48 protein-coding genes and 2 pseudogenes are annotated in these 42,889 nt (G+C 60.4%); 18 read left to right on the forward strand and 32 right to left on the reverse strand.

Annotated features, from left to right (window positions below; genetic code table 11):
* The 3 genes from AC2FLX_RS15590 to AC2FLX_RS15600 all read right to left on the reverse strand — a co-directional run.
* Positions 1-303, reverse strand: a 303-nt coding sequence (locus tag AC2FLX_RS15590) for a large ribosomal subunit protein uL3 (RefSeq protein WP_496875465.1), incomplete at its 3' end; no start/stop codon positions are given.
* A gap of 18 nt (positions 304-321) precedes the next feature.
* Positions 322-636, reverse strand: a complete 315-nt coding sequence (gene rpsJ / locus AC2FLX_RS15595) for a 30S ribosomal protein S10 (protein WP_008756422.1) — start codon at positions 634-636, stop codon at positions 322-324.
* A gap of 182 nt (positions 637-818) precedes the next feature.
* Positions 819-1,247 carry a MarR family winged helix-turn-helix transcriptional regulator gene (locus AC2FLX_RS15600; protein ID WP_480750432.1) on the reverse strand — a complete coding sequence of 143 codons (429 nt, stop codon included), beginning with the start codon at positions 1,245-1,247 and terminating at the stop codon, positions 819-821.
* 79 nt (positions 1,248-1,326) lie between these two features.
* Between AC2FLX_RS15600 and AC2FLX_RS15605 the strand changes: the two genes are divergently transcribed.
* Together AC2FLX_RS15605 and AC2FLX_RS15610 are read left to right on the forward strand one after the other, a co-directional pair.
* A complete protein-coding gene (locus tag AC2FLX_RS15605) occupies positions 1,327-1,695 on the forward strand; it encodes an antibiotic biosynthesis monooxygenase family protein (protein WP_496811377.1) in 369 nt (122 codons plus the stop codon).
* Between the two features lie 21 nt (positions 1,696-1,716).
* Positions 1,717-2,160 (forward strand): hypothetical protein, encoded by a 444-nt coding sequence (locus AC2FLX_RS15610; RefSeq protein ID WP_496875466.1) that lies wholly within the window; start codon positions 1,717-1,719, stop codon positions 2,158-2,160.
* Positions 2,161-2,236: 76 nt separating this feature from the next.
* Here AC2FLX_RS15610 and tuf read toward each other — a convergent pair whose 3' ends face one another.
* The 3 genes from tuf to parC form a co-directional block, all read right to left on the reverse strand.
* A complete protein-coding gene (tuf, locus tag AC2FLX_RS15615; RefSeq protein ID WP_480752221.1) occupies positions 2,237-3,412 on the reverse strand; it encodes an elongation factor Tu in 1,176 nt (391 codons plus the stop codon).
* A gap of 124 nt (positions 3,413-3,536) precedes the next feature.
* Positions 3,537-4,115, reverse strand: a complete 579-nt coding sequence (locus AC2FLX_RS15620) for a hypothetical protein (protein WP_480752011.1) — start codon at positions 4,113-4,115, stop codon at positions 3,537-3,539.
* Positions 4,116-4,214: 99 nt separating this feature from the next.
* On the reverse strand, positions 4,215-6,563 hold the full coding sequence (gene parC, locus AC2FLX_RS15625; protein ID WP_496811070.1) for a DNA topoisomerase IV subunit A: 2,349 nt from the start codon (positions 6,561-6,563) through the stop codon (positions 4,215-4,217).
* Between the two features lie 200 nt (positions 6,564-6,763).
* Here parC and AC2FLX_RS15630 point away from each other — a divergent pair, with 200 nt between their 5' ends.
* From AC2FLX_RS15630 to AC2FLX_RS15655, 6 genes are all read left to right on the forward strand, one after another.
* Positions 6,764-7,396, forward strand: coding sequence for an SH3 domain-containing protein (locus tag AC2FLX_RS15630; protein ID WP_480752014.1), 633 nt, complete (start codon positions 6,764-6,766; stop codon positions 7,394-7,396).
* Positions 7,397-7,464: 68 nt separating this feature from the next.
* Positions 7,465-8,292 (forward strand): SDR family NAD(P)-dependent oxidoreductase, encoded by an 828-nt coding sequence (locus AC2FLX_RS15635; protein ID WP_496811083.1) that lies wholly within the window; start codon positions 7,465-7,467, stop codon positions 8,290-8,292.
* A gap of 79 nt (positions 8,293-8,371) precedes the next feature.
* The gene (locus tag AC2FLX_RS15640) at positions 8,372-8,572 is read left to right on the forward strand and encodes a twin transmembrane helix small protein (RefSeq protein ID WP_480752015.1); all 201 of its coding nucleotides are present in this window, start codon (positions 8,372-8,374) and stop codon (positions 8,570-8,572) included.
* A 3-nt stretch (positions 8,573-8,575) separates the two neighbouring features.
* Entirely contained in the window at positions 8,576-9,148 is a 573-nt protein-coding gene (locus tag AC2FLX_RS15645) for a cob(I)yrinic acid a,c-diamide adenosyltransferase (protein ID WP_496811071.1), read from the forward strand.
* 188 nt (positions 9,149-9,336) lie between these two features.
* A complete protein-coding gene (locus AC2FLX_RS15650; RefSeq protein WP_496811072.1) occupies positions 9,337-10,095 on the forward strand; it encodes an electron transfer flavoprotein subunit beta/FixA family protein in 759 nt (252 codons plus the stop codon).
* A complete protein-coding gene (locus tag AC2FLX_RS15655; protein WP_480752020.1) occupies positions 10,095-11,024 on the forward strand; it encodes an electron transfer flavoprotein subunit alpha/FixB family protein in 930 nt (309 codons plus the stop codon). The genes AC2FLX_RS15650 and AC2FLX_RS15655 overlap by 1 nt, the downstream gene beginning before the upstream one ends.
* A 48-nt stretch (positions 11,025-11,072) precedes the next feature.
* On the opposite strand, the gene AC2FLX_RS15660 is transcribed toward AC2FLX_RS15655, so the two are convergent.
* Positions 11,073-11,888, reverse strand: coding sequence for a DUF6473 family protein (locus AC2FLX_RS15660; protein ID WP_496811073.1), 816 nt, complete (start codon positions 11,886-11,888; stop codon positions 11,073-11,075).
* 165 nt (positions 11,889-12,053) lie between these two features.
* On the opposite strand from AC2FLX_RS15660, the gene AC2FLX_RS15665 reads away from it, so the two are divergent.
* Positions 12,054-12,929: a 3-hydroxybutyryl-CoA dehydrogenase gene (locus tag AC2FLX_RS15665; protein WP_480752022.1), complete on the forward strand. Its 876-nt coding sequence runs from the start codon at positions 12,054-12,056 to the stop codon at positions 12,927-12,929.
* 10 nt (positions 12,930-12,939) lie between these two features.
* Here the strand turns inward: AC2FLX_RS15665 and AC2FLX_RS15670 are convergent, their stop codons facing one another.
* From AC2FLX_RS15670 to AC2FLX_RS15700, 7 genes are read right to left on the reverse strand one after another with little or no spacing between them, the layout of a single operon-like run.
* Complete coding sequence (locus AC2FLX_RS15670) at positions 12,940-13,833, reverse strand: lysophospholipid acyltransferase family protein (RefSeq protein WP_480752024.1); 894 nt, start codon at positions 13,831-13,833, stop codon at positions 12,940-12,942.
* Positions 13,834-13,875: 42 nt separating this feature from the next.
* Complete coding sequence (locus AC2FLX_RS15675) at positions 13,876-14,145, reverse strand: HPr family phosphocarrier protein (RefSeq protein WP_480752026.1); 270 nt, start codon at positions 14,143-14,145, stop codon at positions 13,876-13,878.
* A 16-nt stretch (positions 14,146-14,161) separates the two neighbouring features.
* Positions 14,162-14,554: a PTS sugar transporter subunit IIA gene (locus AC2FLX_RS15680; RefSeq protein WP_480752027.1), complete on the reverse strand. Its 393-nt coding sequence runs from the start codon at positions 14,552-14,554 to the stop codon at positions 14,162-14,164.
* Entirely contained in the window at positions 14,551-15,432 is an 882-nt protein-coding gene (gene rapZ / locus AC2FLX_RS15685) for an RNase adapter RapZ (RefSeq protein WP_480752028.1), read from the reverse strand. Before rapZ ends, AC2FLX_RS15680 begins: the two co-directional genes overlap by 4 nt.
* Positions 15,429-15,899 carry an HPr kinase/phosphorylase gene (locus AC2FLX_RS15690; protein WP_480752030.1) on the reverse strand — a complete coding sequence of 157 codons (471 nt, stop codon included), beginning with the start codon at positions 15,897-15,899 and terminating at the stop codon, positions 15,429-15,431. Before AC2FLX_RS15690 ends, rapZ begins: the two co-directional genes overlap by 4 nt.
* A gap of 3 nt (positions 15,900-15,902) precedes the next feature.
* Complete coding sequence (locus tag AC2FLX_RS15695; protein WP_496811074.1) at positions 15,903-17,609, reverse strand: ATP-binding protein; 1,707 nt, start codon at positions 17,607-17,609, stop codon at positions 15,903-15,905.
* A 34-nt stretch (positions 17,610-17,643) separates the two neighbouring features.
* Positions 17,644-18,348 (reverse strand): response regulator transcription factor, encoded by a 705-nt coding sequence (locus AC2FLX_RS15700; protein ID WP_480752033.1) that lies wholly within the window; start codon positions 18,346-18,348, stop codon positions 17,644-17,646.
* Between the two features lie 346 nt (positions 18,349-18,694).
* Between AC2FLX_RS15700 and AC2FLX_RS15705 the strand changes: the two genes are divergently transcribed.
* The 3 genes from AC2FLX_RS15705 to AC2FLX_RS15715 all read left to right on the forward strand — a co-directional run bounded on the left by AC2FLX_RS15705 (position 18,695) and on the right by AC2FLX_RS15715 (position 21,523).
* Positions 18,695-20,293, forward strand: coding sequence for a phosphoenolpyruvate carboxykinase (locus AC2FLX_RS15705; RefSeq protein ID WP_480752035.1), 1,599 nt, complete (start codon positions 18,695-18,697; stop codon positions 20,291-20,293).
* 375 nt (positions 20,294-20,668) lie between these two features.
* Positions 20,669-20,962 (forward strand): hypothetical protein, encoded by a 294-nt coding sequence (locus tag AC2FLX_RS15710; RefSeq protein WP_496811075.1) that lies wholly within the window; start codon positions 20,669-20,671, stop codon positions 20,960-20,962.
* Between the two features lie 18 nt (positions 20,963-20,980).
* Positions 20,981-21,523, forward strand: coding sequence for a hypothetical protein (locus AC2FLX_RS15715; protein WP_480752039.1), 543 nt, complete (start codon positions 20,981-20,983; stop codon positions 21,521-21,523).
* Positions 21,524-21,530: 7 nt separating this feature from the next.
* Here AC2FLX_RS15715 and AC2FLX_RS15720 read toward each other — a convergent pair whose 3' ends face one another.
* Positions 21,531-22,292 (reverse strand): sulfite exporter TauE/SafE family protein, encoded by a 762-nt coding sequence (locus AC2FLX_RS15720; protein WP_496811076.1) that lies wholly within the window; start codon positions 22,290-22,292, stop codon positions 21,531-21,533.
* 145 nt (positions 22,293-22,437) lie between these two features.
* On the opposite strand from AC2FLX_RS15720, the gene AC2FLX_RS15725 reads away from it, so the two are divergent.
* From AC2FLX_RS15725 to AC2FLX_RS15735, 3 genes are all read left to right on the forward strand, one after another.
* Positions 22,438-24,129: an acyl-CoA dehydrogenase family protein gene (locus AC2FLX_RS15725; protein WP_496811077.1), complete on the forward strand. Its 1,692-nt coding sequence runs from the start codon at positions 22,438-22,440 to the stop codon at positions 24,127-24,129.
* Between the two features lie 199 nt (positions 24,130-24,328).
* Positions 24,329-26,551, forward strand: a complete 2,223-nt coding sequence (locus tag AC2FLX_RS15730) for a HEAT repeat domain-containing protein (RefSeq protein ID WP_496811078.1) — start codon at positions 24,329-24,331, stop codon at positions 26,549-26,551.
* Positions 26,552-26,636: 85 nt separating this feature from the next.
* A complete protein-coding gene (locus AC2FLX_RS15735) occupies positions 26,637-27,029 on the forward strand; it encodes an META domain-containing protein (protein WP_496811079.1) in 393 nt (130 codons plus the stop codon).
* Here the strand turns inward: AC2FLX_RS15735 and recO (AC2FLX_RS15740) are convergent.
* From recO (AC2FLX_RS15740) to acpS, 10 genes and pseudogenes are all read right to left on the reverse strand, one after another.
* On the reverse strand, positions 27,013-27,738 hold the full coding sequence (gene recO, locus AC2FLX_RS15740) for a DNA repair protein RecO (RefSeq protein WP_480752096.1): 726 nt from the start codon (positions 27,736-27,738) through the stop codon (positions 27,013-27,015). The two genes, AC2FLX_RS15735 and recO (AC2FLX_RS15740), sit on opposite strands and share 17 nt — an antisense overlap.
* Positions 27,739-27,806: 68 nt before the next feature.
* Positions 27,807-28,286, reverse strand: coding sequence for a GNAT family N-acetyltransferase (locus tag AC2FLX_RS15745; RefSeq protein ID WP_496811084.1), 480 nt, complete (start codon positions 28,284-28,286; stop codon positions 27,807-27,809).
* 304 nt (positions 28,287-28,590) lie between these two features.
* A pseudogene (gene recO / locus AC2FLX_RS15750) lies at positions 28,591-28,750 on the reverse strand (DNA repair protein RecO); the annotation flags it as partial.
* A gap of 163 nt (positions 28,751-28,913) precedes the next feature.
* The gene (locus tag AC2FLX_RS15755; RefSeq protein ID WP_496875467.1) at positions 28,914-29,774 is read right to left on the reverse strand and encodes a hypothetical protein; all 861 of its coding nucleotides are present in this window, start codon (positions 29,772-29,774) and stop codon (positions 28,914-28,916) included.
* A gap of 81 nt (positions 29,775-29,855) precedes the next feature.
* Positions 29,856-31,019, reverse strand: coding sequence for an MFS transporter (locus tag AC2FLX_RS15760; RefSeq protein ID WP_496807955.1), 1,164 nt, complete (start codon positions 31,017-31,019; stop codon positions 29,856-29,858).
* 173 nt (positions 31,020-31,192) lie between these two features.
* Positions 31,193-31,522, reverse strand: coding sequence for a DUF1491 family protein (locus AC2FLX_RS15765; RefSeq protein WP_496811081.1), 330 nt, complete (start codon positions 31,520-31,522; stop codon positions 31,193-31,195).
* Positions 31,519-32,427: a GTPase Era gene (era, locus tag AC2FLX_RS15770; protein ID WP_480752047.1), complete on the reverse strand. Its 909-nt coding sequence runs from the start codon at positions 32,425-32,427 to the stop codon at positions 31,519-31,521. Before era ends, AC2FLX_RS15765 begins: the two co-directional genes overlap by 4 nt.
* A 196-nt stretch (positions 32,428-32,623) precedes the next feature.
* Positions 32,624-33,307: a ribonuclease III gene (rnc, locus tag AC2FLX_RS15775; RefSeq protein ID WP_496875468.1), complete on the reverse strand. Its 684-nt coding sequence runs from the start codon at positions 33,305-33,307 to the stop codon at positions 32,624-32,626.
* Positions 33,304-34,140 carry a signal peptidase I gene (gene lepB / locus AC2FLX_RS15780; RefSeq protein WP_480752051.1) on the reverse strand — a complete coding sequence of 279 codons (837 nt, stop codon included), beginning with the start codon at positions 34,138-34,140 and terminating at the stop codon, positions 33,304-33,306. Before lepB ends, rnc begins: the two co-directional genes overlap by 4 nt.
* A gap of 58 nt (positions 34,141-34,198) precedes the next feature.
* Positions 34,199-34,618 carry a holo-ACP synthase gene (acpS, locus tag AC2FLX_RS15785; RefSeq protein WP_480752052.1) on the reverse strand — a complete coding sequence of 140 codons (420 nt, stop codon included), beginning with the start codon at positions 34,616-34,618 and terminating at the stop codon, positions 34,199-34,201.
* 97 nt (positions 34,619-34,715) lie between these two features.
* Here acpS and AC2FLX_RS15790 point away from each other — a divergent pair, with 97 nt between their 5' ends.
* Complete coding sequence (locus AC2FLX_RS15790; RefSeq protein WP_496875469.1) at positions 34,716-35,591, forward strand: CE1 family esterase; 876 nt, start codon at positions 34,716-34,718, stop codon at positions 35,589-35,591.
* A 9-nt stretch (positions 35,592-35,600) separates the two neighbouring features.
* Here AC2FLX_RS15790 and AC2FLX_RS15795 read toward each other — a convergent pair whose 3' ends face one another.
* The 7 genes from AC2FLX_RS15795 to folK form a co-directional block, all read right to left on the reverse strand.
* Entirely contained in the window at positions 35,601-36,428 is an 828-nt protein-coding gene (locus AC2FLX_RS15795) for an MBL fold metallo-hydrolase (protein WP_480752055.1), read from the reverse strand.
* Positions 36,429-36,518: 90 nt separating this feature from the next.
* Positions 36,519-37,139 (reverse strand): LysE family transporter, encoded by a 621-nt coding sequence (locus AC2FLX_RS15800; RefSeq protein ID WP_496811274.1) that lies wholly within the window; start codon positions 37,137-37,139, stop codon positions 36,519-36,521.
* On the reverse strand, positions 37,136-37,882 hold the full coding sequence (locus AC2FLX_RS15805) for a pyridoxine 5'-phosphate synthase (RefSeq protein WP_496811275.1): 747 nt from the start codon (positions 37,880-37,882) through the stop codon (positions 37,136-37,138). The genes AC2FLX_RS15800 and AC2FLX_RS15805 overlap by 4 nt, the downstream gene beginning before the upstream one ends.
* On the reverse strand, positions 37,875-38,573 hold the full coding sequence (locus tag AC2FLX_RS15810; protein ID WP_480752060.1) for a DUF2062 domain-containing protein: 699 nt from the start codon (positions 38,571-38,573) through the stop codon (positions 37,875-37,877). Before AC2FLX_RS15810 ends, AC2FLX_RS15805 begins: the two co-directional genes overlap by 8 nt.
* A 16-nt stretch (positions 38,574-38,589) precedes the next feature.
* Positions 38,590-40,722, reverse strand: a complete 2,133-nt coding sequence (locus AC2FLX_RS15815; protein WP_496748376.1) for a RelA/SpoT family protein — start codon at positions 40,720-40,722, stop codon at positions 38,590-38,592.
* Between the two features lie 26 nt (positions 40,723-40,748).
* On the reverse strand, positions 40,749-41,102 hold the full coding sequence (gene rpoZ / locus AC2FLX_RS15820; protein WP_480752063.1) for a DNA-directed RNA polymerase subunit omega: 354 nt from the start codon (positions 41,100-41,102) through the stop codon (positions 40,749-40,751).
* A gap of 93 nt (positions 41,103-41,195) precedes the next feature.
* Positions 41,196-41,765: a 2-amino-4-hydroxy-6-hydroxymethyldihydropteridine diphosphokinase gene (gene folK, locus AC2FLX_RS15825; RefSeq protein WP_496748377.1), complete on the reverse strand. Its 570-nt coding sequence runs from the start codon at positions 41,763-41,765 to the stop codon at positions 41,196-41,198.
* 139 nt (positions 41,766-41,904) lie between these two features.
* Here folK and AC2FLX_RS15830 point away from each other — a divergent pair, with 139 nt between their 5' ends.
* Both AC2FLX_RS15830 and ispH read left to right on the forward strand, forming a co-directional pair.
* Positions 41,905-42,480, forward strand: a complete 576-nt coding sequence (locus AC2FLX_RS15830) for a LabA-like NYN domain-containing protein (protein WP_480752066.1) — start codon at positions 41,905-41,907, stop codon at positions 42,478-42,480.
* A 208-nt stretch (positions 42,481-42,688) separates the two neighbouring features.
* Positions 42,689-42,889, forward strand: a pseudogene (gene ispH / locus AC2FLX_RS15835) (4-hydroxy-3-methylbut-2-enyl diphosphate reductase); the annotation flags it as partial.

Below are 42,889 nucleotides of genomic sequence, written 5' to 3' on the forward strand. Positions count from 1 at the left end.
GTGCTCGGCCGAGATTTCGGCACCCACTTCGATCAGGCCATCTTCAGAGACGCGGAACTCGGCCAGCTTGCGCTTGGGTTCGACCTTGGCAGCGGCGTAGTGGCCGCGCATGGCCTTCGAGGTGCGTTTTGCCTTGGCGGCACCAGCGCCCAGCTGAACAGCGGTATAGCCGTCCTTGTCAGCGGTGCGCTGTGCAACGACCTGCAGGCCGTCCAGGTGAAGAACGGTCACAGGGATCTGCTTGCCGTCTTCCATGAACAGGCGGGTCATGCCAACTTTTTTTGCGATAATACCGGAACGCATATTAAATACCCTCCGATCTTACGACTGCAGCTTGATCTCGACGTCCACACCAGCAGCGAGGTCGAGCTTCATCAGCGCATCAACGGTCTGGGGGGTCGGATCAACGATGTCGAGAAGACGCTTGTGGGTGCGGATCTCGAACTGGTCGCGGGATTTCTTGTCAACGTGAGGGCCACGGAGAACCGTGAACTTCTCGATCTTGTTCGGCAGCGGGATCGGGCCGCGCACGTTCGCACCGGTCCGCTTGGCAGTGTTGACGATCTCTTGCGTGCTGGCATCCAGAACGCGATAGTCAAATGCCTTCAGCCGAATACGGATATTTTGGCTTTGCATAGTAACAGCCTTTTATCAGGCGTTGGGGTTGAGAGGAGGACAGACGCGCATCGCCAACCCTCTTCGAACCCAAAAGGCGGGAATCACCCCGCCTTGACGTTCTTGCTGAGAACTCGCGCGTGATAGTGGGGTTGGTGGGGTTTGGCAAGGGGGAAATGGAATCTGAGTAAGTCGAACTGTTGTTACTTACGCATGCCAGAAATTACTCGGCGCATTAACTCCAAGAACTGGGTTTGTTCCTCGGGGTTAAGAACAGTTAGAGCTTGCATATTTACGTTCTGGGCTGACTGGTAGGCATCATTGCGAAGAGCTGCGGCTTTTTCAGTCAACCATATCAATTGAACCCTAGCATCAGCGGGGTTTTTGGCCCTCTTTATCAAACCGTCCCGCTCCATTCGACTAAGAGTATTAGCAAGGGTTGCCTGCTCAACATCAATTTTGCTCAGCAGGTCTTTTTGGGATACGCCGTCCTTCAGCCAAAGCTCAAGCAAGATTGGGAACTGCCCTACTACGATACCCAAAGGGGAAATACGCTGCTGCAATTCTCTGGCAAACAGGCGAGCCATGTGATTGACCAAATATCCAGCTGAATCTTCTTTGTCGAACCCCATATGATCAATTTACTCTTGCATAGCTAGCTATGCAATATTATATAGCTTGCTATACTTTAATTGCCAAAAGGAGACCGAGATGGCGCGCATTGAAGAGTTGGACAATATCGCAACCCTAAGTGATCAGATGGAAACTAATGAAGGTCCTGTTGTTCTGATTAACTTGTTTACAGTTGACGCTAACGACGAAGAGGCCTTGTTGACCGCATGGACTCATGACGCCAACTTTATGAAATCTCAACCGGGGTATATCTCAACCCAACTTCACAAAGGCATCGCCAACAGTTCGACCTTTGTGAATTATGCCGTTTGGCAAGACGTCAAGAGCTTTCGCGACGCTTTTACCAATCCTGAATTCCAGCGTCGCATAGCTGATTACCCAGAAAGCGCAGTAACGCGACCCCACCTTCTGCGAAAATTATCCGTTGACAATCATTGCGTTGCATAGTGCCAGAATCAACGGTGACACATGTTTCGGGTAATCCACCCCATCGCCGGAGTTGTTGGATTTTTAACAATCCTTGCATTCTGGACCTCCACGCTAATTAGCGATCTATTCACGTCTCACTCGACCGTTGCCGTCGTTAAATCCATGATCGTAAACGGCTTGTTTCTACTTATTCCTGCTATGGCAATCGTAGGTGCAACCGGGATGTCGATGGGGCGTCGTCGTAAAGACGCTCCGGCATTGGCAAAAAAGAAAAGAATGCCGTTCATCGCTGCAAACGGCTTGCTCATCCTTGTTCCTGCCGCGCTTTATCTGAACGCAAAAGCTGCTGCGGGGTCTTTCGATACTAGCTTTTACTTAATCCAAGTTATCGAATTGATCGCCGGGGCGACAAACCTGACATTAATGGGGATGAGCATACGTGACGGTCGCGCTATGGCTGCGCGAAGACGTGGGCTTTCTTAGAAATAGCTATCACGTTTCAAAAAAGAAAAAGGGCGCCCCGAGGGGCGCCCTTTCTTTGGATATTCGCTGGTGCGGATTATTCAATAATCTTCGACACGACGCCGGCACCGACGGTGCGGCCGCCTTCGCGGATGGCGAAGCGCAGGCCGTCTTCCATCGCGATGGGCGCGATCAGCTCGACGGTGAAGCCGACGTTGTCGCCCGGCATAACCATCTCGGTGCCAGCCGCCAGAGTCACGGTGCCGGTCACGTCAGTGGTCCGGAAGTAGAACTGCGGACGGTAGTTCGCGAAGAACGGGGTGTGACGGCCGCCCTCTTCCTTGGTCAGGATATAGGCTTCGGCTTCGAACTTGGTGTGCGGGGTCACCGAACCCGGCTTGCACAGCACCTGGCCACGCTCGACCGCTTCACGGTCGATGCCGCGCAGCAGCGCGCCGATGTTGTCGCCCGCCTCGCCACGGTCCAGCAGCTTGCGGAACATTTCCACACCGGTGCAGGTGGTGGTCTGGGTGTCCTTGATGCCCACGATCTCGATCGAGTCGCCGACATTGATCACGCCACGCTCGACACGGCCGGTCACCACGGTGCCGCGGCCCGAGATCGAGAACACGTCCTCGATCGGCATCAGGAAGGGCTGGTCGACAGCACGTTCCGGGGTCGGGATGTACTCGTCAACCGCGGCCAGCAGTTCGCGGATCTTGTTCTCGCCAATCTCCGGATCGCGGCCTTCCATCGCGGCCAGCGCCGAACCTGCGACGATCGGAATGTCGTCGCCGGGGAATTCGTACGAGCTCAGCAGCTCGCGGACTTCCATTTCCACCAGCTCCAGCAGCTCCTCGTCATCGACCTGGTCGACCTTGTTCAGGAACACGACCAGCGCAGGAACGCCGACCTGACGCGCCAGCAGGATGTGCTCGCGGGTCTGCGGCATCGGGCCGTCGGCGGCGTTCACAACCAGGATCGCGCCGTCCATCTGCGCCGCACCGGTGATCATGTTCTTGACATAGTCGGCGTGGCCGGGGCAGTCGACGTGGGCATAGTGGCGCGCGTCGGTCTCGTATTCCACGTGGGCGGTCGAGATGGTGATCCCGCGGGCCTTCTCTTCCGGCGCGCCGTCGATCTGGTCATACGCCTTGAAGTCGCCGAAATACTTGGTGATCGCCGCCGTCAGCGTCGTCTTGCCGTGGTCAACGTGGCCGATCGTGCCGATGTTGACGTGCGGTTTGTTACGCTCAAACTTTTCCTTTGCCATTCCTCAGGCGCCCTTTTGTGGTTTGGGGGACCCTTGGTCCCGGTTTCCTCTGCGCGCGCGGAATATTTGGTTCAAAGGGGAAAATCAAGCGCATCCTGCAAGAAAGGCGGGCAAATGCCCCGTTTTATTCCGCCTCGGCGACCGCCTCGCCATCGACCGGTTCGGGACGCTTGTCGAACCAGCCGTTCTTGCGGTGCTCGTCGGCGAACCACTCTTCCACCCGGTCAGCCACTTTCAGAGCCAGCCCGCTCATCTGCTCTTCCTTGGTGCGGGCATTGCCCGATCCCACCAGAGCGCTTTCGCTGGTGGTATCTTCGAGAACCTGCATCTGGTGCGCCTTGGCCAGATATTCCTTCTTGCCGACGTCATAGACATTCACCAGAACGATGGCCGTGCTCTTGGGGTTATAGATCACCGGCACGCCCGGCGGCGCCAGCATGTACCCTTCGAGGCTGATGCCGATATCGTATTCCTGCGACCCTTCGTATCGGCCCAACCGGATATCGACCGCCTTCTGGATCGCATCGGTCCATTCCTTGGGCGTCGCATCGCGCGAGATCGGCCCCTGCACCGCCTTGTCCGCATAGGCATAGTTGACCCGCAACTTGAACTCGCCCAACTCTTCGGGCGCTTCATCCACCAGCGTTTCGGTACAGGCGCCAAGCAGGGTCAGGCCTGCGACAACGGTCAGGATGCGGATCATTGCGTCTTCTCGATAAGCCTCGGTTTCAACCGATGTATCGCACCCATGCCGCCCATGCCAAGCCGTATCGGCCCGTTATTGCAACTTCCGGCCATCGGATCAGGAAAACTTGTAATCACGCGGGAAGCCATAGGGCGGTTTCTTGCCGACACCGGCACGTTTCGACAACCATTGACCAAGGTCCGGCTCGTGCCGCGTCTTGTCCCCGCCCATCGACCATTTCAACCCATCGGCCCAGTTGAACGTGGTCAGGTCGCTCAGCCCACCATCCAGCTCCAGCGTCCCCTGACGACCCCGCGCCATGTTGTATTTCTGCAGCCGCACGCCCTTGCCGCGCGTCATCTCGGGCAGGTCGCCGATCGGGAAGACCAGGAACTTGCCATTCTGCGACACCACCGCCACGTGATCACCTTCGACCGGCTTGCAGATCAACGCCCGTTCGTCGTCCTTGACGTTCAGCACCTGCTTGCCCGCGCGCGTCTGCGCCACCACGTCCTCTTCGGGCACCATGAAACCGTTGCCCGCATCCGAGGCCACCAACAGCTTGCGCCCCGGCTTGTGGATCAGGATATCGACGATCTGCGCCTCGTTCGGCAGGTCCACCATCAGGCGCAGCGGCTCGCCCATGCCGCGCCCACCGGGCAGATTGGCGGCGCTGAGGGTGTAGAACCGCCCGTTCGAGGCGAACACCAGCAGCCGGTCGGTGGTTTCCGCGTGAAAGATGAAACGCGGGCCGTCGCCATCCTTGAACTTCAATTCGCGGGTCAGGTCGATATGGCCGGTCATCGCGCGGATCCAGCCCATCTGGGAACAGACGACCGTGATCGGTTCGCGGTCGATCATCGCCTCCAGCGGCACTTCTTCGACCTCGCCTGCTTCGGCGAACCGCGTGCGGCGCGCACCGCCTTCATACTCCTTGCCAAAGGTCTTTTTCGTCTCTTTCAACTGTTCGGCAATACTGGCCCATTGCAGGCCTTCGTCGGCCAGCAGGTCCTCAAGCCCGGCGCGCTCCTCCATCAACGCATCCCGCTCGCGCACCAGCTCCATCTCTTCCAGGCGGCGCAGGCTGCGCAGACGCATGTTGAGGATCGCCTCGGCCTGCACCTCCGACAACTCGCCCTCGCCCCGCGCCGGAGCGATATAGTCGGCCTCGCTGGTGGCGCGGGCGTGATCAACGCCCCAGTTCTCGCGCATCAGCGCGGCCTTGGGGTCGTCGTCGTAACGGATGATATCGATCACCCGGTCGAGGTTGAGGAAGGCAACGATAAAGCCCTCCAATACTTCCAGCCGGTGGTCGATCTTGGCCATACGGTGGCGCGACCGGCGCAGCAACACCTCTTGCCGGTGATCAAGGAAGGCGCGCAGCACCTCCTTCATCGAGCAGACCTTGGGCGTCACGCCGTCGATCAGCACGTTCATGTTCAGGCTGAACCGCACCTCAAGATCCGAGTTGCGATAGAGCATGCCCATCAGCACCTCGGGGTCCACGTTCTTGGAGCGTGGCTCGAGGATCAGGCGAATATCGTCGGCGGATTCATCGCGCACATCGGCGAGGATCGGGATTTTCTTGGTCTGGATCAGTTCCGCGATCTTTTCGATCAGCTTGGATTTCTGAACCTGATAGGGAATCTCGGTGACGATGATCTGCCACTGACCCCGGCCCAGATCCTCGACTTCATATTTGCAGCGCAACCGGAACGAACCGCGCCCGGTGCGATAGGCCTGCGCGATATTCTCGGCCGGCTCGACAATGACACCACCCGTCGGAAAATCCGGCCCCGGCACATAGTTCAATAATGTGTCGTCGCGCGCGTCCGGTGTCTTGATCAGATGCAGACAGGCATCACACAGCTCCGCGATGTTGTGCGGCGGGATATTCGTCGCCATCCCCACCGCGATACCGCTGGCGCCGTTGGCAAGCAGGTTGGGGAACTGTGCGGGCAGCACAACAGGTTCGGTCAGCGTGCCATCATAGTTGTCGCGGAAATCGACAGCGTCCTCGTTCAACCCTTCCAGCAGCGCTTCGGCCACGATGGTCATCCGCGCCTCGGTATAGCGCGAGGCTGCCGGGTTATCGCCGTCGATATTGCCGAAATTCCCCTGCCCGTCGACCAGCGGATAGCGGACGTTGAAATCCTGCGCCAGACGCGCCATCGCGTCATAGATCGCGGCATCGCCGTGCGGGTGATAGTTGCCCATCACGTCGCCTGAAATCTTGGCAGACTTTCGGAAACCTCCGGTTGCGCTGAGTCGCAACTCTCTCATCGCATAGAGGATTCGTCGGTGAACCGGCTTCAACCCGTCCCGCGCATCGGGCAGAGCCCGGTGCATGATGGTGGACAGCGCATAAGTCAGATAGCGCTCGCCAATCGCGCGGCGCAGCGGTTCTGCCACCTCTGACCCGCCTTCGGGGGTCTCCATATTGGGGTCGTCAACGATATCGTTCATAGATGATGTGATACGACGCAAAGACACGCTGGTAAAGCAAGCAGAGCGCATTTTGCTGGGGACAAGTCGGTCTTTTGCAACAAGGGGGAGGTAACCGGCGGATTTTCCCCGTTTTTCGACTCAGGGGTGAATTTATGCTAGGCTTTCATCCATAGACTCACTGCAAATTTTTGCTTTAACGATTTCCTGGGGGATGCGCCATGACGCGCCTGATTGTTCTGACTTTCGCCTTTCTGGGCTGGGCCTTTTATGAAATGAGCGGCGGCGCTGATTTCGAACCGCGCGGCGTACGCGCCCCGGAACCCGAACGCGTTGCCACGGCGCGGCCTGCAGAACCAAAATCGCTGGTCTTCCCGATCAACGCCGAGGAGCTGGTCACCAAGGCGGCGCTGGGTCAGGTCAAGACCGTTCAGGCCCCACAGGACACGGAAATCACGCTCTCGGCCGAAGAATCCCGCGCACTGCTGTCGCAGGCCTCGTTCGGGGTAAATGCGAATGGCTCCCTGTTCCAGACACAAGACGCCCCCATCACCCTCGCCTCGCTGCAGGAGGGCGCGACCGGAATGCGTCAGGACGTGGCCCCATCCGAGCCTGAGATAGTTCAGCCCGCCGAACCGGCGGAACCTTCCCGAGACATTCGCGAAATCACCGGCGCGCGCGTGAACATGCGCAGCGGTCCGGGCACCATCTATCCCGTGATCTCGCGCCTCACGATCGGACATCAGGTCGAAGTGCTCGACGATTCGGGAACCGGCTGGCTGCGCCTGCGCGTGTTGCCCGAGCAACATATGGGCTGGATTTCCACCTCACTGATCAGCAAAAAGTCAAACTGACGTCAGGCGGCATTGCCCCGCAGGGAACCTCGCAATAGCTATTGGCGAAGTTCATCGTTGGGATTGCCATGCAGAAATCCATTCTCATCACGGGTTGCTCCTCTGGTATCGGTCTGGACGCGGCGCACGGTATGCGCGCAAGGGGCTGGCGGGTCTTCGCGTCGTGCCGGCAACAGCGGGATTGCGACCGCCTGCGGGCGCAGGGCTTCGACAGCCCGCGAATCGACTACACCGACGCCGACAGCATCCGTACCGGGCTGCTTGAGGTGCTCGACGCCACCGGCGGCACGCTGGACGCGCTGTTCAACAACGGCGCACACGGCCTGCCCGGCGCGGTCGAGGACGTCCCGCTGGACGGTCTGCGCCACATTTTCGAGACCAACGTTTTTGGCTGGCACGAGCTGACCCGGCAGGTGATTCCGGTCATGCGGGCGCAGGGGCACGGGCGAATCGTTCAGAACTCCTCGGTGCTGGGCCTCGTCGCCTTCCCGTGGCGCGGCGCCTATGTCGCCACCAAATACGCGGTCGAGGGGCTCAGCGACACGCTGCGGCTGGAATTGCGCGACACCGGCATCAAGGTGATCCTGATCGAACCCGGCCCGATTACGTCGAAACTGCGCGAGAAAGCGATCCCCGTCTTCGAACGCTTCATCGACTGGGAAAACTCCGCCCTGCGCGACAAATACGAAAACTCACTACTCAAAAGGCTTTACGAAGGGAAAGGGCCTGACCGTTTCGAACTCCCCGCCTCGGCCGTCACAGAAAAACTGGCCCACGCAGTCAGCGCGAAATATCCCCGCGCCCGTTACTACGTGACCACGCCAACATATATCGCCGGATATCTGCGCCGGGTGCTGCCGACCGGGGCGGTCGATCGCATTCTCTCCCGCGTCTGAAGCGAAATTACCGGTTCGCTTTTTGGCCCAACCCGGCTAGATCAGGCCGAACGCAACCTCAAACGCGCAAGGGGGCTTCATGGACCTTCTCATGGTGATCTTGCTTTTGGCGATGGCGGCCGTGGTCGTCGTTCTGATCCTTGGTATCGCCAATTTCGGCAAAAGCGGCGCCGACGCCGCCATGCGATCCAACAAGATGATGCGCCTGCGCATCCTGTTCCAGTTCATCGCGGTGGTTCTGATCGTGCTCTTCGTCTATCTGCGCGGACAGGGGGGATAACCGATGGTCGTCCTGAACAAGATCTACACCCGCACCGGCGACGGCGGCAAAACTGCCCTTGGCAACGGCGAACGGGTCGCGAAATACTCGGGCCGCGTTGCCGCCTATGGCACGGTGGACGAGTTGAATGCCTTTGTCGGCGTTGCCCGGCTCGAGGCCGCAGGCGACATCGACGCCGCCCTGTCGCGCATTCAGAACGACCTGTTCGATCTGGGCGCCGACCTGTGCCGCCCGGACATGGACAAGGATGCCGAAGCTGAATACCCGCCTCTGCGCATGATCCAAAGCCAGATTGAACGGCTGGAGGCGGAAATCGACGCGATGAACACCGACCTGCAACCGCTGCGCAGTTTCATCCTGCCCGGCGGCTCGCGGCTGGCAGCCCAGCTGCATGTCTGCCGCACCGTGTCGCGGCGGGCCGAACGACTGGCGGTGGAGCTTTCGAACATGGAACCGGTGAACGAGGCCGCGGTGAAATACCTCAACCGCCTCAGCGACTGGTTTTTCGTCGCAGCGCGCGTCGCCAATAATGGTGGCAAGGACGACGTTCTTTGGGTTCCGGGTGCAAACCGCTGACGCAAAGGCGGCTTCGACACGAAACTTTGTTGCGCCTTATCGCCGCAAATTCGCGAAACGCGACGTCTCAAGACCATGACGTGACGATTTTGCTCTGTTGCGACGTGGCATGACTCGTTATCTAACGCGGCGAGAGCATTGGTGGAGTCGCAACGCGGCTTGCCGTTTTGTAAGGAGAAAACGCAGAGATGAAGGTACTTGTGCCTGTCAAGCGCGTGATTGACTACAACGTGAAGGTTCGCGTGAAAGCGGACGGAAGCGGAGTTGATCTCGCCAATGTCAAAATGTCGATGAACCCGTTCGACGAGATCGCAGTCGAAGAGGCCATCCGCCTGAAGGAAAAAGGTCAGGCTGACGAGGTCGTGGCCGTTTCGATCGGCGTCAAGCAGGCGCAGGAAACCCTGCGCACCGCGCTGGCCATGGGCGCCGACCGCGCCATTCTGGTTGTCGCCGCCGATGACGTGCACACCGATATCGAACCGCTGGCCGTCGCCAAGATCCTCGCCAAGGTTGTCGAGGAAGAGCAGCCCGGCATCGTTCTCTGCGGCAAGCAGGCAATCGACAACGACATGAACGCAACCGGGCAGATGTTGTCGGCCCTGTTGGGCTGGTCGCAGGGCACCTTTGCCTCGGAACTGGACATCGAAGGCGACAGCGCGAAAATCACCCGCGAGGTTGACGGCGGTCTGCAGACCATCAGCGTCAAGATGCCGACAATCGTGACCGTTGACCTGCGCCTGAACGAACCGCGCTATGCGTCGCTGCCCAACATCATGAAGGCCAAGAAAAAGCCGCTGGACGAGAAAACCGCCGCCGATTTCGGCGTCGACGTCACGCCGCGCCTCGAGATCGTCAAGACCGAAGAGCCGCCGGCACGCGCCGCTGGCATCATCGTCGGCTCGGTGGACGAACTGGTTTCGAAACTGAAAGAAGCGGGGGCTGTGTAATGGCTGTTCTTCTCCTTGCCGAAGTCAACAATGGCGAACTGAGCGTCGACGCCACCGCCAAGGCCGTGAGTGCCGCGAAAGCTCTGGGTGACATCACCGTGCTGGCCGCTGGTGCATCAGCCGCCGCCGCGGGCGAAGCAGCCGCCAGGATCGAAGGTGTGTCCAAGGTGCTGGTTGCCGAAGACGCGTCGCTGGGCCACCGCCTGGCCGAATCCACCGCAGCCCTGATCGTGTCGCTGGCCGATGGGTACGAGCATATTGTGGCCCCTGCCACCACCGACGCCAAGAACGTGATGCCGCGCGTTGCGGCCCTGCTGGACGCGATGGTGATCTCGGATGTCTCGGGCGTGGTTGACGGCTCGACCTTCGAACGCCCGATCTATGCGGGTAACGCGATCCAGACCGTCAAGTCGTCGGACGCCAAAAAGGTTGTCACCATCCGCACCTCGACTTTCGACGCCGCTGGCGAAGGCGGCTCGGCCCCGGTCGAAACCATTTCGGTTGGCGAAAACCCCGGCCTGTCGTCCTGGGTCGAGGACAAGGTTGCTGCCAGCGACCGTCCGGAACTGACCTCGGCCGGCATCGTCGTCTCGGGCGGCCGTGGCGTTGGCTCGGAAGAAGACTTCAAACTGATCGAAGGTCTGGCCGACAAGCTGGGCGCAGCCGTTGGCGCCTCGCGCGCGGCGGTCGACTCGGGCTATGCACCGAACGACTGGCAGGTGGGTCAGACCGGCAAGGTCGTCGCCCCCAACCTCTATGTCGCAGTGGGCATCTCGGGCGCGATCCAGCACCTGGCCGGCATGAAGGACTCCAAGATCATCGTCGCGATCAACAAGGACGAAGAAGCACCGATTTTCCAGGTTGCCGATTTCGGCCTCGTCGCCGACCTGTTCCAGGCCGTCCCGGAACTGACCGAAAAGCTGGGCTGAAACGGCTCTGGCAGAAATTCAAAGGCCCGCCCAACCGGCGGGCCTTTTTCATTGCAGGTCCATCACCGCACGATACAGCCTGTCAGCGATGATCTGATGCGTTGCCGGACCGATCAAATGCTCCGCCATCGGTTGCTGCAATGTTCCGAACAGGGCATCCGCCAGTTCCTCGGAATCGCCGCAGGTACGCACCGGCACCTCGACCACCGTCGCGCAAAACCCATTCAGTTGCGCCACCATCGCCTCATCGACCAGATATGGCTCCGGCTCGTCACTGGCATCGTCCGAGCTTTCATAGCGCAGCCAGAGCGAGAGTGCGGGAACTTCGATTCCGGTCAGGAAACGTCTCATCCGCTCGACCCAGCCCTCCTGAAGATCCTGCTTTACGACTTCGAACCGCGCATCATCCTGCGCTCGCAATGTATCCAGAAGATGCCGTGTGAAATGGATCTCGGCAAAGTCGACCTCGGGGTACAAATCTCTCAAGTCTTCCGATGGCTCCAGGAACCTGTCGTTTCGGCGCGGGTGCACGCGATAAAGCCGGTTCGACAGCACCTGAACGCCCGGCAACTGGACCACGCAAAACGACGCCTCATTGATCCGCGCCCGAACGAAGGGAGTGGCGGCCAGCGCTTCGAACCCACAGCTGACAGACCCCAGATTGACACAAGGTTGACCCAGCCGTTTTTCCAGCAAGGCGGGGAATGGCTCCTGTACAAATCGTCCAAAGGTCTCTGTTCCACCGGTACAAATCGCACAGTTCGCGCCAAATTCCCGTTTGGGCCCCCGAAAATGGAGCCCCCCCGCCTCGTATTGGCAACTCGGATCCTCCGGCGCATTCACACCCAATCTGTCAAAGCCCATGTTCATCACCCTTGTTTTCTTCACCCGACCGACACCATGACGCCGCAGGCCTTGCAAAAGTTTTAATGCGCGCATTTGAAGCAAAAGCAGTGCTTCACCCCCTCTTGCCGCCGCCCCCACCCTGCCGGTAATGTCCACGTAACCCGCGAGAAAGGCACCACAGAGATGGACATCAAAACGGTCGGAGTGATTGGCGCAGGCCAGATGGGAAACGGCATCGCGCACGTCATGGCGCTGGCCGATTACGAGGTGCTGCTGACCGATGTCAGCCAGCAGGCACTGGATCAGGCCATCGAGACGATCGAGGCAAATATGGCCCGTCAAGCCTCGCGCGGAAAAATATCCGACGACGACATGCAAGCAGCGCTAAAACGCATCAAAACCACGCTAAACCTACCCGATTTGGGCCAAACCGATCTGGTGATCGAGGCCGCGACCGAGCGCGAAGCAATCAAGCAAGCGATCTTTGAAGATCTGCAACCGCACTTGTTACCCCATACGATCCTGACGTCGAACACCTCGTCGATTTCGATCACACGTCTGGCCAGCCGCACCGACCGGCCCGAGCGGTTCATGGGTTTCCATTTCATGAACCCGGTTCCCGTGATGCAACTGGTCGAACTGATCCGCGGCATCGCCACCGACGAACAAACCTTCAGTGCATGCAAAGCGGTGGTGGACAAGCTGGGCAAAACGGCCGCCAGCGCCGAAGATTTTCCCGCCTTCATCGTCAACCGCATCCTGATGCCGATGATCAACGAAGCGGTCTATACGCTTTACGAAGGCGTCGGCAGCGTGCAGTCCATCGACCAATCGATGAAGCTGGGCGCCAATCATCCAATGGGTCCGCTGGAACTGGCCGACTTTATCGGCCTCGATACATGCCTTGCGATCATGAACGTGCTGCACGAAGGACTGGCGGATACCAAGTATCGTCCCTGTCCCTTGCTCACCAAATATGTCGAGGCCGGTTGGCTTGGCCGCAAGACCGAACGCGGGTTCTATGACTATCGCGGGGAAGTTCCGGTTCCGACCAGATAACCGGAACCGGTCAGCCGCCCTTCACAAGGCCCATGGTGTGATCCCTCAACCAGGCCATAAACCCGCGCGGGTCTTTTTCCAGCAGCTCCATGTCCTCATCCGGGATTGGATGGCCGATAACCGGGGCCTGCGGTTTCTTGCAGGATCGCACGATCTCGTGCAGCAAAAGACCCTGACGCAGGATCGGCGAGACCTGGCAGGCGATCTGATAGGCGCGCGAATTGCGCCCCGGGAAATAGATGGGGACCACGCGCGCCTTTGATCGGCGGATCATTTGTGCGGTAAAGACGTTCCATTCCCGTTCAATTGCAGGGCCGAACCAGTTGTCGGATGACATCACGACGCCCGACGGGAACAGCGCCACGACGCCGCCTTCCTTCAAGTGCGTCATCGCCTTGGCCCGCATCTCGATCATCTTGGACTGCGCTTCGGGATCGTGCGGGAAAGGCACCGGGATCATGAACGAGGTCGCCGCCTCATCCAGCCCGGTCAGTACCGATCGGGTCAGAATTCGATAATCTTGCCGAACCCGCCCAATCAACTCGGCCAGAATCATGCCGTCAACCATGCCGTGTGGATGGTTAGCGACAACGACAACCGGCCCTTTTTTCGGGATGCGCGCTATCTGCTCGTCCGGGGTCAACAGATCGATCCCCATCACTTCAAGCGCACCGCCCCAAAACCTCTGGCCGCGATATTGCTCGTTCTTCTTCTCGAACTTGCTGACCATCCGCAAAATCGTCAGCTTGCCCGTGAACCATTCGATGGCTCGAATGGCCGTTGCCGTCCACAGATCATCAAACGAGTTGGCATAGGTCAAGGTTCTACGGTCGTAGATTTCGCCCTGTTCAGTGGCCCCATCAACCACAGGGTCGACTTTGCTGTTGTGCGCGGTTTCCGCCAAGTCTTGGTCTTCCCGTTCTTCACGTCGCAAAGCGCGGCGCGCTCAGTACCCTTCGCCGAACTTGTCGTTCACCAGGGACTCCAACGCTTCCGCCAACGCCTCAGCATCAGGTCCGGACGTCTCAACGTCAATAGTTGTTCCGTTCGACGCTGCCAACATCAAAAGGCCCATGATACTGTCGCCCGAGGCGGAAAGTCCGTCTTTTGACACTTCTGCCGTAGCGTCAAACCCTTCAACAACCTCAACCAGCTTGGCCGAGGCGCGCGCGTGCAGGCCTTTTTCATTTACAATCTTTAAACTTCGCGTCGCCATTTCAATCTGTCCAGGTTCAATCGAGGGTCACATTTTTGGTGTTTATGTATTTTCTGCCCGCTTCCATGGCCTGCCGGACGGCATCCCCCACGGGCAGGTGTCGGCTTTTGGCCAGTTTGATCAGCATCGGCAAATTTGCGCCATATAGGATTCGCCGATCCTGAGGCGCACAGGCCCGCAAGCTGAGGTTCGAAGGACTGCCGCCGAACAGGTCGGTGACCACGACAACCCCGTCGCCAGTATCCACCTCATCGGCGGCGGCACAGATCTCGCGTTGTTTTTCGTCGCGATCATGATCCGCCTCGATAGAGATCGCGGCCAATCCAGGCTGCTTGCCCACGACATGCTGCATCGCGGCCAGATACTCCTTGGCCAGCCCCCCATGTGCTACGATTACGATCCCGATCAACCCGGTCTTACCTTCGCTGCGCGACGTTCCATTTCGCGGTGCCTAATTGACACCTGCTGCCCCTTTTCTGCAAGGGCCTTTGCAACAGCTTCCGCTAATGCGACTGAACGGTGTTGTCCACCAGTACAGCCAAAGGCCACCGACAGATGCGCCTTGCCTTCCGCCCGAAAGGCCGGAAGAAGCGTCCAAAGGAGGTCGACCACGCGCTCGAAAAACGGGGCATAGTTCGGGTCGGTCGCGACATAGGTGGCAACATCCGCGTTGCGACCGTCGGCGGCCCTCAACTCAGGCTTCCAATAGGGATTGGCCAGAAACCGACAATCGAACACCATATCGAGTCCCCGCGGCAGGCCGCGTTTATAGGAAAAGGATTCGATGGATACCGCCAAATGCCGCCCTTCCTCTGGTGCGAACCACCTTTCCACCTCTTCTCGCAACTGATGGATATTCAGGTTGCTTGTATCGATCAGAGAATCTGCAATTTCGCGAATTGGTTGCAGCACCTCCAACTCTTGCAGGATACCCGCCTCGGGGCTGGCACCGGGCGCAAGCGGGTGACGTCGGCGGGTCTCGGAGAACCGGCGCAGCAGAACTTCTTCGCTGCAATCCAGATACAGCGTCGTCAGATCGATACTTTCCATCCGGCCCAGCCGTTCGATCAGTTCCAGAAACCCGATGGTCGAGAAATCGCGGTTCCGCGCGTCGATGCCCAGCGCCATAGGACGCGACTGCTCCCCCCCGTCCAGAAGCCGCGTCAGCAATCCCATGGGCAGATTGTCGATGGCTTCGAACCCCAGATCTTCCAACACATGGATAGCGGTCGAACGGCCCGCTCCGGATGGTCCCGTGACCAACACGATACGTTGCTGCGGAGTCATTTGCTGGGCCATTCCGGGTCGACACGCCCTATCTTGAGAAGTTGCATCAGAGATGGAGCGAAGTGTGGGGCCTTGACAGCTCGAAGCAAGGGCACAGATTGCCTCAGCACCCGGACCGTCCTGTGTTCGGGGAAACGATCTTCTTCGATCTGATCCAGATCCACCACGTAAGCCAACGGTACCGACCCGGTCGGCGGACATCGGATCAGGCCGAGGCCGCGCGCCTCGATCAGGCCGGAAATGGCGGCAGGCGATTGCGCCAGAACCCGGTCGTTCTCCATTCGGAGTTCGACCTGATCATCGGCAACCAGTTCCGCGCCATATCCAACAAGAGTTAAGGCCAGTGACGACTTGCCGGATCCGGAGGACCCGACGATCAACAGCCCATTGCCACCGACCGCCACGCAACTTCCGTGGATCGTGGCATTGCGCTTTTCGGCCATGCGGGACAGCGCATCGACGCTCATAACTCAGATCGGTAGCGCCACGACAAAGCGGGCGCCAAGTGGGTCCGAGGTGACGTCGGCATCCGTGGGCCGGATGTTCTCGGCCCAGATGACGCCGCCATGGGCCTCGACGATTTGTTTCGAAATGGCCAGCCCCAGCCCAGAATTATTGCCGAAATGCTCCTCGGGACGCTGCGAATAGAACCGCTTGAAGATCTTTGTCAGCGCCTGATCGGGAATTCCAGGCCCGGTATCCTCGACCACGATCAGCACGCGGCCATCCCGACGCCGCGCCCAGACGCGAATGGCATCGCCTTCGCCACAGAAGGAAATCGCGTTGGTGATGAGGTTGACGAACACCTGCGCCAATCGCGCTTCCAGCCCCCGAATTGTAATGGGTTCGTTGGGCATGTCCGTTATATAATCTATCCCTTTCGAACGTGCGTCTTCGCCCAGGAACTGACCCAGGTTGTCAAGCATCGCAAGCATATCGAACGGTTCTTCGTCTTCTTTCACCAGTTCGGCATCCAGCCGCGATGCGTTTGATATGTCGCTGACCAGGCGATCCAGTCGACGCACATCGTGCTCGATGATCTCCAGCAGCTTTTCGCGCTGTTCTTCCTTCTTGACCACGCGCAACGTGCCAACCGCCGATTGCAGACTGGCGAGCGGATTCTTGATTTCGTGCGAAACATCCGCAGCAAACTGTTCGTTGCCCTCGATCCGGTTATAGAGCGCCGCCACCATGCCGCGCAGTGCACGACTGAGCCGGCCGATCTCATCCGGCCGCGCGCTCAGATCCGGTATGCGGATACGCCCGGGGTTGATGCGCTGGTTGTGATGATCGTTGCCCATCTCGGCGGCCTCGGCCAGATCGGCAAGCGGGTTGGCGATTGTGGAAGCCAACACCAGGCTGAGGCCGACCGAAACCAGCAGCGCGACAACGAACATCTGCAGGACACGTTCCTGTTCCTGCCGGGCCAGTGCGTCGATTTCTCCGGCTGGCCCGGCCATCGCCAGAACCGCAATTGTCTGCCCAACTCGCTGTATCGGAGTTGTGGCCACAATGACCGTTCCTCCTCGGGCGTCGGTAAGCGCCCTAACCCGAGAGCCGGACTCGACCGTTATGGGTACCATCGCGCCCACCTGCTCGGCCAGGTCCGGCGAGGGCCTTGACTGACTGCCATTCAGAATCGACGCCATGCCGTTCCAGACCGCGTTCAGACCATCACTGATGATTGTTGGCCCGGTGTCGAAACGGCTATTTAAAACAGTCGCGGGCAACTGGGTCGAGCCGCGCACCCACCCCGCCAGATCACCCAGAGGGTCGAAAACGAAAACCTCGACGCCATTACGAAGGCTCAAACCCGCCAGCGTCGCCTCGATATCAAGCTCGTCGCTGTCGTTGATCGTGGCTGGATCGCTGGCGATTCTGGCCTCGAATACGTCCCCGGCCAGTTCCGCTTCGCTGATCAGGGCACTTGCCCGCTGCAACACCTGGTCTTCGCGGGTGTCATCCAGCCATAAGAGCCCTGCAACCAGAATGATCAGGGCAATCAGGTTGAACGTGATAATCTTGCGCGCAAGTGTCGAGCTGTGCAGCGCCAGCAGGCGCCGCCGGGGACGGACAAAACGCATATCCGGTGAATTGGGATCAATCGGGATAACCCAATCGTCCCCAAGAACCACATCCCCGTCGCGTGGCCCGTTCGCTGATCCTGTGTCGCGCACGAGAATCCCTTCGCCTTCCCCCACAAAAGGGCGATTATTCTTCGTTGTATCTGTACCCTATTCCATACAGCGTTTCGATTGCCGAAAAATCCGAATCAGCCATACGCATTTTTTTGCGCAGGCGTTTGATGTGGCTGTCGATCGTGCGATCATCGACATAGACCTGATCGTCATAAGCGACATCCATCAGCTGATCGCGGCTCTTGACGAAACCCGGCCGCTGCGCCAGCGCTTGCAAAAGAAGGAATTCGGTCACCGTCAATGAAACATCCGTTCCCTTCCAACTGACCGCATGCCGCAACGGATCCATCCGTAGATGTCCGCGTTCCATCACCTTGGCGTCGCCATTGCCGACCTCGATCGCTTCACCCGAATTGGCCTCCTGCCGACGCAAAAGCGCACGAATCCGTTCGACCAGAAGGCGTTGCGAGAATGGCTTTTTCACATAGTCGTCCGCGCCCATTCTCAGGCCCAGAACCTCGTCTATTTCGTCGTCTTTCGACGTCAGAAAGATCACCGGCATCTGGGTTTTCTGGCGAAGCCGCTGAAGCAAATCCATGCCATCCATTCGTGGCATCTTGATATCCAGAACCGCCATGTCCGGCAGTCTCTTGTTGAAGGCATCCAGCGCCGCCTGCCCATCGTTATATGTTTCGACCTCGAACCCTTCGGCCTCGAGTGTCATGGATACGGACGTCAGAATATTTCTGTCGTCATCCACCAGTGCAATCTTTGACATTGGGAGTGCCCCTACTGCTCTACTGCTCAATCTTCGTAAGTTTTCATGCATTTTTGGCGTTTTTGTGACCACGAATCAATGCATATCTACGAATCACTTAAAAACTGTTGCTCAATTGGAGACAAAGAACCCTTAACCCGATTGAATCGATGCCACCTAATTGAGCGCTAAATACATGGTTGCGCTAAACCTCGCCTTGGTGGCGCTAACTGCGCCAAACCGTCCTGTTCATGCTCTAAACTAGCGTGATAAGACCCCCGCGACCGCCGGTCATTTCTGCCGGTAAACTGCCCCAAGAGCGCAAACGGCCAAGCGCGCCGCCGCGCCGCCATAGGAGAGAAATCGCATGACATCTGGACGGGTTAACCCGCAATTCCGCCTCGAGGATCAGGGCATCGAGGGTCTGGGCAATGTCTTTTACAACTTCATGGAACCGGCGCTGATCGAAGAGGCGTTGAAGCGTGGCGAAGGCACGCTGGGCAATGGCGGGGCTTTCCTGGTTACGACCGGGAAATTCACCGGGCGTTCCCCCAAGGACAAGCACGTCGTAAAGACCGAGAGCGTCGCGGAAAAGATTTGGTGGGAAAACAACGCCGAAATGAGTCCCGAAGGCTTTGACGCGCTCTATCTGGACATGCTCGAGCACATGAAGGGCCGCGATTATTTCGTGCAGGACCTCGTTGGCGGCGCCGACCCGACCTATTCGATCAACGTGCGCATGGTGACCGAGCTTGCCTGGCACAATCTGTTTATCCGTCACCTCCTGCGCCGCCCGGATCGCGAGGATCTGGACGAATTCACCGCTGATTTCACCGTGATCAACTGCCCCAGCTTCAAGGCGGACCCGAAAAAGCACAACTGCCGCAGCGAGACGGTGATTGCGCTGAACTTTGACCGCAAGCTGATCCTGATTGGCGGCACCGAATATGCGGGCGAGAACAAAAAATCGGTGTTTACCCTGCTGAACTACATGTTGCCGGAAAAAGGCGTGATGCCGATGCACTGTTCGGCCAACCACGCGGTTGGAAACCCGGTTGACACCGCCGTGTTCTTTGGCCTCAGCGGCACCGGCAAGACGACCCTGTCGGCAGATCCAGCGCGGGTTCTGATCGGTGACGACGAACATGGATGGTCGGATCGCGGCACCTTCAACTTCGAAGGTGGCTGCTATGCCAAGACCATCAACCTCAATGCCGAAGCCGAGCCGGAAATCTATGCGACCACCAAGAAGTTCGGCACCGTGATCGAAAACATGGTGTTCGACCCCGAAACCAAGAAGCTGGATTTCAACGATGACAGCCTGACTGCGAACATGCGCTGTGCCTATCCGCTGGAATACATCTCGAACGCGTCCAAATCAGCGCTTGGCGGGCACCCCAAGAACATCATCATGCTGACCTGTGACGCATTTGGTGTTCTGCCCCCGATCGCACGGCTGACCCCGGCGCAGGCCATGTACCACTTCCTGTCGGGCTTCACCTCGAAAGTGGCAGGAACCGAGCGTGGTGTGACCGAGCCGCAACCCACATTTTCAACCTGTTTCGGCGCCCCGTTCATGCCGCGCCGTCCCGAAGTTTATGGCAACCTGCTGCGCGACAAGATCGCTCAACACGGCGCCACCTGCTGGCTGGTCAACACCGGTTGGACCGGCGGTGCCTATGGCGTTGGCAGCCGGATGCCGATCAAGGCCACCCGCGCCTTGCTGACGGCCGCGCTGGACGGCTCACTGGCCGAAGCCGAGTTCCGCAAGGACGCCAATTTCGGCTTTGACGTTCCGGTTTCGGTACCGGGGGTGGCTGAGGTTCTTCTTGATCCGCGCCGCACATGGGACGATCAGGCCGCATTCGACAAACAGGCCGAAAAACTGGTTCAGATGTTCGCAGAGAATTTCGAACAATACCTGCCTTTCATCGACGAAGACGTCAAAGCCGTCGCAATCGGTTGAATAGGCCAGGCTGATTCTGCAACACCCCCTGTTCCGCACGGGGGGTGTTTTCGCTTAGCGAGAAACTTTCCAGGAAACTTCTACCCATAAGTGAAATCGCGAAATCGTGATCTTCACTGGCGATCAAAATTTCGCGTGCCGTGAAAAAAAATAGGCCCGGCACAATTGCGCCGGGCCTTGACTGAAAGTACCTTGGGGCTGCGAATGCGCCACTCACTCATTCTCGCGATATCGGCAGCCTAATCAGACCTTAACCAAAGTGAACAACGTGATTTGTGTCAATATGAGACAATCCCTGAGGGCCAAAAAAACGTAGCCGCGCGCATCGATTCCGCTAAAGCGCTAAAAAAGTAAGCAACCAGGATACTAGACCGAATGCTCGAAGTCTCGAAACTCGCAGAACTCCGCAAGCTGATGCAAAGCATGGAACAGACACTGGGGCTAGAAGAGTTGTCTCCGATCGAACGCGACATCTATTACGCCGCCGGAGAGTTGTCGAAGGCCGGGGAAAAAGTCCGCACGAACGGATTAATCGGGCATGCCCTTGTACAATCCATCTCGCGCCCGACTTTTTTTCGGGCCCTGAAATCTCTGGTAGAGAAAGGGTATCTTTCGCAGTGCGAAACCACGAACCGGGGTCGGTACGTCGTGCACGCGCCACGACAATAAACTCTTTCCGATAGTAGGTTGCGTATTTCGGTCCAAGAAACGGTTACTGCCTCGCTCGCCTATGTCGCAGCCGCCATCGTGACGTTCGAATTTCTAATGCCTCTGCAGAACATCTTCTTTCCGGACTATCCGAGCCGGGCAAGCCTGCTGTTCCTGCCGCATGGTGTCAAAGTACTTACAGCCTGGATGCTGAAGTGGCGCGCAATTCCAGCCCTGTTTCCCGGTGTTCTAGTGGTGTTCGTGTATCTGGGCGGAACCGACGTATTCATGCTCAGCCGCATCTGGGCCATACTGGTCGCAGTCTCAGCCGCGCCACTGATGTTCCAATTCTTCAAGGCGCTCGGTTGGGACATTTATCCTGATCCCGCGCGGCCGGCCTGTTGGATCTGCGTCATGGCGGCGGGAGTGACCACTTCGGTTCTTTCGTCTTTGCTGACGAACATGGCATTCGGCAGCACTCCCGTCGAATACGTCGCCTTTTTGATAGGAGATGTCTTTGGGCTGTTCTTTCTAATGCTCGGCTTGCTTTTCGTCTTTCGTCTTCAGAACCGAACACGCTAGGCCAGTTTCATCCCAACAGCCCCCGGCGCAAAAGGTTCAGTCCGGCAACCAGAAGAACAAGCAACGTCACCTTGCGAAAAGTGGCCTGATCGATGCGGTCATGCAGCCTCATCCCGATCCACATTCCCAACACGGCAGGAACGATCAAAGCCATGGACAGACCAATCGTATCCTTGCGCAATATCCCGGAACCGAAATGCGCGCCAAGCAGTGCCAGAGCGCCCAATCCATAGATAACCCCTTGGATCCGGATCTGATCACGTTTTGGCGTGTTCAATGCCGTCAGATATGCCACCGTGGGCGGCCCCCACACGCCAGACATCCCGCCAATTGCCCCCGCGACCGCGCCTGCCACCGCCTGCCCCCGGGGCGTGTCCCGCTTGAGCGTGAGGGTTATGCCCAATAATTGGATCAGCACAAAGAAACAAACTGACACGCCGATCATCACCAGAAAGGTTGACGCCGGAACCCGCGCAACCAGTTGCGCGCTGATTAGCAGACCAACCAATCCAACGATCAGGAACACCCTGAATTTCTTTGTCGTGGCAACTGCGGCGCTTGCCCCTTGCCACAAGGCCTGCATCACATTCGTGACCAGGGTCGGCAGGATCAATCCGGCCAACGCGAGATCCGGTGGCAGTATCATGCTCAATCCGGAAACCAGGATCATCGGCATGGCAAACCCCACCATACCCTTGACCAGCCCCGCCAACACGGCAATCGCACAAGCCAGTGCCAGATTTTCTGGCGTTAGAAGAATCAGGTCCATCATGCCCCTTGATAACACCGCGATTTTCTCTGCACTGCAAAAATCACTGCGTAATTTTCGAACTTTTTCAGGTGCAATCGTGTATTTTTGTTGCGCTGCATGTGCGAAATGATATGACCAAGCAACGAAAAAGAGGACGTGATTCATGGCCCATGACGGACAGGACGTGACGACAATGACCAATACCGCAATTTTGCCCGACCTTTTGCGGCTGACCGGCGCGGCGCTTGCCCCGGTCGAAGCCGTGTTCACCCGTGCGCTGGAATCGGTGCGCGCCATGGTGACATCGGATGGCAAGATCTCGGGTGCATTGATCGAAGCGAACCAGACCGCCGCGCATGGCTTGTCGTGGATGGCGACCTATCACCAGTCGCTTCGACAGATGCAGCGTTGGGCCGAAGCGCTGGAGGCCGATGGCAAGTTCGGCGAGATGGAGCAGTTGATCCACCAGATCGCGTTCGGCGAATACCTCCACCAGATCGCGGGCGGCATCCCGATGAACCAGGGCGAAGTCGTGCGATTGCAGGAGCTTGGCCTGGGCTGGGACGCTTTGTCCGGCTTTCAGTGCGAAGAGGTTCAGACCCTGATGCGCGCAGGCAACAGCCAGGCTGTGCGCACGCGTCTGGTCGAATTAATGGCGGCACAGGCCGGCGCCACCATGTTCGGGGCATCGGGGCTGGAAGAAGAGCTGGAAATGATCCGTGACCAGTTCCGCCGCTATGCGCAGGAAAATGTGGAACCGAACGCGCATGACTGGCATCTCAAAGATGAGCTTATCCCCATTGAAATCATTGAAGAACTGGCCGAAATGGGCGTTTTCGGCCTGACCATTCCCGAGGAATTCGGCGGTTTCGGTTTGAGCAAGGCGTCGATGTGCGTGGTGTCCGAGGAGCTGTCGCGGGGCTATATCGGCGTTGGCTCGCTGGGCACGCGGTCCGAGATCGCCGCCGAGCTGATTATCGCGGGTGGTACGGACGAGCAGAAGGCAAACTGGCTGCCGAAGATCGCAAGTGCCGAAATCCTGCCGACGGCGGTGTTCACCGAACCCAATACCGGGTCCGATCTGGGATCGCTGCGCACCCGCGCGGTTCGGGACGAGAACGGCGATTACAAGATCACCGGCAATAAAACATGGATCACTCATGCGGCGCGGACCCATGTGATGACGCTGTTGGCGCGCACCGATCCGAACACGACGGATCATCGCGGATTGTCGATGTTTCTGGCCGAGAAGACCCCCGGAACCGGCGAAAACCCCTTCCCCACACCGGGTATGACCGGCGGGGAGATCGAGGTGTTGGGCTATCGCGGGATGAAGGAGTACGAGCTGGGTTTCGACGGCTTTCACGTCAAAGGCGAGAACCTGCTTGGCGGCGAAGAAGGCAAGGGTTTCAAGCAGTTGATGCAAACTTTCGAGTCTGCCCGCATCCAGACCGCGGCCCGCGCCATCGGCGTGGCCCAGTCGGCGCTGGATATCGCCATGCAATACGCGCTTGAGCGCAAGCAGTTCGGAAAAGCGCTGATCAACTTCCCGCGTGTGTCGGGAAAACTGGCGATGATGGCGGTCGAGATCATGATCGCGCGGCAGCTAACCTATTTCTCTGCCTGGGAAAAAGATCATGACCGCCGCTGCGACCTTGAGGCCGGGATGGCCAAGCTGCTTGGCGCTCGGGTGGCCTGGGCCGCGGCGGATAACGGGCTGCAAATTCATGGCGGCAACGGGTTTGCGCTGGAATACAAGATCAGCCGCGTGTTGTGCGATGCGCGCATTCTGAACATCTTTGAAGGCGCTGCAGAAATTCAAGCGCAGGTGATTGCACGTCGCCTGCTTGGATGACCCTCGGGAGTTTACCTCATTCCCCAACTCGACCCGGCCTCGTGCCGGGTCTTTTGTTGATGTACCTTCGAACTGTGCGAAATGTACCGGTCCGTGACCCCCTGTTGTTCATTTTGTACAAGACTTTGAGCGCGATACGTGCCCTGATGCACGGGAAACCGGTTCCCACGATATTTCGAAACTGTTAACCTTCGACCTCATGGAGAACAGCTCAAACCGGCGCCTGGCGGCGATCCTGGCCGCTGATGTGGCGGGGTATTCCCGTCTGGTCGGCGTCGATGAGGAGGGCACCATCGCCGCGTTACGCAGGCTACGCAATGAGGTGATCGAGCCGCTGGTTGATCAACATGGCGGGCGGATCGCCAATACCGCCGGCGACAGTTTCCTGATCGAGTTCCGCAGCGCCGTCGATTCCGTTCGCGCGGCGGTGGAAATCCAGACCCGCCTGAAAGACCGCAACGCCGCTCAGGACCCGGATCGCGCCATCGCGCTGCGCATCGGCCTGAACGTGGGCGATGTGGTTTCGAACGGGGATGACATCCTGGGCGACGGGGTGAATGTCGCCGCGCGGCTGGAGGCGCTGGCTGAACCGGGCGGCATCGTCGCCTCGCAGGCGGTGGTTAACTATGCGCGCGCAAATGTAACGGCGGGCTTTGTTCCGATGGGACCGCAAAAGGTCAAGAACATCACCGAGCCGGTCGAGGCGTTCCGGGTCGTGTCCGACGCGCTGGAAATTGCAAGGAAACCGAAAAGCCGGGCGAGAATGATTGCGGCGGCACTGATCATTGTGGCGCTTGTGGCGGCAGGCGTCTATTGGGCCGCCCCGTGGACCTCGAACCAGTTGCGCGCAGCGGAAACGCGCATGGCCTTTCCGTTGCCCGACCTGCCCTCGGTCGCGGTGCTGCCGATTTCCAACTATTCCGAAGACCGTGCGAACGAGATGCTGGTGGACGGGATATCCGAAGACCTGATCACCGATCTGTCCCGGATATCAGGCCTGTTCGTGATCGCGGGAAATACCTCGTTCGCCTATCGGGACCGGGATATCGACATTGCGCGTTTTGCCGAGGAACTGGGTGTCAGGTACGTGGTTGACGGCAGCTTGCGGCGGACCGGAGACGCGTTTCGGGTCAATATCCGCCTGACGGATACGTCGAACGGGCGGCTTTTGTGGGCCGAGCGTTTTGATGCCGAGCCGGGCGAGTTGTTTGCAGTGCAAAACCGGATCGTGCTGGACATCGCCAAGGTTCTGGACGTTCCCCTGGACGCGCAGAACCGGATCGAAATCGAGAAGGTGGAGACGGACACGCTCGAAGCCCGCGAGGCGTTCCAACGAGGGTGGGAGTTGTATTCGCGCTTCAACGAGCGGGACAATCTGGCCGCGATACCGCATTTCGAACAGGCGGTCGCGCTGGACCCGGATTACGGACGCGCCTGGGCGGCCTTGGCGCTGGCGCATCTGCGCCCGCATATCTTTCACCACTGGAGCGGTATTACGGCCGGCGACCAGCGATCGCATATCGGGATTTTCTTCAATTACTTCCGCGAACTGTCGCGGTTTGAAAACTCCATGGTGCATGTTGTTCGTGCGATGATCCTTCTCAACCTGCCCGACTGGTCAACGGCGCAGGGTCAAAGCCGGGGCACTGACGAGGCCCGCGAGGAAGCGGCAAAGGCCATCGCGTTGCAGCCCAGCGACCCCGAAGCGCACCTGACGATGGGATGGGCGCTGATTGCCGCCGGTGAGCCGGAGGAAGGGCTGGCCTTTGTTCAGGCGGCGATGCGCCTCGATCCCGAACATCCCAGCCACTATGTCCTGTTCGAGGCCGCGGCGCTGTTTGCCATGGGGAAACTGGACGACGCCATCGGCGCCCTGAACGCCGAGCTGGACCGCAATCCGCAGGCCAAGGAACTTATGCCGGTTGCGGCCTCGTTCCTTGCGTTGAATGGCGACCGCCATGCCGCGCGGAAGATGGTCGACCGCTGGCACGATGAAACCCTGCCCGCAAGCGCACTTGCAACGGCTGTTTCGCGATATTTCTTCATCGTGCGGTGGGTCGGTGACAATCAGCATCTGAACCAACGGATCAGCGATGGGCTTCGGCTGGCGGCGCTGCCACGCGGGACAACGGTGGCCAGCCTGATTTCGGACCTTGAACAGGACAGCCCCAATATCCAGCGAGCTGCGGCCAAGGCGCTGGCGCTTTTCGGACCCGAGGCCGCACCGGCCGTTCCGGCGCTGACCGAATTGCTGGACAGCTCATCCGTATTCCTGCGCAAGGAGGCGGCAATCGCACTGGGTCAGATCGGCGCGGCGGCGGCCCCCGCGCTGCCCGCATTGGCGGCGCATGTCGATACGTCTTTGTCCGGCCGGGTCGCGGCCCGGGCGATCGAACAGATCGAAGACGATCTGGCGGAGTGAGGGCTGGTTCCGGCAGGTCGCCGGCCTTGACCCGATCGCGGATTGCTGGTTCTGCCTGTGGGACCGATGCGCAAGAGGAGGGTATATGCTGCGTCTTGTCCTGATTTTTCCCCTGCTGGGGCTTTGGCAGTGCCAGCCTGACGAATCCGTTGCCGCCTATGGTGCGGCTGACCGGACATGGGGGTTGCAGGAAATCGACGGCGAGGTTTTTGCCGCCACGGCGACGCTGACCTTTCCCGAACCGGGAAAGGTTGCAGGTCAAGCCCCCTGCAACGCCTATTCCGGCGTGCTGGATGCGCCCTATCCCTGGTTCGAGGTGCGCGATATCGCGGCGACGCGCAAGGCCTGCCCGGACCTTGAGGCCGAGGGCACCTATTTCGCGGCGCTGATGGCGATGACCCTGTCGGAGGTGTCGGGAGAGGTGCTGATCCTGCGCAACGATGCAGGGCACGAGATGGTTTTCACAGCGACCGAGTGAAGAGATCGACAAAGCGGGAGCGCGCCTCGGGCAGGGGGTGATGGCCCAGCGCGGGCGCAACGTGGTGTTCGAAGAAATGCCCGGTTGTTGTCAGCGCCTGCGCCACCTCGGCATCGGGCGACGGCCCCTGCCCGCGCAGGCAGGGCGGCAGCGGCAGCATGCGGTCGGCCCATTCGCCCGCCCCCTGAGCGGTCACCGCGCGGCCCGATTTCGGCGAGACATAGACCAGCCCCTCGGTCGCGCCGGTCACCGCGCAGCGGCCAAGATCGAGGCCGAAGCCCAGCTCCTTGAGCAGCGCCAGCTCCCAGCGCAGATAGGCCAGCGGCCAGACCTCATCCTGACCCAGCAGGTCCATCAGCTGTTCCGAGTGTTTGTAGAGGCCGGGGTGCGGTTCGCGTTCGGGCAGGCAGAACGAGAGCAGCGCCACCACCGCGTTCAGCCCCGCCAGCGGCAGACGTCCTGAGAACGCCGCCGCCGCGCGCGAGCGCAGGGGTTCGACATGGAAGGCGCCCAGATGCTCCTGAAGCCGGGCGCGCCAGGTAACATCCAGCTGGGCGCCGGGTTGCAGGATGGGGGCGATCTTGCGGCTGGCGCCGCCCCGCACCACGCCCGCGTGACGGCCATGGGTTTCGGTGAAGACCTCGATGATGGCCGAGGTCTCGCCATGGCGGCGCGTGCTCAGCAATATGCCGTGATCCCGCCAGTCCATCGCCCATCCCTGCCGTTGCCGTCGCCGCCACCTTGCCCTCAAACGCCTCGGCGCGGCAAGGGACCGGTTCAGTCGGTGTCCAGCCGGAACTTGCGGAACCGGGCGCCGGCATGGTCGACCTCTCCCACGTATTCCGCACCCAACCGCCGCAGCGCGCCAAGGTGCCGCCGCGAGGGCGGCAGCAGGAAGGTGACATTGGGAATGCGCGGGTCATGCCGGGCAAAGGCGAGCATTCTGGCCGTGATCGCAAGGCCAAGCCCGAAACGGTCGGGCTTGAGCACCAGGCCGAAATCCCACTCCCCTTCTTCTTTCTGAAATCCGCCCCAGCCGGCATAGGCCCCGTCCAGCAGGATCGCCCAATGCCCCAGCCCGTCGCGCTGCCAGCAGGCCTCTTTGGTGGTGACGAATTCCCGCGCCACTGCGTCATCCCAGGCAAATGTCAGCAACGGCATGTGTTCGGCCATGCGGGGATCGGACATATGCGCCAAGATGTCGCCGAGAGGAACCTCGGAGAGCCTTGCAAATGAAATCGGTTTTTCGCGCGCCATCAGGAACCCGGTGCCGTTGAACAGGGAATGAAGCCTGCCGTGCCCCATTACACCGGCCACGGCAAATCACATAGGCATCATTTGCACTTTTTATTGATCGCAGCGATCCGCGCCTTGAGCCTTTGCTTATATTCGCCGGTCAGCATTTCAAAGCGCTTCTTTTCGGTGCCGGCCACAAGCCCGATCAGTGCGCCTGCGGGCGTGACGGCGGCAATGTCGAGCGCCTGCTGTTTGTTGACATGATCAAGCTCGGAATTGAGCGCGCGAATGTCGCCCTGGGCGGTGGCGCGGTTGATCGGTTGCTTGGCCGCGCCGGGTTGCAGGATCGGTGCGATCTTGCGGCTGGTCCCGCCCCGCACGACACCGGCATGACGCCCGTGGGATTCGGTAAAGACCTCGATAATCGCCGAGGTTTCGCCGTGGCGGCGAGAGGTCAGTAGGATGCCGTGATCGCGCCAGTCCAATTCGGGGTCTTGTCGGTGAAAAAGTTGTGGTGTTCCCAGAAAATCGTGAAGGGGTCCGTTCTGCAATGGTTTTGCACATCAAACGCGGAAAGATACGTGAATCGCTTGGTCCGACGGCAGGGGGCTAGTGATCTAAGCGGACAAAGCCGCCACCGCAGGCCGATCACAGTCGATACCAGTTTTCGACCGCTCGGGCGGCGGCGTCGGGGTCCATGACAGCTTCGATTTCTGCTATCGCTTGCTCGACTTCTCCGGGCGTCGCGAAGATTTCCGAGACGCCCCCCTGAATGTCGTGGGCCGATCCGCTGTTTGCATAGAACATGTCCACGTCCAGCGCCCGAGCATTCCGGTGCTGCAGCAGATGGTCGAAGAATCGGCGGTACAATGCCGCGTCATATGCGGGCGTGCTTTCGCTTTCCGCCGATGGGACCAGCCCGAGTTCGATGGACTTCGTGCAAGTCAGTTTCCAGGCCAGGTCCATGGTGGCGGGTGGAGCATCCTTGGCCTCGTCCGGGTGCTTTGGGTTCGCGAAGGTTTCTCTCCGAAGAGCTTCCAGCTTTCCCCGCATCTCTGCGGTCGGCACCGAATAAACAAAAGCCGTCTCCGGCGAGGCCAAGCCTGCCTCGACCGCGTCGGGAAGCACTTTCACCAACTCGGAAAACCTGTTTCCAACGATGGGGACCTCCCCGACAAGAAGGTCCGCGTGATCCGGATGCATGTCCAGCCAGCGCGCGACGGCCTGCCGTCCCCATAATCCGGCGGCCTTTCGGACGATCGGGTGGCTTCCGTCGGCGATATCCGGGTAGCGTGCGAGGATGTCATCCGTCTGAAACGACGCCAAGCCCGCATCCCAGCGCATCAGATGGACGCGGCGTCCGGTAGCCCCAGCCATCGAGATCAGTGCGCGGAGAAAGAACGATTTGCCGGACGCTGGCAGCCCGGTGAAAAAGATCATGCGACAGTTTCGGGCCATCCCGGCCAGTATCTTGCCATTCTCGGTCTCGGCAAAGCTACGGTCCATCATAGCCTTTCCTCGGCCTCTGTCATTGCACGAGCCAGTCCAGTGAGCCAGTCGGTCTTGTCTTCTCTCTTCGCGATGGCCGGATCATGATCCCGCGACCTGCGGGGGAGAGGCTGTCTGCCGAAACGCCCAATGCGCGAGGATCGCGAGCAGCATCATGCCGGAACCCAGAACGAAGGCGACGCTTACATCGCCGACGTAATCCGCAAGGGCACCCGCCAAGGCCGGGGCGATCATCATCAGCACATAGTAGATGGAGTAGAAAACGCCGGTCCCGAAGGCACGAATGTCGGGCGCAAGGATAAGGCCGGGCATGGAGACCACGGGCCCGGGCGCCAGCCCGGCCAGGAGGCCGCCCAGCACGAGTGCGGCAAGCAAGAAGCTGTTTGGCAGATAAAGAACTGCCGGAAAGACGAGCATGCCGCCAACCAGACTTACGAGGATGATCCGATTGGGCTGTCCGGTTCGATCCGCCAGCCATCCGCCGACCGGAATCGATGTCGTGGCCGCAATGATGTAAAAGCTGACCGCGGAACTAGCAGCTATGACCGGCATGCCGCGCTCTGCGAGAACAAGGGCGCCGAAGCTGAAGATCATCGAGAATGCGCAATTATAGAGGCCCCACAGAACCGCCGCGCAGGCCAGTGGCGTCCACGGCAGAGCGGAAAACCTGATCCGCGCGTTGCCGGGTACCGCGCCGGGCGGTACCTTGTAGACGACGGCGAAGAGCAGAAGGGCCGCCACGGTGAGGATCGTCAGCGCGGTCCAGGCCGTCCACAAATCGGCATTGGCGGCGATTGGCGGCAATACAAGCAGACCAAGCGCGATCCCGACAGGCCAGGAACTGATGAAGATCGCCAGAGCCGTTGAAACATTCCTCCCGTCGAACCAATCGATCACCATCTTGGTCATCAGAACGTTAAGAACCAGCCCACCGACGGCTGAGATGATCCGACCTGCAACAGCCCATGCAAGGGTCGTCGTTGTCGTGAATATCACCGCGCCGACGACCATCAGCACCAGACTTGCGGTGACTGTCCGCTTGTCACCAAACCAGCTTGCAACCGCACCGCCTGCAACCGCGACAATGATTCCGGGTCCCGAATAGAGACCGATCAGGATCCCTATCTCCGTGAGCGTTATCGCGAGGCTGTCCATGATGAACGGAGACAGTGCCGCCACGGACTGGAACTGGATGGCCATGACCGTTCGGGCAAGGAACAGCACAATCAGAATGACCCATCGCATCGGCACGAGAGGAATCCTCCAAGACAACGATGCGATGTGAAGTTATCTGCGGCGCACCTCAGCGACGCTAAGTCCAAAGTCGAGAAGCATGCAAGCGTTTTGGCCTTGTGCACGATTGAAGCTAAGAGCCCATGGGTCCGCTTCGGGCTCAAAACCGACATGCATCTGGCCCGCTACTCCAGCCCCTCTTCGCCCAGCAGGTGCCGGCCTTGCCGGTCTTCGACCTCGATCACCCAGAGGTCGGGGTCAAAGCTGCGCTGGCGCTGGATGGCGTGATCCACGTCGCCCTCGGGACCAGAGGACAGTTGGACCCATGTGCGTTCGCCGCTCATCAGATCAAAGCTGCGCTGAAAGGCGGTGGCCTGCCCGTCGAGCGTGTTGAGCTTGACCAGAACCGCGCCCGCGGTGTCGTCGCCATGGGCCACGACAAAGGCGGGGATTTCCAAAAACCGCAGCCGCGCCAGATAGGCGTGAACCCAGAAATCGGCGGTCAGGCGGGTCATGCGTTGCCGTCTTTGAAATCCAGACCCATTTCCGAATAGCGCTCGGATTCCTCCAGCCAGTTGGGCCGGACTTTCACTTGCAGGAACAGGTGGATCTTGCGGTCGAGGAACTCTTCCAGTTCCGCCCGCGCGGCCTGACTGACGGCCTTGATCGTCTCGCCCTTCTTGCCCAGAACGATGCCCTTGTGACCGTCGCGCATGACATAGATGACCTGATCGATTCTGGCCGAGCCATCCTTGCGTTCCTGCCAGCTTTCCGTCTCGACCGTCAGCTGATAAGGCAGTTCCTGATGCAGGCGCAGGGTCAGCTTTTCACGCGTCATTTCGGCGGCGATCATGCGCATCGGCAGATCGGCGATCTGATCTTCGGGATACAGCCATGGGCCTTCGGGCAGCTGCTGGGCCAGCCATTTGCGCAGATCCTCGACGCCATACCCGCGCTCGGCCGAGATCATGAAAGTCTTGGCAAAGGGATAACGGTCGTTCAGATCCTTGGTCAGGCCCAACAGCACGTCCGATTGCACCTTGTCGATCTTGTTGATTGCCAGCGCGACCTTGCGGCCCTGGCCGATCTCGCCCAGACCCTCCAGAATGCGCTCCACCCCTTCGGTGATGCCGCGATGGGCCTCGACCATCAGCACGACGATATCGGCATCCGCTGCCCCGCCCCAGGCGGCCGCGACCATCGCGCGGTCCAGACGGCGGCGCGGTTTGAACAGACCTGGCGTGTCGACAAAGACAAGCTGCGCCTCGCCCTCCATCGCGACGCCGCGAATGCGGGCGCGGGTGGTCTGAACCTTGTGCGTCACGATCGAGACCTTGGCCCCGACCATGCGGTTCAACAAAGTGGACTTGCCCGCGTTGGGCTCACCGATCAGGGCAACAAATCCGGCGCGTGTGGTCATCAGTTTTCTATCCTGCTAGCAGGGCCGCACCCCTACAGGAGTTTGCCGTGGCGGACCAGAGGGATTCGCGCCGCGCAACTGCAAAGAAAAAGGGGCGCTGCCCCTCTTGACCTGCGGGCAATTCACCCCGGGGTATTTTGAGGGACAGCGTCCCTCAATCGAAAATCAAAAAAGAGCGCGCCGGAGGCGCCCAACTTCACGACTGGCTCAGGCGATCCAGCAACGCCTTGGCCGCGGCCTGTTCGGCCTGGCGTTTCGAACCCGCTGTGGCCTGCGCTTCGGTTCCGTCCTGCAGCCGGGCGGCGATGGTGAAGACCGGTGCGTGATCGGGCCCGCTGCGTTTGACCTCGACATAACTGGGTGGTTTCTGGCCGCGCGCCTGGGCCCATTCCTGAAGCGCGGTTTTGGCGTCGCGGGCGTCGGCCTCGACCTTGTGGATACGGTCGCCCCAGAGGGTAAGGATGACGTCTCGGGCGGCTTCGAACCCGGCATCGCGATAGACGGCGGCAATGACCGCTTCCATCGCGTCGCCAAGCAGAGCCTGCTTGCGCCGCCCGCCCGACAGCATCTCGGAGCGCCCGAGTTTCAGCACCGCGCCCAGATCGACCTGACGGGCGACATCGGCGCAGGTTTCCTTGCGCACCAGCGCGTTGAAACGGGGGGCCAGCTGGCCTTCGGCCGCGGTCTTGTCCGCCTCCAGCAGCGCGGTTGCCATCACCAGACCCAGCACCCGGTCACCCAGAAACTCGAGCCGCTGGTTGTCGGGACGGGTCGGCGCCGAGACCGAGCCGTGCGTAAGCGCACGCAGCAAAAGCTCGGGACGTTCGAACCGGTGGCCGATGCGCTGTTCGAAGGCCTTTATTTCGGCTGACAGTTTCACTGAACGCCTTCGAAGAACCGGTCGCCGCGCCATGTCCAGAAGAACAGCATCGAGCGGCCCGCGGACGAGAACATGATCCGGTCGGCGCGCCCGATCAGGTTTTCGTAGGGCACGAACCCCACGCCGCCGGCGGATTGCGGCAGGCGGCTGTCGCTGGAATTGTCGCGGTTGTCGCCCATGAAGAAATAGTGGCCTTCGGGCACTGCGTAGATGCCGGTGTGATCCGAGGACTGGTCGCCGATATTCAGGATCGTGTGCGAAACGCCGTTCGGCAGGGTTTCGATCTTGCGTGACTTGATGCAGATGCCGCCGGTGCCGACCGGCCCGTTTTCGCAGCGCGGGCGCAGGCCCTGCGGCCCCTGAGGTGCTTCGATTTCTTCGAACACGCCGTCATCCTGCAGCTTGACCGGCGTGCCATTGATGATCAGGACGCCATCGCGCACCTGGATCTTGTCACCGGGCAGACCAATCAGGCGCTTGATATAGTCGCGTCCCGAAACCGGGTGGCGAAAGACGATCACGTCGCCGCGTTCCGGTTCGCCGCCCAGGATGCGGGTATTGTCGCCCTTCATCCAGCCGCAGATATCATCGGCATCTATGTTGATGCCGAAACGGGGCAGGATCAGGCTGGGGCATGAGGCGTAGGAATAACCATAGGCCATCTTGTTGACGAACAGGAAATCGCCGATCAGCAGCGTCTGTTTCATCGAACCGGATGGAATCCAGAATGGCTGAAAGAACAGGGTGCGGAAGACGCCCGCGATCAACAGGGCATAGACGATGGTCTTGATCGTCTCCCACAGGGCGCCGCCGGTTTTGGCTTTCTCGGCCATACTGCTCTCTCCAGTCCTTGTCTGATTGGGTGCTACATGCGGGGCCGGTGGGGCCGAGTCAAGGCCGCGCGGCGGCTTCGTGACGGGGCCGCGCCTCGATCACCACAAAGGCCTGCGCCCAGGGGTGATCGTCGGTCAGGGTTACGTGGATGATCGCCTCGTGGCCTGCGGGCGTCATTTCCCTGAGCCTCTCCGCCGCCCAGCCGGTGACGTGCATGACCGGCTGGCCCGAGCGGAGGTTCGTCACCGCCATGTCCTTCCAGGCGATGCCCATGCGCAGACCGGTGCCCAGCGCCTTGGAACACGCCTCTTTCGCGGCCCAGCGCTTGGCATATGTGCCGGCGGTATCGGCGCGGCGTTCGGCCTTGGTCTGTTCGGTCTCGGTGAACACGCGGTCACGGAACCGATCGCCGAACCGGTCGAGCGTTCGCTGGATGCGGTCGATATTGGCGAGATCGGTGCCAATTCCCAAAATCATGCGGTCCCCCTGGAATCTGTCGGCACAATCAACGCCAAACGGCCCCATATGGCAAGCAGATGCCGGGAATTATCTGTGCTACACTCCGGTCAAAGGCATGACCAACAAAACGAGGATCGCAATGCGCCGATTGATACTGCTGCTATATCTGGGGGCGTTCCTATCGGGCGCACAGGCGCAGGAAAGCACCTGCGGCGGGCCGGATGCGCCCTGTGTCGCGGGCGAGACCGAGTATCTGCTGGCCCTGCCTGACGGGGTGCAGGGCGCGCCCGTGGTCATCTTTCTGCACGGCTATGCGGCGACACCGAAAGCGGTGATGGGAAATGATGCTCTGGTCGGGGCGTTTACCGCGCGCGGGTTTGCGGTGGTGGCCCCGGCGGGGCAGGTCGATATCGGCAATCCCAAGGCGCTGGATTGGGGCGTGCATGACGGGCACCGCTGGCCGCGCGACGACAAGGGCGCGCTGGAAGCGGTCAAGGCGGACGCACTTGCCCGGTTCGGGTTCGACCCCGACCGGGTCTTTCTGGCCGGATACTCTCGCGGCGGCTCGATGGTCTGGGATATCGCCTGCCAGACCCCGGATTTCGCGCTCGGCTACGCCTCGGCTTCGGGTGCCTTCTGGGAGCCGATGTGGCGGCGCTGCAAGGGGCCGGTGCACATGCACCACTCGCACGGATTTGCCGACCGGACGGTTCCGCTGGAAGGCCGGGAAGTCACCTTTGGCGGCTGGGATTTCGAACAGGGCAGTGTTTTCAAGTCTCTGGGGATCCTTGCCAAGACCAATGGCTGCGGGCAGATGGCGGATACCGTTTCGGCCAAGGGCGCGCGCTGGAACAAGGCATGGACCAAGTGCCAGGCCGGATCGCTGGTATTCTCGCTTGGCCCAAACGGGCATGGACGGCAACCGGACTGGGCGGACAGTGTGGCGGAGTGGTTTACAACCCTCTCGGCCCCTGACCGCGCACCCGACTGAAAGCCCGGCTCAGTTCACAAGCCCCGCATTGGTGAGGTAGGTTGCCATGCCCTCGATATTGAGCGGGCGCCAGGCTTCGTACTGGCCCCAGTCCTTGTAATCGTCGAGCGTCAGTTCGGCCTGGATGTCTGCGACCGGTTTACCTGCCTTGAGACCTTCAAGCACACCGGCGCGCAGAGTTTCGAAATAACCCAGATGCTCGGCCAGATCCTCATGCGTGCCGATCTTGCCGTGGCCGGGAGCGAACACCTCGAAATCGAGTGCCATGGCGGTCTTGATCTGGTTGATCCAGTCATCCGCATTGGCGCCGCCCAGCGTCTGATAAGGCAGCCGGTCGGGCGCGGCGACATCGACGATGAAGCCCACATTCTCGGGGCGGACAACGACGGCCAGCATGTCCTCGCCATGGCCCGGGCCGAGATAGGTCAGTTCCAGCGTCTTGCCGCCCAGTTCGAGCGTGTGGCTGTCGCCGATGCGCAGATCCGGGGTTACGCCGTCGATGGCGTCGGGGGCGTTTTCATGGACGATCACCTGTGCGCCATCATGGGCGGACCCGCCCGAGGCGTGGTCCAGATGGCTGTGCGAATAGATCAGATGCGTGACCGGCTGGTCGGTGATCTGGCCCAGATTTTCGTTCAGCCACGCGCCCGCACCGGCGTTGATCGGATCGACGCGGATGGTGCCTTCGGGCGTGGCGACGATCAGGGATTGATGGAAATTGTTGCGGAAGAGATAGACATCGCCCTTGACCGGGATCAGTTCGCGCTGCGCGTCCTGCGCCAGAGCCGCGCCGCCGACTGTCAAAAGGAAAACGGAAACGAGGGTTCTTGCAATCATCGAAGTATCCTCCGTGTTATGAATACCCCAAGATGCCATCCGGCTTGCCGTTACGGCAACGCGCCTCTGCTCACATGATTGTGAACCGGATCAGATCAGCCGTGCGGTCAGCAGTTTGAGCGAGGCGGCGCCGAAGAGAAGCCCGAAGGCCAGATCGAACCCGCGCTTGGCGCGCAGATAGGCGCGGGCAATGGGCGGGGCCGAAAACAGCAGGGCATAGCCGATGAAGACGGTGACCGACGTGGCGGACAGGGCCGCAAACAATAACCAGACCGACAGGGTGCCCGCCGCCGGGACCAGGGCAATGGCATAGATCGAACCCCATGCAAGGATTGCCTTGGGGTTGGTCAGGTGCAGGGTCAGCCCCTTGAAGAAGAACGCCTTGCGCGGGGCCGCAACGGGGGCGACCGCCGAGCCGCGCCATGCCGAGCGCAGCGATTTGAGCGCGAGATAAAACAGATAGGCCGCACCGGCATAGCGCACCGCCTCGAACAGCCAGGCATTGGCCAGCATCAGGGCGGAAAAGCCAAGCCCCGCGGCAATGCCCCAGATCGCCGAGCCGACCACGACACCCGCCGCGATCGCCACGCCAGCCGCCCGGCCATGCGCCATCGACGTGCCGGATATGGCCAGCGTCGCCGGACCGGGGCTGCCCCCGGCCAGAGCCCAGCCGATCAGGATGACGGGGAGCGGGATCAGCAGGTCGGTCACGCGCGCGCCTCGTCCATCAGTTTGCGCATTTCCGCAATTGCCGGGGTCAGGCCGCGAAAGATCGCTTCGCCGATCAGGAAATGGCCGATGTTCAGCTCGCGCACCTCGGGGAAGGCGGCCACGGGTTTGACCGTGTCATAGGTGAGGCCGTGGCCCGCGTGCACCTCGAGCCCCAGCGAATGGGCAAAGGTGGACATCTCGCGCAGCGCTTCCAGTTCGCGTGCGGCGTCTTCCATCCGGCCTTCGGCATGGGCGTCGCAATAGGCGCCGGTGTGCAGTTCGATCACCTCGGCGCCGATGCGGTGCGCGGCCTCGATCTGCCTCATGTCAGCGGCGATGAAGATCGACACGCGGCACCCGGCCTCGCGCAGGGGGGCGATGAAGTGGGCCAGTTTGTTTTCCTCGCGCGCGACTTCGAGCCCGCCTTCGGTTGTCCGTTCCTCGCGCTTTTCGGGGACGATGCAGACGGCGTGCGGCTTGTGGCGCAGGGCGATTTTCTGCATCTCGTCGGTCGCGGCCATCTCGAAGTTGAGCGGCACCGACAGCACCTCCATCAGCCCGTCGATATCGGCGTCCGAGATGTGGCGGCGGTCTTCGCGCAGGTGCGCGGTAATGCCGTCGGCGCCCGCTTCTTCGGCCAGCCTGGCGGCGCGCAGCGGGTCGGGATAGGCCCCGCCGCGCGCATTGCGCACAGTGGCCACGTGGTCGATATTCACGCCGAGACGCAGATGGGTGTCAGACATCGTTAGAATCCTTTTCCTGCCCTGTGGCCGAGCCTAGAGGCTTTGACGGCACCGCGTCAGCCCTTACCTGGGCCAAACGTTTGATTTGGTCGAATTTCTTTTTGATCTTGGTGCGGCGGCGCTGCTGATAGGTGCGCACCAATGGCAGGCTGAGATAATAGCAGACGACACCGGCAATGATGCCGGGCAGGATGCCACCGATCATGTAGGGGAAGAACACCTCGTCATAGAACACGCCCAGCCCGTGCCAGTCGGCATCTCGGTCGGTGAAGAGCGCGATGAAGTTGTCCTTGAGATCCGCCATGGCGTTGGCGAACTTGCCCATAAGCCCCTGAGTGTGCCCCTTTTCGAATTTGGTGCCCAGAAGGAAATGGCCGGTCTGCAGGCTGACCACGCCAATCGGGACATAAGTGAGCGGGTTGCCAAAGAAGGTGCCGCTGAGCGAGGCCAGAAAATTGCCGTTGATCATCCGGGCCACCACGGCAGCGATGACGAAGTGCATCCCGTAGAACGGCGTGAACGAGGCGAAGACCCCGGCGCCGACGCCGCGCGCGATGCGCTCGGGCGAATCCGGCAAGCGACGGATGCGGTGCTTGACGTAGTGAAAGGCGCGGGTCCAGCCGCCGCGCGGGTAGACGAACTCCGATGCGATCTGGACGGGAGAGCGGCGATCTCGGCGCTTGAAAACCACTCCTGATCGTCCTCTCTTAGTCCGTTTCCGCCGCTGCCAGATCGGAATCGCGGAACCGTTCGACCGCCGCCACGTCGCTTTCCGCTTCGAGCGTCAGCATCAACGAATGCAACTGTTCGACATCGCGCAGTTCGACGTTGATCAGCAGGCGGTAAAAGTCCGGTTTCCGATCCACGAATTCAAGGTTTGAGATATTGGCCTTTTTCTCGCCGATCAATGTGCAAATACGTCCCAGTACGCCGGCATCGTTGCCGATGGTCAGGTCGAGCGTGGCGCCGTAAACCGCGGGGTGGGTGCCGGAATGCCAGTGCAGGTCGACCCAGCGCTCGGGCTGGTTTTCGTATTCGCTCAGCCGCGTGCAGTCGATGGCGTGCACGACCACGCCCTTGCCGCGATAGGTGATGCCGACGATGCGTTCGCCCGGCAGCGGCTGGCAGCAGGGCGCGCGTTCGAAGCTTTGCCCCGCCTCCAGGCCGATCACCGCGCGCCGCAGAGGGATGGTTTCGCCCTCGTCGCGGGTGAGTTCGGGATAGACCGCCTCGATCACGTCATGCGCGGTCAGCTCGGCGCTGCCAAGGCGGGCCAGCAATTCGCTGCGGTCCTTGAGGCGCAGATGCCTGGCAGCCGTATCCAGAACCTTGTCGGTGGCCTTGCGCCCGACATGTTCAAAGGCGGCGCGCGCCAGTTCGTGGCCGAGTTTGACAAAGCGTTCGCGGTCCACCTCGCGCAGGGCGCGGCGGATGGCGGTGCGGGCCTTGCCGGTCACCGCGATTTCCAGCCAGGTTACCTGAGGTGTCTGGCCGTCGGCGGTGATGATATCGACCGACTGACCGTTCTTGAGCCGGGTCCAGAGCGGCACCCGGATGCCGTCGACCTTGGCGCCGACGCAGGCGTGGCCGATGCGGGTATGGATGGCATAGGCAAAGTCGATGGGTGTCGCCCCGCGTGGCAGTTTCACCACGTCGCCCTTGGGGGTAAAGCAGAACACCTGGTCGGAATACATCTCGAGCTTGACGGCTTCGAGGAAATCCTCGTGATCCTCTTCGGTGTCGAACTGTTCGGTCAGGCTGGAAATCCACTTGGCCGGGTCCACCGCAAAGGGGTTTTCCGAGCGCACGCCGTCGCGGTACGACCAGTGGGCCGCAACACCGGTTTCGGCCACGTCATGCATCTGGCGGGTGCGGATCTGAACCTCGACCCGTTTGCCGTCGCGGCCCGACACGGTGGTGTGGATCGAGCGATAGCCGTTCGATTTCGGCTGGCTGATGTAATCCTTGAACCGCCCCGGCACCGCCCGCCAGCGCTGATGGATCGCGCCCAGCGTGCGATAGCAGTCTTCCTCGGTCTGGGTGATGATGCGGAACCCGTAGATATCGGACAGACGCGAGAAGCCCTGATCCTTTTCCTGCATCTTGCGCCAGATCGAATAGGGTTTCTTGGCGCGGCCGAACACCTCGGCCTCGATGCCCGCCTTTTCCAGCTCGTGCCGCATGTCACCGGTGATGCGATGGATCACGTCGCCGGTTTCACGTTGCAGGGTGATGAAGCGACGGATGATGGACTGGCGGCCTTCGGGATTCAGGACACGGAAAGCGAGGTCTTCGAGTTCCTCGCGCATCCATTGCATGCCCATCCGGCCTGCCAGCGGCGCGTAGATATCCATCGTCTCGCGCGCCTTGACCACCTGTTTTTCCGGGCGCATCGCCTTGATGGTGCGCATGTTGTGCAGACGGTCGGCCAGCTTGACCAGAATGACCCGCAGGTCCTTGGACATGGCCATGAACAGTTTGCGGAAGTTTTCCGCCTGTTTGGTCTCGTGGCTGGACAGTTGCAGGTTGGTCAGCTTGGTGACGCCATCGACCAGCTTGGCGACCTCATCCCCGAACATCTCGGCCACCTGGCCATAGCTGGCCTTGGTATCCTCGATGGTGTCATGCAGCAGGGCGGTGATGATGGTGGCGTCATCCAGACGCTGTTCGGTCAGAATGGCGGCAACGGCGACGGGATGGGTGAAATAGGGCTCGCCCGAGTGGCGGAACTGCCCCTCGTGCATCTTGTCGCCGAACTCGTAGGCCCGTTTCAGGCGATCGGAATTGGTTTTTGGATTGTAATTGCGGACCAGCGCAATCAGGTCTTCAGCAGAAATCATCCGGTCCGCACCTTCCCGTATCCGGGTTACCCCTGGCCCTGAGCCTCCATGAGGGCGCGCAGGAGCTTTTCTTCGGACATGTCGTCAGCGGCGGGCTTGTCCGATTCGGCACCCATCAGCAGGGCCATCTGGTCCTCTTCGGGCTCGTCGACCTCGATCTGGGTCTGGTTGGCTTCGATCAGGCGTTCACGCAGTTCGTCGGCCGTCTGGGTTTCGTCGGCGATTTCGCGCAGGGACACAACGGGATTCTTGTCGTTGTCACGGTCCACGGTGATCCCGGCGCCGGCGGAAATTTCGCGCGCGCGATGGGCGGCGAGCATCACCAGCTCGAACCGGTTCGGAACCTTGTCTACGCAGTCTTCTACCGTCACGCGGGCCATGAGGCACTCTCCAATCAGAAACCGTGTCAGGAAGGGGCTTATCTAAGGCGGAATCCCCGGCTTGACAAGCGCGAAATACCAACAAATCGGCAATCAGAGCGGTCTGACCGCCGCCACGTCGCCCCGAGGCAGGTCCGCCAGCATTTCTGTGACGGTCCGGCCCAGAACCGGATGCCGCCAGCCAGGGGCCACATCGGCCATCGGCACCAGGACAAAGGCCCGGTCCTGAAGGCGGGGATGGGGCAGAATCAGCTGTTCGGGCGCGACCCTGACCTGATCTTCGGGTGGCAGGTTGAACCAGCGGTCATATTCCCGCGCGTCGGGCAGCACACTGTCCTGCCAACAGACGATGTCGAGGTCGAGCGTGCGCATGCCCCAGCGCTGTTCGCGTGCCCGCCCAAAGCGGTGTTCCACGCGGTGCAGAAGATCAAGCAATCCTTCGGGCGCAAGGTCTGTCTCCAGCAGCGCCGCCGCGTTCACGTAATCGGGTCCGGCCCCCGCCGGAAAGCAGGGCGTGGCATAGAATCGGCTGGCGGCGCGAATCGTCGCCCCTTCGTCGGCAAGCACGTCCAGCGCAAGTTGCAGGGTCGTCTGCGGGTCGGAGCCGTCGAAATTGAGGTTCGCCCCCAGTGCAATAACGGTTTCTTGTCTGCTATTGTTCATCAAATACTCCATATTCGACCCACAGAATGCTTGCGATAAGTCGCAAAATTCTTACATTAAGATCACCATTTCGCCGATCACTCACCACTCACTCACGCAAATACTCGGCGAAAAGGGTGCACCGGAAGGGAAAAAGTTAATGTTTTATAAAGACGAACGGCTAGCGCTGTTCATCGACGGCTCGAATCTATATGCCGCCGCAAAAGCTCTGGGATTTGACATCGACTACAAATTGCTCCGTCAGGAGTTCATGCGTCGTGGGAAACTCCTGAGGGCGTTCTACTATACAGCGCTGCTTGAAAACGATGAGTATTCTCCGATCAGACCGCTGGTGGACTGGCTGCATTACAACGGTTTCACCATGGTCACGAAACCGGCGAAGGAATACACCGACAGCATGGGCCGCCGCAAGGTCAAAGGGAACATGGACATCGAACTGACCGTGGATGCCATGGAACTGGCGCCGCGCGTGGATCATATCGTGCTGTTCTCGGGCGATGGCGATTTCCGCCCGCTGATTGCCAGCCTGCAACGCCAGGGCGTGCGGGTCTCGGTGGTGTCGACCATCCGCAGCCAGCCGCCGATGATCTCGGACGAGCTGCGCCGCCAGGCCGACAACTTCATCGAGCTGGAAGAGCTGCGCGACGTGATCGGACGCCCGCCGCGCGACATTCCGGCCGAGGATCGGAACTATGCCGCGGCAGGCGGTCGCTGAGCGACACACGATCGGCTGAATTCAGGGGGTTCGGTCAGGGAAAAGCGCGGCCAGGTTCGGATGAGCCTGGCCGCGTCGCTTTAAATATGACTCGTACTGAAACGAGTCATGTTCTAGCGCGCAAAGATGACGGCAGGATGACAAAACCTTGGTCACTTGTCGTATCCGGCGAAATCTCCTACGTGTCGGCGGCAAGGAGATGACGACCATGACCAGACCGCCGCTTTCCCTGTATCTGGCCGCGCCGCGCGGATTTTGCGCGGGCGTGGACCGGGCCATCAAGATCGTCGAGATGGCATTGGAGAAATGGGGCGCACCGGTCTATGTGCGCCACGAGATCGTGCACAACAAGTATGTCGTGGACGGGCTGCGCGAAAAGGGTGCGGTGTTTGTCGAGGAACTGGAAGAA

The organism is Ruegeria sp. YKSF57, assembly GCF_059612585.1.

Coding starts and splice junctions, on each gene's coding strand:
- AC2FLX_RS15600 (WP_480750432.1), bottom strand. CDS start 1,247: ATGGGGTTCGACAAAGAAGATTCAGCTGGATATTTGGTCAATCACATG.
- lepB (WP_480752051.1), bottom strand. CDS start 34,140: ATGGCCGAGAAAGCCAAAACCGGCGGCGCCCTGTGGGAGACGATCAAG.
- AC2FLX_RS15745 (WP_496811084.1), bottom strand. CDS start 28,286: ATGGCGCGCGAAAAACCGATTTCATTTGCAAGGCTCTCCGAGGTTCCT.
- AC2FLX_RS15760 (WP_496807955.1), bottom strand. CDS start 31,019: ATGCGATGGGTCATTCTGATTGTGCTGTTCCTTGCCCGAACGGTCATG.
- AC2FLX_RS15640 (WP_480752015.1), top strand. CDS start 8,372: ATGGACCTTCTCATGGTGATCTTGCTTTTGGCGATGGCGGCCGTGGTC.
- rpsJ (WP_008756422.1), bottom strand. CDS start 636: ATGCAAAGCCAAAATATCCGTATTCGGCTGAAGGCATTTGACTATCGC.
- AC2FLX_RS15725 (WP_496811077.1), top strand. CDS start 22,438: ATGGCCCATGACGGACAGGACGTGACGACAATGACCAATACCGCAATT.
- AC2FLX_RS15620 (WP_480752011.1), bottom strand. CDS start 4,115: ATGATCCGCATCCTGACCGTTGTCGCAGGCCTGACCCTGCTTGGCGCC.
- AC2FLX_RS15790 (WP_496875469.1), top strand. CDS start 34,716: ATGACCAACAAAACGAGGATCGCAATGCGCCGATTGATACTGCTGCTA.
- AC2FLX_RS15795 (WP_480752055.1), bottom strand. CDS start 36,428: ATGATTGCAAGAACCCTCGTTTCCGTTTTCCTTTTGACAGTCGGCGGC.
- AC2FLX_RS15660 (WP_496811073.1), bottom strand. CDS start 11,888: ATGGGCTTTGACAGATTGGGTGTGAATGCGCCGGAGGATCCGAGTTGC.
- AC2FLX_RS15735 (WP_496811079.1), top strand. CDS start 26,637: ATGCTGCGTCTTGTCCTGATTTTTCCCCTGCTGGGGCTTTGGCAGTGC.
- AC2FLX_RS15675 (WP_480752026.1), bottom strand. CDS start 14,145: ATGGCGACGCGAAGTTTAAAGATTGTAAATGAAAAAGGCCTGCACGCG.
- recO (WP_480752096.1), bottom strand. CDS start 27,738: ATGGACTGGCGGGATCACGGCATATTGCTGAGCACGCGCCGCCATGGC.
- AC2FLX_RS15690 (WP_480752030.1), bottom strand. CDS start 15,899: ATGAGCGTCGATGCGCTGTCCCGCATGGCCGAAAAGCGCAATGCCACG.
- AC2FLX_RS15635 (WP_496811083.1), top strand. CDS start 7,465: ATGCAGAAATCCATTCTCATCACGGGTTGCTCCTCTGGTATCGGTCTG.
- folK (WP_496748377.1), bottom strand. CDS start 41,765: ATGAACAATAGCAGACAAGAAACCGTTATTGCACTGGGGGCGAACCTC.
- era (WP_480752047.1), bottom strand. CDS start 32,427: ATGACCACACGCGCCGGATTTGTTGCCCTGATCGGTGAGCCCAACGCG.
- acpS (WP_480752052.1), bottom strand. CDS start 34,618: ATGATTTTGGGAATTGGCACCGATCTCGCCAATATCGACCGCATCCAG.
- rapZ (WP_480752028.1), bottom strand. CDS start 15,432: ATGACTCCGCAGCAACGTATCGTGTTGGTCACGGGACCATCCGGAGCG.
- AC2FLX_RS15815 (WP_496748376.1), bottom strand. CDS start 40,722: ATGATTTCTGCTGAAGACCTGATTGCGCTGGTCCGCAATTACAATCCA.
- AC2FLX_RS15605 (WP_496811377.1), top strand. CDS start 1,327: ATGGCGCGCATTGAAGAGTTGGACAATATCGCAACCCTAAGTGATCAG.
- AC2FLX_RS15705 (WP_480752035.1), top strand. CDS start 18,695: ATGACATCTGGACGGGTTAACCCGCAATTCCGCCTCGAGGATCAGGGC.
- AC2FLX_RS15730 (WP_496811078.1), top strand. CDS start 24,329: ATGGAGAACAGCTCAAACCGGCGCCTGGCGGCGATCCTGGCCGCTGAT.
- parC (WP_496811070.1), bottom strand. CDS start 6,563: ATGAACGATATCGTTGACGACCCCAATATGGAGACCCCCGAAGGCGGG.
- AC2FLX_RS15765 (WP_496811081.1), bottom strand. CDS start 31,522: ATGACCCGCCTGACCGCCGATTTCTGGGTTCACGCCTATCTGGCGCGG.
- tuf (WP_480752221.1), bottom strand. CDS start 3,412: ATGGCAAAGGAAAAGTTTGAGCGTAACAAACCGCACGTCAACATCGGC.
- AC2FLX_RS15830 (WP_480752066.1), top strand. CDS start 41,905: ATGTTTTATAAAGACGAACGGCTAGCGCTGTTCATCGACGGCTCGAAT.
- AC2FLX_RS15805 (WP_496811275.1), bottom strand. CDS start 37,882: ATGTCTGACACCCATCTGCGTCTCGGCGTGAATATCGACCACGTGGCC.
- AC2FLX_RS15710 (WP_496811075.1), top strand. CDS start 20,669: ATGCTCGAAGTCTCGAAACTCGCAGAACTCCGCAAGCTGATGCAAAGC.
- AC2FLX_RS15655 (WP_480752020.1), top strand. CDS start 10,095: ATGGCTGTTCTTCTCCTTGCCGAAGTCAACAATGGCGAACTGAGCGTC.
- AC2FLX_RS15610 (WP_496875466.1), top strand. CDS start 1,717: ATGTTTCGGGTAATCCACCCCATCGCCGGAGTTGTTGGATTTTTAACA.
- AC2FLX_RS15755 (WP_496875467.1), bottom strand. CDS start 29,774: ATGATGGACCGTAGCTTTGCCGAGACCGAGAATGGCAAGATACTGGCC.
- AC2FLX_RS15665 (WP_480752022.1), top strand. CDS start 12,054: ATGGACATCAAAACGGTCGGAGTGATTGGCGCAGGCCAGATGGGAAAC.
- rpoZ (WP_480752063.1), bottom strand. CDS start 41,102: ATGGCCCGCGTGACGGTAGAAGACTGCGTAGACAAGGTTCCGAACCGG.
- AC2FLX_RS15645 (WP_496811071.1), top strand. CDS start 8,576: ATGGTCGTCCTGAACAAGATCTACACCCGCACCGGCGACGGCGGCAAA.
- AC2FLX_RS15720 (WP_496811076.1), bottom strand. CDS start 22,292: ATGGACCTGATTCTTCTAACGCCAGAAAATCTGGCACTGGCTTGTGCG.
- AC2FLX_RS15650 (WP_496811072.1), top strand. CDS start 9,337: ATGAAGGTACTTGTGCCTGTCAAGCGCGTGATTGACTACAACGTGAAG.
- AC2FLX_RS15630 (WP_480752014.1), top strand. CDS start 6,764: ATGACGCGCCTGATTGTTCTGACTTTCGCCTTTCTGGGCTGGGCCTTT.
- AC2FLX_RS15700 (WP_480752033.1), bottom strand. CDS start 18,348: ATGTCAAAGATTGCACTGGTGGATGACGACAGAAATATTCTGACGTCC.